The sequence below is a fragment of the Clostridioides sp. ES-S-0108-01 genome (genome assembly GCF_020662285.1).
Lineage (GTDB): Bacteria > Bacillota > Clostridia > Peptostreptococcales > Peptostreptococcaceae > Clostridioides.
In genome coordinates this window covers 1-57,573 of sequence record NZ_JADGMN010000023.1, presented here as the reverse complement: position 1 = coordinate 57,573, position 57,573 = coordinate 1, and the positions used below count along the sequence as shown (strand labels likewise).

Below are 57,573 nucleotides of genomic sequence, written 5' to 3'. Positions count from 1 at the left end.
CAATTATATCTTTCATTTTCAAAACCTCCAAAATTTTTTATATGAATATTATTCCAAATTTACCAATTTTGTATACCAAAAAGACTATAGGTAAATTTGTTTTTACACAAATCTACTTACAGCCCCACAAAATGTTTTCTCAATAGATTTTTTATTTTTCAAATATATAAAGATAATCTTTTATTATGTATACAATTAATGGGAATTAATAGGAATGGGATAAATGTAATAGTTCCTATTATTTTCATATAAACTACTATACAAGATTATTCTTATGCAAAACAATAATTTTCTCCAAAAATTGCAATTATAAAATCATTTTTCATGCTTTGAGAATAAACAAATGGTTTTATTTATTCAAAATTCTTATAAAAAACAAAAATTACTCACTGAAAATTATGGCATAATAATTGCTTATTATATTAAGCAAACAATAAAAAGTAATTGGAGGAATAAAAATGCAACAGTCTTTAAAATTAGAATATCAAACTAAAGAATTAGTAAAAGATTTTGTAATAGAAAGCTGTAATTCTATAAAACCTTGGCTAATAAATGTAAGAAGAGAATTACACAAAATTCCAGAATTAGCTCTTGAAGAAAAACTTACCAAGCAAAAAGTCATTTCATATTTAAAAGAAATAGGAATTGATTATGTTGAATTTACAAAACACAATGGGATTATGGCATATATCTTAAAAGAAAATGCAAATAAAACAATTTGTATAAGAGCAGATATGGATGCTCTTCCTATAGAAGAAGAAAATGATATACCTTATAAATCAATACATGCTAGAAAAATGCACGCTTGTGGTCATGATGCACATACATCAATGCTACTTGGAGCATGTAAAGTTTTACATTCAATAAAAGATAAATTAAATATAAATGTAAAGTTCTTATTTCAACCAGCAGAAGAAGGTTTTGGAGGAGCAAAATTCTTAGTTGAAGATGGATGTTTAGAAAATCCTAAAGCTGATTATATATTTGGACTTCATGTTATGCCACATATTGAAACAGGATTTATTGAAACAAAATATGATACATTAAATGCTAGTGTCGACACTATAGAAATAAATGTCAAAGGTAAAAGAGCTCATGGTGCATATCCTGAAAATGGTATTGACGCAATAGTTACAGCTTCACAAATTGTTACATCATTACAAACTATAATAAGTAGAAACTTAGAACCAAATAATGCTGCTGTTTTAACTATAGGTAAAATATATGGTGGTGATGCACACAATGTAATATGTGAAGATGTAAAGCTAGAAGGTACTTTAAGAACATTAAATAGCAAAACAAGAAACTTTGTGATTGATAAGATAACTAAAATCGTTGAAGATACTGCATCTGCATTTGAATGTATTGGAACATTACATGTAAGTGATGAAAATTATCCTGCTGTTATAAATGAAAAAGAATTAGTAGACACTGTTATCTCAAGCACAAAAGAATTACTTGGAGAAGAAAAGTTTATATTGAGACCAGACCCTTCTTTAGGTGGTGAAGACTTTTCTTTCTACACAGAACATTGCAAGGGAGCATTCTTTCATTTAGGATGTAAAAATGAGGAAAAAGGATTAATTTCACCTCTACATACCTCTAACTTTAATATAGATGAAGATTGTTTGCCAATAGGTGTTATGATGCATGTAATGAATACTTTATATTTTAATTAGTACTGCAATTATTAAAAGAATAGGAGATAAATTAATATGGAAAAAGCTAAAAAATTAGGGCTATTTAGTATGATATTATTAGGAATTAATGGCATAATAGGTTCAGGTATATTCTTACTACCAGGTAAAGTTTATAATCTAGCAAATCAAAATAGTATGTTTATATATATTTTTGCTACACTCTTAGTTCTGTCAATACTTTTATGTTTTGCAGAAGTTGGAAGTATGTTTGATAAAAATGGAGGTTCATATCTATACTCCAAAAAAGCTTTTGGGAATTTTATAGGATTTGAAGTTGGTACCATGTCTTGGGTCATAAGAATTATATCATGGTCTACTCTAGCAGTAGGATTTGCAACAGCTTTAGGTTCATTTTGGCCAAAGGCTGCCACTGAATACAAGGGTTATATAGCAACAGCACTAGTAACACTACTTTCAATAAATAGCTTATTTGGGATTAAAAGCACAAAGATAATGAATAATGTAATAACTATTGCTAAATTAGTACCACTAATAGTTTTCGTAATAGTCGGAATATTCTTTATAAAGTTTGAAAACATTGTTCCTTCAGGTAATGTAGTTAACTCTAGTGTGGGACCAGCTATCATATTGGTATTTTACGCATTTACTGGGTTTGAATCATTTATTGTAGCAAGTGGGGAGATGGAAAATCCTAAAAAGAATCTTCCAATTGCCTTAATAACTACTATATTTATATGTGCAATAATTTATATTTTAATTCAAGTTGTCTGTATGGGTATACTTGGAGATAAACTATTTGAAAATAGTATTCCAATTGCAGATGCTTCAAGTGTATTTTTAGGTAACTATGGTAAGGTCTTTATATCTATAGCAACATTAATATCTATATTTGGCATAAATATAGGTTCTTCAATAGTAACTCCTAAATGTGGTTCTTCTCTAGCAGAAGAAGGTTCTCTTCCAGCATTTATAGGAAAAACAAATAAATATGATGCTCCATATGTAGCAATAATAATATCTTTAATTTGTTGTATACCACTTGTACTGACTGGAAGTTTTGAACAGCTTGCAGTAATGAGTGTAATTGCAAGATTTGCTCAGTATATACCAACTTGTTTATCAGTAATAGTTTTAAGAAAAAGAACAGACATTCAAGCTTCTTTTAAGATTCCATTTGGACCTGTTATACCAACAATAGCTATTTTAGGTAGCTTATGGTTGCTACAGCAAGCTTGGGTAGAAGATATGGCAAAACCTATAACTCAAAATAGAGTTTTAATCGGATTGGGAGCAATGTTATTAATAGCACCTCTATACATAATTATGAAAAAAAATAAGGGAATTGAGTATGAAGATAAATCAGAAGATTCAAAATTATATATTTCTAGAGAAAAAATTTAATAGCATTTTATAAAATCTTTATAAAAAGTAATAAATAAAGGCGAAAGCATAGATTAGCTGACGTCTTTATTTTAATATAATTATAATTGTTTATAAATAAATTCTCTTTTCAACAAATTAAAGAATCTAGTATTTTCATATTTGGTATCTGTACATTCAATTCTTTTGCGGTTTCTAGCATCTCAAGAAAATTACACTTCATCTCATCTAGAGCTAAAAGTGCATGAGCTGTATATCGTTGAGTAATATAATCATCAGCACCTAAATTAAGTCCAATCATTTTATCTGTATCGCTATCTTTTGCAGTAGTAATAATAACAGGAATAGTGCTTACATTTCTTATATATTATGTCAACAAAATACCGTAATATGCAAAGTGTTTCATTATACCTTACATATTACGGTTCATATACTTATGTACTTATGCACAATCTACCAGTTGCTATCTTTATGTATATGAAGCAATATAAATAATATATAAAACAGGCAAAACTTTACTTAATTATTTTTACACAAAAAAGGATGTCACTCTAACTTTTAGTGTAACATCCTTTTTAATTAAAATTTATGATATTTATTTTTAGAAAGCTGTCTCATGACCAACATAACAAGCTATACCATTATCCAAAAATATATCTTGTAATTCTTCAAGATGCTCTTCATCAACATCTCCCTTATCAGAATACTCATACTCCTTGCCTAATTGAATCCACTTTGATTCTCCTAGCCTGTGAAATGGTAACAAGTTAATTTCTACCAAGTTGTTTTTGTGCATAAAAGATATAATATCACTTATATTTTCAGTACTATCATTAAATCCTGCTATAACTGGAACTCTAAGTACTAACCTTCCTTTCCAATCAGAATTTGCAAGGTTTGATATATTTTCTAGTATTAAATCATTATATACACCTGTTTGTTCTTTGTGCTTTTCTCTATCCATATGCTTTATATCAATAAATGCAAAATCAATATCTTTAAATATTTTATTAAAAACTTCATTTGATACACATGCACTTGTTTCAATGGCAGTGTGTATATTTACCTCATGACATTTCAATAATACTTCATGTAAAAATTCATGTTGAAGTAGTGGCTCACCTCCACTAAACGTTACTCCTCCATTGCTTCTCCAATTATTAGAATCACGTTTAATTACCTTTACAAGTTCATCTACAGTATAAGGTTTTGCACATAATTTAAACGCATTATAATAACATGAGTTGACACATTCAAAGCTTTCACAGTTCTTACATATGCTCCATTCTATGATTGGCTTATTATCAAGGTCAAAACCTAATGCACCATTTTTACATCTACCATGACATACGGTACATCCATTTTCATATTGACATGATAACTCACTAAACATCATATGTGGTTTAACAGTCCAACTTTCTGGATTTGCACACCATTTACAGCTAAGTGGACATCCATTTAAAAATACAGTTGTTCTGCAACCTGGTCCGTCATGGACTGAAAAACTCTGTACATCAAAAATCATTCCCTTTAGTTGATTTTGACTACTCATTAAACACATGTCCTTCACAAGTAATTGCATTCAATGTTGAATATACCCAATCTTCCTTCTCTAGACCAACACATTTACCTATGCCTTCATCATTAACATCAACAAAATTTTTACAATTTTTACATTTTGGCATTGCTTTTATTTCTGGACATGCTTCATCATCTAAATTAATCATTTGTTTTGATAATCTACAAATTCCTTTGGTTGCATCTACTGCACAAAAATTCATACAATCACTATGCTTTCTCATATTTTACACCCCTTCATACTCTGTTCTAGCAATTACTTCATCTTGTATTGGTTTACCTAATTCACACCAATATTGAGTAAATCCAGCAACACGTACCATTAATTGACGATAATTATCAGGATTTTTTTGTGCATCTTTCAATGTTTCTGAATCTACAACATTATATTGAATATGGAAACCACCTTTTCTTAAATAACTTCTTGTTAAATCTAATAATTTTTGAGTACCTTGTTGTCCTTTTATAGTTGTTGGATGAAGTTTTAAATTCATCTGAGAATTTTGAACTACTGCTTGATCCCAAATAGTTGCAGATTCAAATAATGCATATACACCATTTTTATCAGTTCCTGCATATGCAGAAACTGAACCATCTGAATATGTTGTTCCACTTAGTCTACCATCTGGTGTAGCCAACGTAGCAGCCCCTTGTGGTCCATGTGTAGAAACAGATATTTGGCAAGGATACATCTTCTTAGCATATAAAGATTGTGCTTCTTCACATACTTTTGATAACCATACCTCATAGTTTTTAAGAATATTATCTGCATACAAATCATTATTTCCATATTTAGGTGCATCAAGACAAGCCTTATAAATAGCATCATACTTACCAGTCTTATCTACTTTTATTTGGTCTGCCATAGAGTAATTTCCTACTTCTAATGCATCTTTAAATCCAAAATTATTTAATATAGCATCCTTCATCTCCTCTATTGTAAACGTTTTGTCATCATATACAAGTTTTTTAAGTGCTGCAAATGAATTGACCATAGTAACAGTACCACAAGTTTCTACGTTTAATGTTGCATTATAACGATACCCCATATTTCCTATATGTTGACCTTTGTCTAAACAATCTGGCTTTAATAGTGAATTTATTATAGAAGTATCAAATTTTCTCCATATATCTAACTCAATATTGTTTGCTCTTTCTAAAACATTTATTGCTTGTTTATAGTAATCTTTAAATACTTCTATAACTTCTTCATAAGTATCTAGTGACTTATTATGAGGCTTAAATACTTGTATATTCATACGATGGTCTTTACCATTCATAAGAACAAGTTCTAAGATTTTAGGATTAGCTATAAAGTGGACTCCAGAGCCAGCAGATTGACCTGCTCCACCTGCAATAGAATATGTCTTTCCATTTAAAGTCAACTGTTTCCAACACCCTGGAGATGTTTCCAAACATCCACCTAATGCAAATGCTCTTGCTTCCTCAACAGTCATACCTTCATCAGCAAATTGTTTCATCATAAATGTTGTCCCATTTGAGTTATTCACCCATGCTGGATAACCAGAACCAAGCTTTGTACATTCCGCAGCTTTCATTAAGAAATCCTCTGGAAGCTTTTCATCATATAACATAGTTAAACTAGGCTGAGGAGTTCTACATCTCATACTTGCTTCTAATAATAACTCTTCTAACTCGTTAGCTCCTGTAGAACCATCTTCTCTTAATCCACCTATAGATAACGTATTAAATGTGTTTCCTGATAACACTCCTCCATTTACACCTGCTGAGGCAAAACAGTCAATACAAGTGATTTTTATTCTATAAAGCTCCAATAATTCGATAACCTCTTCTTTTGTAATTAGTCCTTTTTCCATATCTTGTTCATACCAAGGATATAAAATTTGACCAAAACGACCTATAGACATACCAGATATAGCATCCTCATTTACTGATGCTATATGAATTGTATAAGTTAACTGAAGAGCTTCCCTAAATGTACGAGGTTGTTTATGTGCAATATGCTCTAATATCTCCACTAAATCTGAATATTCTTTTTTAGCTCCTAAATCCGTCTCTATACTTTCTAAATATTTTGCATGTTTTGCATAATTTAAAATCCAAGTTTGTAATCCTTCAATAACTTGAATAACGGCCTCATAGAAATATAGGCGGTCCATACCAATAAGCCCATCTCCAGATGCATTTCCTGCAACTGCTTTTTTACATTCTTTTGCCATTTCTATAATTCCATCTAATCCATAATTTAAAGGATAAAAATAATTTATAACTTCTCTACCTTGAGGAAGTGTATACCCTGAATCAAACATACATATAAGCGTACTCATTAGATTTTCTTTTAAATCATAATCTGGCATCATTTTTTCATAGTGAAAACCTAAATCTTCAACAGACTTTCCAACCCATTCTTTTGCCATTTTTACAAGTACAGGTACTTCTTCTTTTCTCATTCCGAATTTACCAGCTATTGAAACGACATTTCCAAAGCTTTCAGTAACATTTCCTCCACCAGACCCAAACTTTGTAAGCTCATCTGCGGTATTACTGGCTAACTTCTTTGCTTCTTCTCTCATTTGTTCTCCTTGAGCAACAAAGAAACTTTCACTTACCCAAGGCATTGGAAAAGAGCCTCTATAATGACGAGTCTTTTGCATTACTATTTTCTCGCCAGGTATTATGTTTGGTGTCATATGTGAAAAAGCAGCTCTAAGAGCTTTAGCTCTTCTAACTACTGGTATATCACCATCCGATTTTCTATATTCTCTATTATACCAATATGGAAATTCCATATCAGCAGTAGACAATGTATTATAATATACATCTAATAAGTCTTCTGCTCTTTTACTTGCTTTTTTTTCATTAAATTCATTTAAATTTTCTTTATTCTGAAAATTCGACTTAATATTTTTTGCTTTCAAAATACTTCTTATTTTGTCTTCTTTACTTTGACTCATATCTTCCCCTCCTTATACTTTCTATAATTAGTATAAAACTTTTTAATAACGAAAAAAAAGGGTATATTACCCACTTTTTAAAATAATCTTTCTACAAAAAAATTAAACTTGAAGCAAATTCAAACCAAAGATAACCTTTATACCCTAAATATGTTGCAATTCATTAGAATATAAAGGTTATACGTAGTTTTACTCCAAGTTTAATAGATACTATGTTGATTCTTATTATATTTAATTTTACTTCTATTTACTTCTTTGAAACAATGACTTAACATACTTATAAATTTAGTTTATTCTACTGATTTATCTTTAAATTTGGAACTGCATTTAAACTCATATCATGTATTTTACCATTTATAAAATTATAATATCCTGCACATCCTATCATAGCAGCATTATCTGTACATAAAATTAGAGGAGGATATTTAACAATAATATCACTCTCTTTTGCAAGCTCTGTTATTTTATCCCTAAGCCCTGAATTAGAAGCAACCCCACCAGAAAGAGTTATGATATTATATCCTTTATCTTTTACTGCTTTTAGTGCCTTAGTAGATAAAACCTCTATCACAGCCTCTTGAAAAGATGCTGCTACATCTTCAACTACTATTTCTTCATTTTTCATTCTTTTTCCATTTAGGTAATTTAGCACAGAAGATTTTAATCCACTAAAACTAAAATCATAACTATCTTCTTCTAAATAGGCTCTTGGAAATTCTATAGCATGCTTATTTCCTTTTTTTGCTAGATTATCAATAATAGGACCTCCTGGATAACCTAAATTCATTGCTCTTGAAATCTTATCAAATGCTTCTCCAGATGCATCATCTCTTGTTTTTCCTAAAATTTCATACTTACCATAGTCTTTAACTTCAACCAAGTGAGTATGACCTCCAGATACTATTAATGTTATAAAAGGAGGTTTCAAATCCTTGTGTTCTATATAGTTTGCACTTAAATGACCTTCTATGTGATTTACTCCTACAAGTGGTATATTCAAAGTATATGCAAGTGCTTTAGCATAAGATAAGCCTACTAGTAAAGCTCCTACTAGTCCAGGACCATATGTAACTGCAATATGGTCTATATCATTAAATACTATACTTGCTTTATCTAAAGCTTCTTGAACAACTATATCAATATTTTCCACGTGTTTTCTTGAAGCTACCTCTGGAACTACACCACCAAATTTTTTATGTGTCTCTATTTGAGTAGAGATTATGTTTGAAAGTACTTCTCTACCATTTTTTAAAACTGATGCAGCTGTTTCATCGCAACTACTTTCTATAGCTAATGTTATTATATCACTCATAAACTCTACACCTCTTTTATTTGGTTCCACATTATAATTGCATCTTCTTTATTATCACTGTAGTATTCTTTTCTTATTCCATCCATTCTAAATCCATATTTTCTATATAAATTTTGTGCTATTTTATTTGATACTCTAACTTCTAATGTAATAGATGCAATATTATTATCTTTACATAAATCAACTATACTTTTTATCAACTTGTCCCCTATTTTTTTGCCTCTATAGTCACTATGGACAGCCACATTGTTTATATGCCCTTCATCAAGTATAAGCCAAATTCCCACATATCCAACAATTTTTCCATCTAACTTAGCTACTATATACCTTGCTACTTCATTAGACAACTCTTTTCTAAAAGACTCTTTCGACCAATAATCTTCAAAACAATTTTTTTCTACTTCAAAAACTTCATCTATATCTTTAACGGTCATTTCTTCTATTTTTATATCATCCACTATTAATTTTGTATTATCTTTCATTGTTTAACCTCTTCATTTTTTCATCATATTGTACTTCAGCTTGAGATTTTCTGATGTACATAGGATTTATTGTATAACAAGTATGTACATCTATATTTTTATTATATTTATTTAATGCCAAAGAACATAAGCTTCCTGCATTAGATACATTGTGAGATGGCGAAGATATTTTTATGTTTTTTATATTCTCTAGCCTATCTTTATATTTGTATACAGCTTCTCCAACTATTATAAATTCTTCATTACTTGATACAATTTCCTCTACTAAAGTATTAAACTCTACAACATCAACACCATCTAATTCTATAAGCTCTCCATTTTTAAACTTGTATTTAGCTGAATAAACTTGATTTTTCTGTGCATCTAATATACAACATATCTTTCTATCACAGAAATTCATGTTATTTGCTAGAGATTCTAAAGAATTCACTGCTATTATTGGTATATTATTTACATGAGCCATAGCTTTTACTGTGGCCATACCTATTCTAAGACCTGTAAACGAACCTGGACCTATACATACAGCTAACAAATCCATATCTTTTATACTTAAATCACTCATGCTCAACATATTTTCTATCATCGGCATAAGCTTTTGCGAATGAGTTTTTTTGTTGTTTACTGTAAATTCACATATTAAGCTATCATTTTCTACAACTGCTACACTTGCTGCCATAGAAGAAGTATCCATACCTAGTATTTTCATTATTTAGTCAACTCCTCAACTATCTCTTTATAAAACTCTCCTTTTGGAGTTAATATCATTTCTCTTCCTTCATCTTTGTATCTCAACTCTATATTTAAATATTCTTTTGGAAGTATATCTTCTATTAGATTAGCCCATTCTATTATACATATTCCTTTTGAGTTTACATATTCATCATATCCAATATCATACATCTCATCACTACTACCTATTCTATAAACATCAAAATGATACAAAGGTATTTTTCCTTCATATTCATTTATTATAGTAAATGTAGGACTTGTTATATAATCTTTTATCCCTAATGAATCTGCCAAACTTTGTGTCATTGTAGTTTTACCAGCTCCTAAATCTCCCACTAAACAGATAACGCTACCTTCTTTTAAAAGTTTACCTAATTTATATCCTATTTCTCTAGTTTTATTTTCATTTTCTAAATATATTTTTACCATCAATTCATCTCCATTTTGATATAATCGTCATGTGAATTTATATCACTGCTTAATTAATTATAGTATAAGGCTAGATGATTATAAAGTACTTCTATTTATCTTTTTTTATCTTTCACTATTGATAACTTATATCTACACCTTACATACAATCATCAATGGCAATTTTTACGTACTCTTTTGCTTTATAATTTTGCTTTAATGCTTCTTTGCATATTCTCTCAGATTGCTCTTTTACATACTTAAGGGACTTATAATTCTCTTTTACTGCCTCAATACACATTTTTTCCGTTTGATTTTTTATATACATAAGCATCTTCCCATTTTGTCTTACAATCTCTATACATATATCCTCCGTATAGTTATCTATGTAGAGTAACACGTCTTTAATATTATATCTTTTATTTAAATATCTTATAGCATTTATACATATTTCTTCTGTCTTATTATTAACAAATTGTATACTTCTACCATCTTGTTTAACAGCTTCTATACATATTTTGTCAGTTTGTTTATTTACATATTGTAATGCCATACCATTTTGCCTCACAGCTTCTATACACATTTTTTCTGTTTGATTTTGTACATATTTTAATGCTTTATAATTTTGCATAATAGCTTCTATACATAATTCTTCACTCTGTTCTCTAACATATGCAAGACACCTGCCATCTTTTTTAATTGCTTCTAAACATATACTTCTTGTTTGAACCTCCAAAGCCTTTAATACACTTACAACATCTATATTGGAAGAGTGTCTTATTGCTTTTACAATAAGTTCCTCTGTTTTATTTCGTACATACTTAAGTGCATTACAATCTTTTTTTATAGCTTCAAGGCATAGATATTCTGTTTGTTCTTTTACATATTCAAGTGCTCTATAGTTGTACTTTATTGCCTCTAGACATAATTCTTCGGTTTGACATTTTACATACTCTAGTGCCTTATAATTCTGCCTTATAGCTAAAATACACATACCATCAGTTTGATTTTCTATATTTTTTAATTCACGATAATCGTATTTTACCCTTTCCATATTTTCAATATATTCATTAGTGATATACTTTAAAGAATCTCCTAACTTTGTATCATAAATACCAATATGAATATTTTCCCAATTACTATTAAAATAATACCCTTTATCATCTAAAAATAGTTTTTTTATCTTTTTAGATAAGTTCATGAATATACACTCCTATCATTATTAAATTAGTTATTATTAAAAATTTGATTACTAATCTTTATATACATTTAATAATAACTTTACTTTTTGTTTATTATGAATTCGCTCTGTATATTGTAGATACCTTTTTCGTATTTTAATAGTTAATCGCTTTAATTCTTCCTTTATTTTAAAAATTAAATTTGTCTAAATATTTCTTATTTTATATACATTTTTTGATAAATTAATAAAGCCATAATATATTTAATATATCAATCACAGCATAGGACTGAAATTATAAATAAATTATGGCTATTCAATACATTTAATTTTAAAATCTTATATTTTCTTGTCTAATTATTTTTTTATTATATTACCCATTTTCTTATAAAGTGGTAATGTTGCTAAAGATATTATTACAGCTTTTAATACATTAAAGGGAGCTATAATCCAAATTACAAAAGTGAATAAATCATGAACTTGGGGATTTATAGCTGAACCTAGTCCTATTATAGCATTTAATCCCATAAATTGACCATAAAGTGGCATCATTACAAAATAGTTTACTAATGAACCAATTATAGTCATAACTATTGTACCTAACACAAAACCAATTAACACACCTTTTAAATCTTTACTTCTCTTATATGAATAACAAAGTATCATTACATAGGAACCACCAATTAATATATTTGCAAATTCTCCTATCCCTCCAGTTGTTGTTGCTGTTATTGCTTGTAACACATTTTTTACTACAACTATTCCAAATCCAACTAATGGTCCTAAGGACATTCCTCCAAATATTGCGGGAATATCTGATAGGTCAATTTTTAAGAAATCCGGAAATATACCTGGTATCGGTGCTTGAATAAACATTAATAAATAAGATATTGCAGATAAGATTGACATTACTACTAAAGTTCTTGTTGAAATCACATTATTTTTTTTTGCTGTGTTTTGCATAATTATTATCCTCCTAATCAATATATTTATATTTTTTAGGAAAAATAAAAAACTCGAAGACCCCATCTTCGAGTTTTTATGGATATAGTTTAAACAAACTAAAATAAACTTATTTATATTCCATAAATATCTTCTCCCATCCAGACTTTACTGTCGGCTTTGGAATCTCACCAAATCAACTACATAAGTAGTTCGCGGGCTATACCGCCGGTAGGGAATTTCACCCTGCCCCGAAGATCTTCTTTGATTTTTAATTTTCCTTACATCCTTATATTAGTTAATTTTTTAATAATTGTCAAGTTATTTTTTCTCATACACTACTTTACCATTTATTATAGTGTAAAGTACATTACTTTGAATTTCTAGTGGTGAATTATCCCAAATTACTATATCTGCATCTTTACCAACTTCTATAGAACCTACTCTATCTTCTATACCTAAAACCTTAGCTGGATTTATTGTAATTGATTCTATTGCTTTTTCTTCTTTCATACCATGTTTTACTGCTATACCTGCACATATAGGAAGATATTGAACTGGTATTACTGGGTGGTCTGTCATTATGCATACATCTAGACCTGCATTTGAAAGTATCCCCGCAGTATTAAATGTCAGATTTCTAAGTTCAAATTTAGACCTTTCTGATAAAGATGGACCTACTATCACAGGAAATCCTTCTTCCAACAATTCATCTACAATAAGATGACCTTCTGTACAATGATCTAATGTAAGTTTTAAATTAAATTCTTTTGCAATTCTCATTGCTGTAAAAATATCATCAGCTCTATGAGCGTGTGCCTTGAAAGGAATTTCTCTCCTCAGAACAGGTATTAAACTTTCCATTTTTATATCATATTCAGGTTTTTCACAGTCTTCGTCATCATGACTTTCATACATATCAATATCTTCTAGATATTCTTCTGCTTTTTTTATGTTTTCTCTAAGTAAGGCTGCTATAGCCATTCTAGTTTGAGGAGATTTATCATCCTGACCATAACAGCTCTTTGGATTTTCTCCAAAAGCTATTTTAGATGCAACTGGATTTTTTATTACCATTTTATCAATTCTTTTTCCATACGTTTTTATAGCTATACATTGCCCACCCATAACATTTGCACTTCCAGGAGTTGTACAGACAGAAGTTATGCCACCTTCAAAGGCTTCTTTAAATGTTCTATCCATTGGATTAATTCCATCTATAGGATTTAATTGTGGTGTTATTGGGTCAGTCTCTTCATTTCCATCGGCTCCCTCAAACCCTATACCATCTTCCCATAAACCTAAATGAGTATGAGCATCTATAAATCCAGGAAACACAAGTTTATTACTAGCATCTATTACCTCCACATCTAAAGGCGCTATCAAATCTTCTCCAATTTCTATTATTTTTCCTTCATCTATAATGATGTCTCCATGAATTATCCCATTTGTTATGGTGTTTATTTTACCATTTTTTATAAAAATCATTCATTTTCCTCCTGATTTTCAAGACTATTGTACTTCTTTTTAACATTATTTCTTACAACACACTTTTAAAATTTTTTAATATTTGTACCTTCTATGAATTTCATTTGCAGACATAGAGTTCAAGCATTATAATCATATATAAACTTATCTATTTTTTCATTGATAAGGCTACTCTTTTTTTGTTTAAGTCAATTCCAATCACTTTTACATCTACTATATCACCTACTGTAACAATACTCATAGGGTCTTTTACAAAACTATTACTCATTTCTGATTTATGAACTAATCCGTCATTTTTTATTCCAATATCTACAAATGCACCGAAATCTACAACATTTCTTATTGTACCTTTTAAAGTCATACCTTCCTGTATATCTTCAATTTTTAAGACATCAGTTCTCAGTATAGGTTTTATACCTTCTTCTCTTGGGTCTCTTCCTGGCTTCTTGATTTCAGCTATGATATCTTTTAATGTAACTTGCCCTACTTCCAGTTTTTCACTTAATTCTTTCAAACCAATCTCTTTTATTTTTTCATCTATTTCTTCTATATTTTTATTCTTTACATCATCTAAAGAATATCCAATTATCTCAATCATTTTTTTACATATCTCATAACTTTCAGGATGCACACCTGTATTATCTAGTGGATTTTTGCCCTCTAAGATTCTCATAAATCCAGCACATTGAGTAAATGCTTGAGGTCCTAGTCTTTTTACCTTTTTCAATTGTGCTCTTGATGTAAAATCTCCATTTTCTTCTCTATATGCTATTATATTTTTTGCAATAGCCTTACTTATTCCTGCAACATGTTCTAGTAGAGAGTATGATGCTGTATTTAAATCTACTCCAACACTATTTACAGAATCTTCAACAACTCCATCTAGTACTTCTTCTAATCTCTTTTTGTTTAAATCATGCTGATATTGACCCACGCCAATACTTTTAGGGTCTATTTTTACAAGCTCTGCCAATGGGTCTTGTAATCTTCTAGCTATAGATATAGCTCCTCTTATTGATACATTTATATCTGGATGTTCTTCATTTGCAAGTTCAGATGCTGAATAAACAGATGCTCCAGCTTCACTAACTATAACATATTGCACCTCTCTATCTATATCTTTTATCATTTCTGATACAAAAGTCTCCGATTCTCTGGATGCAGTTCCATTCCCAATTGAAATTATATCTATATCGTATTTTTCAATCAATCCTTTTAAAACTTTCTTTGCTCCTTCTACATCATTTTGAGGGTCTGTTGGATATACGGTTGTATAGTCTAGTAGTTTACCATTTTTATCTACTACAGCTATTTTACATCCAGTTCTAAATGCAGGGTCAAATCCCATAACTACTTTGTCTTTAACTGGCGGTTGAAGTAATAAACTTTTAACATTCTTTCCAAATACACTTATAGCTCTTTCTTGAGCTATTTCTGTTAAATGATTTCTTATTTCTCTTTCTATAGATGGAAAAATTAATCTTTTATAAGAATCTTCTATTGAATTTACAATTTCTTCTTTATTTTTGAAATTTTTATCATTTACATATTCATTTATTATGTAATTTAAAACTTTATCATTATTTATTTCTAACTTAACCTTTAAGAAATTTTCTTTTTCTCCTCTGTTTATTGCCAAAACTCTATGTGGAGCCATGCTTTTTACTGCTTCACTATAGTCATAATACATATCATAAACCGATTTCTCATCAGTAGAACTTTTACTAACTATCATTCCTTCTCTTAAAGCCAATTCTCTTATATATTTTCTAATCTTAGCATCATCTGAAACTAATTCTGCAATTATATCTCTAGCACCTTTTAACGCATCTTCAACAGAAAGAACTTCTTTCTCTTCATCTATATAGCTATTTGCCTCTATTTCTATACTATCCAAATTATTCTCTAGTATTGACAATGCTAGATTTTCTAATCCTTTTTCTTTTGCTATTGTTGCTCTAGTTCTTTTCTTTTGCTTATATGGAGCATATATATCTTCTACTTCTTGTAGTGTCTTTGCTTTTTCTATACTTTTGCTTATTTCATCAGTTAATTTACCTTGTTCATCTATTAGCCTAACTACATCATCTTTTCTATTTTGAAGGTTTCTCAAATACATCAATTTTTCATAGAATTCTCTTAGTGTAACATCACTCATTTCGCCAGTCATTTCTTTTCTGTATCTAGCTATAAACGGTATTGTATTCCCTTCATCAATAAGCTTTAATGTATTATTTATTTGTTCATCTCTAAGATTAAATTCTTTTTTTAATATTTGATTTATATCCAATTTATTCACTCCTAATGTTAGTTTTTTCATAAGTATAACAAAACAGAACGAAGGCTGAGGGTTGTCGTCCTCAGCCTAAGTGCTGTAAGTGCATAGTAAGCACTAACCTTCTTATACATATATCTTAATTACAGTGCATATTTATTAAACTGTTTTATTCATTTTTAAGTATTCATTAATAAACAAGTCTATATTTCCATTCATTACACTATCTACATTTCCAAACTCAGCATTTGTCCTATGGTCTTTAACCAACTTATATGGTTGAAAAACATATGACCTAATTTGGCTACCCCAAGTTATTTGTGAGTATTTTCCTTGTATATCTTCTATTTTTTCCTTTTGTTCTAACTCTTTTAATTCTATCAATTTTGCCATTAAAAGTCTCATAGCTCTATCCTTATTTAGATGTTGAGACCTTTCATTTTGACACTGGACTACTACACCTGTAGGAATATGTGTTATTCTAACTGCTGAATCAGTCGTATTTACATGTTGACCTCCAGCTCCAGATGCTCTATATGTGTCTATCTTTAAATCTGATGGATTAATTTCTACTTCTATATTCTCATCTAGCTCTGGTGTTACATCTATAGATGCAAATGAGGTATGTCTTTTTCCTGATGGGTCAAATGGAGATATTCTTACCAGCCTATGAACTCCTTTTTCACTCTTTAAATACCCATAAGCATTTGTTCCTTCTACAAGAATTGTAGCTGTCTTTATTCCCGCTTCAGGGTCTGATATTATATCTAATAGCTTAACTTTATATCCCTTACTTTCTGACCATCTTATATACATTCTCAAAAGCATCTGAGCCCAATCTTGAGCATCCAAACCACCAGTACCAGCGTTTATAGATAATATAGCATTATTTTTATCATACTCTCCATTTAAAAGAGTTTTTATTTTCATTTCAGATAATTTTTCTTCTATTGATTCTATGGACTTTTCTATATCTCTTTCTACAGAATCATCCTCTTCTTCTAGACCTATTTCAATCAATACTTCTATATCTTCTAATAAGTTTTTTAAGCTTTCATATTCTTCTAGTGTCTCTTTTAAAGATTTATTTTCTTGAAGTACTCTTTGAGCGACTTCATTATCGTCCCAAAAGTCTTGTTTATTCATCTTTTCTTCATTAATTTGTATCTTTTCCATCAATGAAGCTATGTCAAAGAGAAACCCTCAATTCTTCTAAATTTGAAGCTATCTGCTCCATACTATGTCTGTACTCTTGTAACTTTAACATTTAATCCTCCAAGATTATCTTCCACAACAGTTTTTATATTTTTTACCACTTCCACAAGGACATAAGTCATTTCTTCCAACTTTTTCATCTTTTTTAACAGTTTTACTTGTTGGAAGTGTTCCATCTGATGGAGAAGATAGATTTTCAACATCTACAACAGCTTTTCTTTCCACTGGAGTTTCTATTGTTATATTGAATAAATACCTTACAGTATCTTCCTTGATATGTTTATTCATTTCATCAAACATATCGAAACCTTCCATTTTATAAGCAATAACTGGGTCTTGTTGACCTATAGCACGAAGACCAATACCTTGACGCAATTGGTCCATAGCATCTATATGGTCTATCCAATGGTTATCAACAGCTTGAAGTAAGATTACTCTCTCAACCTCTCTCATTCTCTCATAGCCAACTTGTTCTTCTTTTGAAGTATATATCTTCATAGCTATTTCATAAACTTTTTCCGTTATTTCAACTGGATTAAGTTTTTCTATTTCGGGTATTTCTATACTACCTTTTGGTAAGAACAGATTATACATATGTTCTTTGAATCCTTCTTCATCAAATCCTTTATCTTGTGTATAAAGAGTAACTGCCTCTTCTATTATAGAATGAGTCATTGATTGTATTTGTTCTTGTAAATCTTCGCCTTCCAATACACGTTTTCTCTCTGCATATATTATTTCTCTTTGTTTATTCATAACATCATCGTATTGAAGTACATGCTTTCTTATTCCAAAGTTTTTGCCTTCGACTTTCTTTTGTGCTCCTTCAATAGATTTAGATAATATTCTATGCTCTATTGGCATATCTTCTTCAAGACCTATTTTATCTACAATTCCAGATATCCTATCACTTCCAAACAATCTCATAAGGTCATCATCAAGACCTATATAAAATCTTGAACTACCTGGGTCACCTTGACGACCAGCACGACCTCTCAACTGGTTATCTATTCTTCGAGATTCGTGTCTTTCTGTACCTATTATAGCAAGTCCACCTGCTTCTACAACTTTTTTTTGTTCTTCTTGTGTTTGTTGTTTAAACTTTTCAAATAGTTTTTCATACTCTGCTCTAGCTTCAAATAGAGTTTCATTCCCTTTTACAGGTATCCCTTCTATTGGAGTATCTACTCTATTTACTATTTCTTCTTTAAATCCATTTCTTCTCATTTCTCTCTTAGTTAAGAAGTCTGGATTTCCACCTAGAACTATATCTGTACCACGACCAGCCATATTGGTAGCTATCGTAACAGCTCCAAGTCTACCAGCTTGTGCTATTATTTCTGCCTCTTTATCATGATGCTTAGCATTTAACACTTCATGTTTTATGCCTTTTTTCTTTAGTATTTGTGATAATAATTCTGACTTTTCTATTGATACTGTACCTACAAGTATTGGTTGATTTACCTTATGTCTTTCAATTATTTCTTGAGCCACAGCATTAAACTTACCTATTTCACTTTTGTATACACAGTCTGGTAAGTCTTCCCTTATCATAAGTTTATTGGTAGGTACTTGAAAAACATCCATTTTATAGATTGCTTTAAACTCTTCTTCTTCTGTTTTTGCTGTACCAGTCATACCAGAAAGTTTTTTGTACATTCTAAAGTAGTTTTGGAATGTTACAGTAGCTAGTGTTTTAGACTCTCTTTGTATTTTAAGACCTTCTTTAGCTTCTATTGCTTGATGTAAACCTTCTGAATATCTTCTACCAAACATAAGTCTACCTGTGAACTCATCTACTATTACTATTTCTCCATCTTTAGCAACATAATCAACATCTTTCTTCATTATTACATGTGCCCTTAAAGCTTGATTTATATGATGATATAACTCTGTATGAGATATATCTGTTATATTATCAACATTAAAATATACTTCTGCTTTTTGTATACCTGATGCTGTTAGAGATACAGCCTTATCTTTTTCTTCTAATTCATAATCATCTGGTTTTAAAGTTAAAACAAATGTATTTGCATCTGAATATAAATGAGTTGATTTGTCTCCTGGTCCAGATATGATAAGCGGTGTTCTAGCCTCATCTATTAGTATAGAGTCAACCTCATCCACTATGGCATAATTTAATCCTCTTTGAACTCTTTGCTCTTTGTGTATTACCATATTGTCCTTTAAGTAGTCAAATCCATACTCATTATTTGTACCATAAGTTATATCACAATCATATTGTTCTTTTCTAACTTTTGGGTTTTGACCATGTATAATAACACCTACACTCATTCCTAAAAACTCATAGATTTTTGCCATTTGGTCTCTATCACGTTTTGCAAGGTAATCATTTACTGTTACAACATGTACACCTTTTCCAGTAAGCGCATTCAAATAAACAGGAGCAGTTGCAACCAGGGTTTTACCTTCACCTGTTTTCATCTCGGCTATTCTTCCTTGATGTAGCACTATACCTCCAATCATTTGAACTCTGTAGTGTCTAAGTCCTAACACTCTCTTAGAAACTTCTCTAACTACTGCAAAAGCTTCTGGAAGTATATCATCTATACTTTCACCATTTGCTAATCTCTCTTTAAATATATTTGTCATATTTTTAAGTTCCGAGTCTGCCATAGATTCAAACTTAGGTTCTAATGAATCTATTATATCAACAGTTTTATTGAACTTTTTTAATTCTTTTTTATCTGCCATGTTGAATAAATTATCCATAAAGCTCATATTTTACATCTCTCCTCGTTCTTTATTGTACTATTATTCATTTTACCATAAAAACTATACTTTTAATATTAATTTAAAAAGCTATCGATAATTTATTTATCGATAGCTAATATGATTAAATCTAAATTGCTTTATTCATGTTCTATTATACCATATCCACCATTATTACGCTTATAAACTACTGCTATTTCACCTGAATCTATATTCTTAAACATATAAAAATCATGTCCTATTAACTCCATCTGTAATACAGCTTCTTCTTCACTCATTGGCTTAACACTAAATTTCTTACGTCTTTGAATTACTAATTCTTGATTTTCATCCCCATAATCCTCTTGTTCATCAGCTAGATTTATCTCTGCATCTTGGAATCTTATACTCTTGTTGTCTTTATGTTTATCTTGTAATCTCTTTTTATATTTTTTTAATTGTTTACTTAATTTATCATATACAACATCTATAGCTGTGTATAAATTTTCCTGCATATCTTCTGCTCTAATTATAGGACCATTTACAGTAGCTATTGTTACTTCTATTTTTTGTCTTGCTTTTCTAGCACTTACTGTAACTTTTACATCAGTGTCTGGATGAATGTAATTATCTAACTTGCTTAGTTTGCTTTCAATTTTATTTTTTATTGCATCAGTTAATTCGATTTGTTTTCCAGATATAATTATGTTCATAAGTACATCTCCCTTCAATTATGCCAGTATAAGAAAATTTATACTTTAAATAATATATTCTACACGAACTCTCATAATCCTCTTTTCATTATTTACTTTTATGATTTTTTCTATTCAATTGATAGAATTATTTATCATTATTTAGTTATCTTAATACTCATGTGGATTAATATTATTACAAATACCTGTGGATAATGTGGATAAAACTGTTAATAACTCTTGTTTTTGTTTATTTAAAGCTGTTTTTACTACTATTTCTATCCACAAAAATCTCCATTAATTGTTTATTAATATGTGAATTCATGTCATAAGATGGTAATTTTAGGAAATTATATGTATTATATGCCATTTAACCTTTATAATTTTTTACAAATATAAACCCTCTAAAACCTCCATATTCTATCTCTTCTTTCATTATTTATATTTAAGACTCTAAAAAGTCGTAAAGCATACTCAACAATAATTTCATATTTAATACCTATTAACATTCATATACCCAAATTATAATTAACTCACACTCTTTATTTAGACCAAGTATTTCATATTACTATCTTGAAATTATATTTACGAGTTGTTTAAGCTTTTGTCTATCTATATCTTCAAAAGGACTGTTATTCATTCTAATAGCTGTACCAAAGTGAAAATCACTTGCTTTAGTTGAGTCTTTTATCTTTTCTATATTATCTAAATTAAGCCCTCCACCTAAAAGAATTTTTATGTGATTAGAACTAAACATCATATCCTTTATTATTTGTATATTATCAACTATACTTCCCTTCCCCCCTGATGTTAGTATATTTGTAATCTTATCATAATCCTTCAAAATTTTAACACTATCCGTTGTATTTGATTCATCTATAGCTCTATGAAATGTAACATCAAGATTATCACAACATTTTAATAAAATATTTAGATTTTTTTCATCTATTTTATTGTTTTTATCTAATACACCAAATACAACTCCATTAGAACCAATCTCTTTAATCACACTTATATCTTTTTGCATTATACTTATATCCTCTTTACTGTATACAAAACTTTTCGCATGATGTCTTATCATTACGTTCACAGGTATCTTTACACTGTTAACAACCCTTTCTATAAGACCAAAACTTGGTGTCAACCCACCTTCAGTTAAAGCACTAACTAGCTCTATTCTATCTGCACCACAATCTTCTATAATTTTAGCGTCTTCTACTGACATTCCTATTATCTCTAACATAACTACTCCTTTGCCAATTCATATATTGCATTTGCAAATATCTTTGCATTTAATATTATATCTTCTACATCCATGTATTCATCAGGATTATGAGCTATTCCTTTTTGTCCTGGAAATGAAGGTCCAAATGGAACTATATTTGGCATTACTTTTGCATATGTACCTCCATTAGTCGTTACTGGAGTTCCATCTAATGATGTGACCCTTTCATAAGCTAGCTGAAGTTTTTTAATGAGATTACTATCTTTATCAAAATACACAGGATTAAAATTAGAAATTACCTCTATCTCTATATTATTTGGAAAACTAGATTTTATTTCATCTAATACATCTTTTAGTTTATAGCTAAAATCGTACTTTACCTTTATATCCAATATAATATCATTATTTTCTTTATTTAAATCTTTATATGTAACAAGCACATTTTCTGACATACTTTCTATAAAACCTAAAAATGTATCTTCTTCATAATTGTTTTTACTTTTTATTCTAATCTTTGCCATACCTTTTTCACCATATACAACAGGATACTTACAATCCGGTGTAAAACCCATAACAGGAGCTTTTTCTTTTTCTAAATAATATGGTATATCTTCAAATCCACTTTCTTCATTTGTACCAAATATTATCCTAACTTTTTTATCTAATTTTAAATTTAATTCTTTAATAGCATATAATCCATATAAAGCAGAAATTATAGGTCCTTTATTATCCAGTACTCCTCTTCCATAAATTCTTCTATTAGTTTCTTCTCCCTTATAGGGCTTATACTTCCAACCTTCTCCTTCATGTACAACATCCACATGCCCAATTACACAAACATAATCTTCGCTATCTCCATGTTCTGCATAACCAATATAATTATCCAAATTTCTAATCTTAAACCCCAATTTTTCTGATATTTCTAATGCTTTATTAAGTGCTTCCCCTATTTTTTCGCCAAAAGGGAAGCCATCTTCTGACTCCCCTTTGACACTAGGTATTTTTACAATATCTATAATATCACTTAATAAATCTTCTTTTAATTCATCTATTTTATTACTTATGATATTCATAAAAATCTCCTCATTATAAAACTCTATTTTAATTATGTAACTACTACTTTATTCACTTACTTCTATTGGTGCTTTTATTCTAGCTTCATATGCTTCCATCCACTCATTTGATATAACCTTATGTATAGTTTTTCCATTTACTCTATTTGAAATATATACAGTAGGGGACTCTTCTTTAGTTACTACTGAAAAAGTAAAATCAGCTATATTTGTAGCTACTCCCCATTCACCCTTATTATTCATGGCAACTAATGATAAATCACCAGCTTTTCCTCTTCTTTTGATAAGCTGTTTATCAAGTTCATTTACTGCTATATTACACGCTTCTTGTGGATGTTTTCCTTCTTTCATAAGTCTAACTATCTCATAAGATATACATCCCTTCATTAAATCTTCTCCCAAACCAGTAGCTGTAGCTCCTCCTATATTACTATCAACATAGAATCCTGAACCAGATAGTGCAGAATCTCCTATTCTACCTCTCTTCTTCATAAATAATCCACTTGTTGATGTAGCTACACACATCTTTCCATTTTTGTCTAAAGATATCATACCAACAGTATCATGACCAGCATATGGGCTTAATCCTTTGTCTAAAGTTTCTTTTTTTCTCTTCTTATAATGTAACTTTGCTCTATCAGTCAACATATTTTTTCTTTCAAATCCATTTTTATGAGCATACTCTTCAGCACCTATCCCAACTAAGAAGTTATTTACCTTCTCATAACTTAACTTCCTAGCTATACTGACAGGATTAGAATAATCTTTTATACCAGCAACTGCTCCAATATCTAACGTGTTACCATCCATAAATGCAGCATCAAGTTCTACCTCGCAGTTTTCATTTGGAAGTCCACCATATCCAACCGATTTATAGAATGGATAATCTTCAACTCTTCTTACAGCAAGCTCCACAGCATCACCTGCTTCCATGCCTTTTTCTAAATGTTCTGATGCCTCAGTTATTCCTTCTAGGGCCATTCTCCATGTCGCTATCATTCCCCACATGTTAAAATTCCCCTCCTTAAATTATATAGATTTTAATAATGTATATTTATCATAAACAGTATAAACATTCAAACTTGTTAATATTTAATACTCAAATCAATAACAAAAGTCTTCTTTCATCAAAGTTATATCTTCTTTATTTGCCATTGCTTTCGCTAATTTACATATGTTATTTAATGAGTCATTAAGACCAATTCCACCTTTTTTTGGAGTCTTAACTATACATATATCGTTTTTATATTCGTTTATCACATCTACATTTTCTTCTGACATAGCTGCAAAAGCTGGTATGTCTGCCTTATCATTTATATTTTTAGATATTATCGCTGACATCTTAGAAAAATTTTCATAATTAAAACTTGGTCCACAGATTACTACATCAGGGTTTAATTTTTTTACCATAGCTATCATTTTGTTTGTTACTTCTTCTTCATTATTTACAAAAAATTCATCTCCACAAAATAAGGTAGCTATTACCTTAGATTCCTTTAAAAATGGTTCCATCATTACACCTGGTCCTAATGGGCTTGATTTTCCAGCAGGAGGTATGTTACTTTTCTCTTTTCCCCCAGCCCCAGCTTGTATTTGGTCCAATATCATAACTATTTTCTTCATAATCTTCCCCCTATAGTACTAAATCATCAAAAGATATATCATCATCTTCCTCTTCAACATTTGATTTTTCTTCTTTCAAATATTGTTTATCTAGCATTTTTATAAATGGTATATACATAAATATTCCTAGTATAAGAAGTACTAATTGTAAAACTGCACCTTGCCATCCTGTTGTTAGAAAACCAGAGAATATAATTGGAGTCGTCCACGGTAGCTGAACTCCATTTGTAAGTGGTACTAATCCTGTTGACATGCAGAAATAAGCTATTATTATATTTACTGTTGGAACTAATGCAAATGGTATCAATAGTATTGGGTTAAGCATTATTGGTAGACCAAATATCAATGGCTCATTTATACCAAATATGCCTGGTAAAATTGACAACTTTCCTATTGACTTTATACGTTTACTTTTACATATTAATAACATAGCTATAATTAATGATAATGTACTACCTGCTCCACCAAATGTTGCAAACATGTCTTGAAATTGAGCAGTTATTATATTCGGTAGTTTTGTACCAGCTTGAAAAGCAGCTAAATTTTCAGCTGATAGAATTTTTAATATAGGATTATACACAGCCCCAACAACACTACTTCCATTTATTCCAAAGAACCAGAATAGATGTAAGAATACGTAAGCTATTGCTGTAGCACTTAAAGTATTTCCTAATTTTAATAATGGTATTTGTAAAAACTTAAATATAAATTCATGTATACTTCCATATGGCGTAGCTTCAAAAGCTATCTTAACTAAAAAGAAAACTATCATAACTATTGTACTTGGTATTAATGCTGCAAATGATTTTGATACAGTTGGAGGAACTCCATCTGGCATTTTCAGTGTCCATCCTTTTTTTACAACTGCACCAAATAATCTTACAGAAGTTATTGCTGTTATCATACCTACAAACATTCCCTTAGAACCCATCCATCCTAGTGGTATACCTGTTACCATGTATACTGATTCTGTTCCTTCTGGTGTATATGGTATTACAAATGGTGTTACTATAAAAAAAGCAACTATTGCAACTGCTGCTGATGCTATTGGGTCTACATCTATTTGCTTTGCATAAGAATATCCAATTCCTAAAACTGCAAGTAAAGTCATTACTTCAAATGTTGCTACAGTTGGTTGTTGCAATTTTACAGCCCAATCTGGACCAAAAATTTGACCTACAAATTCATTCCATCCTTTTATAGGAAAATTTGCTACTAATAAAAATAATGAACCTATTATCAATAATGGTGATGATACTAAAAAACCATCTCTAATTGCAATTAATAATTTATTTTTACCTATTTTTTCAGCCAATGGCATAAGTATTCTTTCCAATCTATTCATCTATCCACCCTCATCTCTCATTATTTTTTATTATAATTCTATGCTTGTTTAGATTTTATTAGCTTTATAGCGACCTTTAGTACTTTTTCCCCATTCATAGTTCCATAATCAACCTCATTGATTATATCTATAAGTTTACCTTGAGCTTCAAACTTTGGTTTTAATTCCTTTAACATGTATTTAACTTGTGGTCCTAATAATATACAATCTGGATTTTTTTCTTCAACTATTTTATCAATCTCTGCTATTGGAAATGCCTCTACTTCTATTGGTAAATTGTGTTTATCTGCTACCTTCTGCATTTTCTCTGCAAGTAAACTTGTTGACATTCCAAAACTACAAAACAAATATATTTTTCTTTTCATTCTTTTAAATCCCCCTTAATTTTTTATTTTAATTTTTGAATTTCTTTTCTTAACATAATCATTTCTTTTATAAGATTTCTCTCACTCATACAAGTCATTAAATGGTCTTGAGAGTGAATCAATAAGATAGATATATCTGACTTATCTCCTCCAGCTTCCTTTTGTATAAGTTCAGTTTGTACTTTATGTGCTTTTAAGATTTCTTCATTTGCACTTTCAATTAATTCATCTGCTTTTTTAAAATCGTTTTCCTTTGCACAGTCAAGTGCTTCATAAAGTATAGATTTTGCATTTCCAGCATGAATTATAATCTTTAAAACTATTTCTTCCATTTTTTCCTCCTAAGTTGCTTGTCTTTTTTAGCTTATTTATACCTTACAAATATATAATACCTCACAAAAACAAAAAAACATGCACAACTTTTTCCATTACATGGAAAATTTTGTGCTTATCCATAGTTCACTATGAATTTTATATAAGAATATCTTTTACTTTTTCAATGTCACATTTACTTAAAATATCTAGCATATTTTCATCTTCTGTTAGATTAGATATTTCTTTAAATAATTCTCTAAATATTTTTCTATCATCATCCTTTTTATAAGCTAATAAAAGTATAAACTTTATATCCTTTCCATTTCTAATTTTTATTGGTGTTTTTAACCTTGCAAAACATAGAACAGATTGCTTTATATATTTCATATCTCCATGAGGGAATAGTATTCCTTTCCCAACATTGGTTGGGTATGACTTTTCTCTTGTTATAATAGATTGTAAATACTCTTTTTCTGCATAATGTTTTTCAATTAATAAATTAGTTAAATATGTTATAGCTTCATAAATATCATCATGCTCTAACTCCCTTATTAAATAATCAGACATCATTAATCTATTCATAAGCTTATATGAAGTATCTTTTTCTTTTATTTTGTTTGTAAAATCTTTGAGTTTATTCTCATCCTCATCAGTAAATAATGGTGTTGTTATAAAAATTGGCTTTTGAACATTCTCATACTCTTGAAATGCAATTATAAAATCTATTGTCTTATTAAAGTTATCTCTTTTTAAATCTTCCTCTCTTAATGTTTCAATAATTTCTATGTTATTAAATCTCTTTTCTATTTTTACTTTTAATAGCATACTTACTCCAAAACTAAATGGACATACAATACTCGCTTTTTTATTTGATTCCTTTTTATTGTACTTTCTTTCTAGAGAGGTTTGAAAGTGAAGTGTAAGATAGCCGATTTCATCTTCAGTTATTTTTTTACCTTTTAATTCAATTTCTATTGAACTTGATATTACTGTAAATAAAAAGCAAAATTTAGTCTTTATATTATCTAAAAGTGGATTTTCTAAGTAAACATTACTTTTCATTTGGTGCATTGTAACATTCAAATGACATATTAATTGCTCATAAAGTAATATATCATTATTGAAATTTATTCCTGATTCTTCCGATACTAAACTTATAATTTTTTTTGTATAATTTACTAATTCTTCATTTAGATATAATGATTTTTTAGTATTACTACTATTTATTTGTTTATTCATACCAAATATTAAAGATTCTATAAATAATTTTTCTTCATAATTTAATGCTATGGATAAATTAGATTTTAGTTCATCTTCTATACCTAAGATAAGCATTTTTAGTTTAAGTTCTTTCTTAGCATTTTTTACTTTTAAAGAGTTTCCCAGCCTTATTCGTATTATGTTTATAAGCAAAAATAACATCAATTGCTTAAATGATATATCTGTAAGTCTTATCTCCATATTATCCTCTATAGTAGACATTATGTTTTTGACAATTATTATATCTACTATATGGAAATATTCTATTTCATCTATGTTTAACCTGTATCTATCTATGTATTTAAATAAGAATGATACTAACATTATCCTTATGTCTTTCTCATCCCCTTCAATATATATACCACTACCTTTTTTAGTTGAGACATTTAGATTATAATTATTTAATGCCACTGATAATTTACTTATTTCTTCTCTGACAATATTTTTATTTATATACAACTTATTCGATAAATCATTTAAAGTAACTTTTTTATTATTACAAAGTATTAAATTTAATATCTCAACTTGCTTATGAAGCTCACTATTTACTCTTTTAACTTCACCTCGTAACTTCTGATTTACCAGTATTTTATCTGTATCATCTCCACTAAATTTAATTCCTATATTAGGTTTTCTTTTAATATAAGCATTACAAAAAGTAGATAACCATTCGTCAATATATTTGCAATCATTTCTTATTGTCCTTTCCGAACACTCAAAATCATTGGCAATCTCATTGACATTTATAAACTCTTCTTTTAATAGCAATGTTGTTAATAAATTTTCTTGCCTTTTATTCAAACATATCACCTCTTTATGACTCAACCTAAATTTATTATATGTAAAAAAGAGCTATACATAAAGGTATTATGCTAGCTCTCTTTTAATATGATATTTAGCTGACCTGGTTTTTGACCCCACACTCGCCTACTGGAGGGTTCGCTTGGGTTCGCCGCACTACTACTCTCTCTCGATTTTATTATCGGTAGGTCTTACTTCTAAGCCGCACCATGATCATTAACCCAATTTTTAGTGTTAACTTACGTGGATCCCTTTGCCTGCGACTGGCTTGGACTTTCAACCACAGACCTAAATATCACTTATCCATTTTAATATTTTAAATTAGAATTGTCAATATATAAGATTATTCCATAACATAATTATCGTTTGCTTTTGTAAGTAAAGTCAATACAAAGACCTTATTAACACCAGATAACTTTAAAAGTTTAGAAATTTCATTTGTTGTAAAACCAGTAGTAAATATATCATCTATTAAAAGTATATTTTTATTATTTATTAATTTAATATTTTCTTTAACAACAAATACATTTTTTAGTTCTTCTTTTCGTTCCTTTTTGTTTAATTTATATAGCATTCTTGTATACTTTTTTCTACTTATACAATCCAATAATGGAATATTTATCATTTTACTTAAATTAAATGCTATTTTTTGTGACTGATTAAAACCTCTTTTATTTAGTCTTTTTTTATGAAGTGGAACAAATAATATATAATCAAATTTTATGTTTTCTAAATACAATTTTTCTTTCATTATCTGAGCTATATACTTAGCCATAAATGTTTTTTGATTATATTTCATCCCTAAAACTATCTTTTTGGTTACATCATTGTATTCAATGCAGGATATTGATTTGTCAAAATAAAAATCTTTATTAAAACAATAGCTACACTCTTCAACAAACTCTTTTTCGATTGAATGACGTATTATTGGCTTTCCACACTTCATGCAACCATCCTGTATAAAATTCATCTCTTTAAAACAGCTTTTACATATTGAATATGTATTTGTTTTCTTTATGGATTTATCACAAATTATGCAACTTATATTCTCAGGATATATAAAATCCAGACATTTATTAATCATATTTTTAAAACTCTTAATAAAATTATCATTGCATATTCTCATATTTATTCTATCAACAGCCCTTCTCGCTTAAATTTATTTAGCTTATACCCTAAATTTGAATACCTTTGATTAACTCTATTATTTTTTATCATATATTCAAGATATTTCACATCTCCAACTAATACAACTAATTTTTTTGCTCTTGTTACTGCTGTATATAATAAATTACGGCTAAGTAACATAGGAGGAGCCCAAGTTATTGGCAATACTATAACTGGAAATTCACTTCCCTGACTTTTATGTATCGTTGTACAGAAACTATGGTCAATTTCATCTAATTCATCATATAAGTACGATACGATTTTAATTTGATCAAATAATACATAAATAGTTTTCTTATCTTTATCTATGTGATAAACATATCCTATATCTCCATTATATATACCTTCTCCACTTTCTTTTTGGTCCTCTGTTTCCCACTTTTTTGTATAATTATTTTTTACTTGCATTACCTTATCGCCAACTCTAAACAATCTTTTAGAAAAACTTTCTTCAACTTTAAATTTTTCTTTTTTGTTAAGATACTTTTGTAACTCTATATTGAGATTAGTAACTCCTAACTCACCTTTTCTCATTGAAGATAAAACTTGTATATCTTTTAATTTATCAACTTTATAAAATTTAGGTAATCTTTCATTAACTAATCCTATTATTTCATTTAAAATTTCTTCATTAGTTGATTTTCTTATAAAAAAGAAATCTTTACCTTTTGTATTTAGATAAAGTGGCTCTCCATTGTTTATCTTATGAGCATTTACAATTATCATACTCTCTTGTGCTTGTCTAAATATTTCATTTAATTTAACTACATTTATAATACTAGAACTAATCATGTCCTTAAGTACATTTCCAGCACCTACAGAAGGTAATTGGTCACTATCTCCAACCAAAATTACTCTTGTTCCTAATTTTATAGCTCTAAGCAAGTTGTACATTAAGATAATGTCTACCATTGATACCTCATCAACAATTATTACATCTGAATTTATTGGTTCTTCTTCATCCTTAAAAAAAGTTAAATCATCATCTGTTGAGAATCCCATTTCTAATAATCTATGTATAGTTTTTGCTTCTTTATCAGAAGTTTCACTCATTCTCTTTGCTGCCCTTCCTGTTGGAGCTGCTAAAGTTACACTTTTCCCATTGTTTTCAAATATATCTATGATAGCATTGATAGTAGTTGTCTTACCAGTTCCTGGACCACCAGTTATAATTAATACTCCACTATTAACAGACTCTTTAACTGCTAAAATTTGTTTTTCTGCTAGCTTAATTCTCTTATCTTCTTCTAAAATTTTAATCTCTCTATCTATGTCTATTTTTAAGTCTTCAAATTCATATTGTGATAATTTTACTATTTGACTACATACTCCATTTTCAGCTAAATAGTACGGCATAAGATATATAAGATTTTCATTGTTTACTTTCTCTATATGTATTTTTTGATTATAAACTAACATCATTATACACTCTTTTATTATTTCTCCATTTAGTTCCAATAACTTTTCTGAATCTTGTATTAGAACATGCTCTGGTAAATATGTATGCCCATTACTTAAAGATTTATTCAAAGTGTATAAGATTCCTTGACAAATTCTATCTTTAGAGTTTTTATCTATACCAATTTTATTTGCTATGCTATCAGCTACCTTAAATCCAATTCCTCTTATATCTTCAGCAAGTTGGTATGGGTTTTTATTTATAACTTTTATTGCCCTGCTTTTATATTTCTTATATATTTTTAGACAGTAATTTGGTGTTATTCCAAAAGGAGATAGCTCTATTATTATACTTCTCAATTCTCTGTCTTCTTCATAACTTTTTACTATTTGTTTTACTTTTTTACGCCCTATGCCCTCTACTTCTTGTAGTTTTTCTGGTGAATTTTGTATCACATCTAACGTATCTACACCAAATTTATCAATTATTCTCTTAGCCATTTTTTCGCCAATACCATGTATCATTCCAGAAGATAAGTAAACATAAATTCCTTCTAAGGATGATGGTGTTACTGGCATAAAACTATTCACCTCAAATTGAGTCCCATAAATCTTATGGTTTACCCACTTTCCTTCAACTTCTATGCTTTCTCCAATTGCCAAAGTAGGCATACATCCCACAATGACAATTTCATTATTTCCATTTACCAGATGAGCTATTGTATAGCCATTATCTTCATTTTTAAAGACTATTTCACTTATCATTCCTTCTAATTTTTCCATTTTTATCTCCTAAAAATACTAATAATCGCTCTGTTTAAACGTTAGTATACTTATTATGTTAAAACTATGATAGTCTTAGAAAAGCTTTTATATTTTTATACTTAACGTAATTTCCAACTATTATACATTTTATCAGAAACAAAAAAGATCTGCATCCAAAAAATATGGTACCTTAAAATATAGGTACCATATTTAACTAGTTATTCTATTTTAATTACTCTATATTTAAAATACAAATCAAATTTCACAAATAATATTATAATACTAACTTATTTCAGATTTATTTTCTTTATACCCCTCAGTTTTAGTGATTCTTCTATAAAGCATACATAGTAAAATTAAAATTCCCATGTAACCTGTATATGGATATAGAGTTCCTACTAACTTATCAAATGGTAGTAAACCTCCTATACAAGCTAATATACTTACTACTATTGTTATAACTTTAAATTTAGGATGGTCATCTTCTACAAATCTGTTAGTTACTGACCATAACAATGGTACAGCTGTAGTGTATATTCCTAATAAAAGTACTACTGAGAATAAAATGCCTATTGTTGGAGATATCTTATCAGCTAAGTAAAGTGCTGGTATCTCTTTTGTGTATATATTTCCTATATCTGAAAGTAATGCTAAATTCATCATTATAGCTGCTGCCATAAGGGCTATTCCACCTACTATACCACCCCACACTGCATCGTTTTTATTTACTGCAGGAGCTCCCATTCCTGTCAAAAATGTTATTACTATTATTACATTATAACAAGTATAAAGTACTCCTGAGAAATATCCATTTGATGTAGCAGTTTTAATGTTTAAATTATCAACCATAGTCCCAGCATCTGATAAAGCACCAATATTACTAAATAAACTAATTGCTCCTACTAAAAGTGTAAATATTATTATTATAGGACCTATATTACCTAGTATCTTAGAAAGTCTTGTCAAACCTAGTGAAACAGTTATTAGGGAAACGATTGCCATACCAATCCTACCCACATATGGATTTAATCCATAGTATTCTGACAATGTAGCTCCTGCTCCTGCAATCATTATTACTAATGTTCCAAATAAAAATAATGGTCCAAACCATTCAAAGAATGTTCCAAGATATTTTCCACAATATACTTGATAAATCTTTATTGGTTCTTTAAGCTTCAATTCTCTTCCCTTCTCTATAACTTCTGCTCCAAACCATGAAAATAATAACATAGATATTATTCCACCTATAATACCAGCATATCCATAAAACGTAAAAAATTGCAATATTTCTTGACCAGTTGCAAATCCAGAACCTATTACAGTAGCTACATAAGCTCCAGCAAAACTTATAACAGTTTTAATATTTACTTTACCTGACATACACTACTCCCCCTAATTAAAATTATTTTTAAAGTGTAAGTTTATTAAGATTATATTAGACTCATTGATGTGATATTTCAATACATTTGTAATTATTTAACATTAGTTAACACATTCTTAACCATTTTTTAACATATATCCCATAATATATATAAATTTAGTATATAATTGTAAAACAAAATGTATTAATCTAATTAAATACGGTTTATTTATTATATGATGAGAAATTAACATTTATTAAAAATATTTAACTCATAATAAAAAAGCTACTAGAAAGTAATCATAAAATTACATTCTAACAGCTTTTTAGTTAAAAATTATTCACCTAAAGCATCTTTTCTTAACTGTTCAACTTTGTCAATTCTTTCCCAAGGTAAATCTATATCAGTTCTACCAAAGTGACCATAAGCAGCAACTTTTTTATAAAGAGGCTTTCTTAGACCTAAGTCTCTTATTATCGCCCCTGGTCTTAAATCAAAGTGCTTATTTACTAATTCAACAAGCTTTTCTTCTGAAACTTTACCTGTCCCAAAAGTATCTATAAATATAGATAATGGTCTAGCTATACCTATAGCATATGCAAGTTCTATCTCACATTTATCTGCAAGACCAGCTGCAACAATATTTTTTGCAACATATCTAGCTGCGTAAGCAGCAGATCTATCAACTTTTGTAGGGTCTTTTCCTGAGAAAGCTCCTCCACCATGTCTAGAATATCCACCATAAGTATCTATTATTATTTTTCTTCCTGTAAGACCTGTATCTCCTTGAGGTCCTCCTATAACGAATCTTCCTGTTGGATTTATATAAATTTTAGTTTCTTCATCAAGTAATTCTGCTGGTATAACTTCTTTAATAACATGATTAATTAAATCTTCTCTTATTTTATCATTTGATACTGTTTCACAATGTTGAGCTGATATAAGAACTGTATGTACTCTTACAGCTTTACTTCCTTCATATTCAACAGTAACTTGAGTTTTTCCATCTGGTCTTAAATAATCAACTAGACCTGTCTTTCTAACTTCTGTAAGTCTTCTTGATAATTTATGTGCCAAAGATATTGGAAGTGGCATTAATTCTGGGGTCTCATTACATGCAAATCCAAACATTATACCTTGGTCTCCAGCTCCAACCTTTTCTATTTCTTCTTCTATCTCTTCTCCAGTCTTACTTTCTAGACCTTCGTCAACTCCCATAGCTATATCTCCAGATTGTTCATCTATAGAAGTTATAACTGCACAAGTATCACAATCAAATCCATATTTTGCTCTTGTATATCCAATTTTTCTTACTGTTTCTCTTACTAACTTAGGAATGTCTACATAAGCAGATGTACTTATTTCCCCTGCTACTAAAACTAAACCAGTAGTAACTGTAGTTTCACAAGCTACTCTAGATTGTGGGTCTTTTTCTAATAATGCATCTAATATTGAATCTGATATTTGGTCACATATCTTATCAGGATGTCCTTCTGTAACTGATTCTGACGTAAATAAATGTCTTGCCATTTTTATTCCCCCTTATCCATTCTTAATTTTTATTATAGGTTTTACCTTATTTTTAATTTTAGAAATTTTACTCAAAATAAAAAACCTCTCCTTTATAAGAAGAGGTTAATAATCGTAATTATATACTAATTAACTGACCTCATCTTTCAAGACTTTTGTCTTGTAGGAATTAGCACCTTTTCCCATTTGGGTGGTTGCTGGGCTTCACAGGGCCTATCCCTCAGCCTCTCTTGATAAGGTAATCAAGATTTAAGTTTTGTTTTACTTTATTAGCTTACTATTTTTTTTGAATTTTGTCAATATTTTTAGTCACATTTTTTCTATTCCTTTTTTTGTAAGACAAATAAAATATTCTATCTATCTGAAATTTAAAGTTAGGTCTTTTTAATGCTTTTTATTCATATATTTTTTTGAAGGGGGTGTTCCTATTGTATTTAGCTAAAGTAAATTACAGCGATGATGATGTTATACAGATGCTAAGTTCAGTTCTAAAAACTATAATTAATGAAAATACGATTGTTGTTTGCATAGGAACAGACAGGGCTATAGGTGATACTTTAGGCCCTTTAGTTGGAACAATACTTAAAAACAGTAAATTTAAATACCCCGTTTACGGTACACTAGATAACCCTATTCACGCCTTAAATATATATGAGTCTTTAGATACTATAAAAAATACACATATGCAAGGTAACTTCTTAGCTATAGATGCTTGCTTGGGGTCGCAGAGTAACATAGGTAATATACAGATTAGAGAAGGACCTATCCTGCCCGGAAAAGGTGTTGGTAAAAAACTACCTCAAATAGGAAACTATTCTATAGTAGGAATTGTAGATAAAATTGATGAAAATAATAAACTTTCATTTAATAATATACGTCTTAGCTTTATATTGGACTTAGCCGAAATAATAGCTTTAGCTTTATTAGTATCCACCTAATCCCAATATAAACCAACTGATAAAATTTTTTATATAAAAAGGTAGATATTTTAGAGTATCTGATTAAATACTCCAAATTATCTACCTTTTTACTTTTATATTTTAAATTTCTATTTTTCTACTAAAGCAAACATTAATTCACCTTTACAGACAAGTTCTTCACCGACATATGCCTTAGCATCTGCCTTAGCTATATTTCTTCTAAGAGTTGTCATTTCAACTTCCATAGTTAGTGTATCTCCTGGTCTTACTTCTCTCTTTATTCTAACTTTATCTATACCTGCAAATACACCTAATTTTCCTTTATTTTCCTCTACAGACATCATTGCCACTCCACACACTTGTGCTAGAGCTTCTACTATTAGCACTCCTGGCATTAAAGGATATTCTGGAAAGTGCCCTTGGAAAAATGGTTCATTAACTGTTACATTTTTTATGCCAACAGCTCTTTTTCCAACTTCTAACTCTGTAATCTTGTCTACTAATAAAAATGGATATCTGTGTGGTAGTAATTCTTTTATTTCATCTATATTTAACATTCTAAACTCTCCTAATTATTTTCTTCTGAAAGACCCACCCGTTTCAAGTAAGTCTATTGAACCTAAAGCTATTCCTGTCCCTTTTGCAACACAAGATAATGGCTCATCTGCTATTGTAACAGTTATTCCTGTTCTCTGTTCTATTATTTTATCTAATCCATATAATAATGAACCTCCTCCTGTCATTATTATGCCAACATCTCCTATATCTGCCGCTAGCTCAGGAGGAGTTTTTTCTAAAACAGCATGAGTAGCAACTACTATTTGCTCAACACATTCTCTAAGTGCTTCTAACATTTCTGTTGAATTTATAGTTATAGAACTAGGAAGCCCTGTAATTAAATTTCTTCCTGTTATCTTCATATATTTTTCTTCTTCTCTCTTAAATGCAGAACCTATTTCAAACTTGATTTTCTCTGCTGTTCTTTCTCCTATAAGAAGATTGTGTTGTTTTTTCATATATTTAACTATAGCATCGTCAAATCTATCTCCACCAACCTTTATAGATTCACTTACAACAGCTCCTCCTAGAGATATTACAGCTATATCTACAGTACCTCCACCAATATCTATAATCATATTACCATTAGGCTGTGATATATCTACACCAGCTCCTATGGCTGCTGCTATTGGTTCTTCTATTATATATACTTCTCTAGCCCCAGCTTGCCTTGTAGCATCTTCTACTGCTCTTTTTTCTACTTCTGTGACACCTGTTGGTACACATACCATAATTCTTGGCATGAAAAATCTTCCAAATCCCTTTTTATCAACTATCTTATCTATAAAAGATTTTAACATCTTCTCAGTTACATCATAATCTGAAATTACACCATCTCTTAAAGGTCTTATAGCGACTATATTACCTGGTGTTCTCCCTATCATCTTTTTAGCTTCTTCTCCCACAGCTAAAACAGAATCTGTTCTCTTGTCTATCGCCACAACAGATGGTTCTTCCAAAACGATTCCCTTACCACTAACATAAACAAGTACATTTGCAGTACCTAAATCTATGCCTATATCAGCTCCAGCCATTTTTTCAACTCCTTTATTTATAATATTAGATTATATTATAAGCCTATTTTAATACTCCTATAATAAAGCATATACAAAAATCTCGCTTTAATCAAGAGAAAATAAATGTTTTGAGAGTATTATTATTTTGCTATTTATAATTATTTAATATATTTCTTTCTATAATTTAATTCAATAAAAAAAGTAGGCTTTTAACCTACATTTTTTTATGTTCCTTCTCATATTTTAATTTCGTTGCTAATCCCCCTCTAATATGTCTCTCTGATTTATTTTTGTCCAGCACATTTTTAACTTCTTTGGCAAGGGATGGATTTATTTCCTTCAATCTTTCTGTAACATCCTTATGAATTGTACTTTTACTTACTCCAAATGTCTTGGCGGTTTGTCTTACTGTAGTGTTTTTTTCAAGTATATATTTTGCTACCACTATGGCCCTTTCCTCTATATGAGATCTCAAAGATTACCCCCCTCACATAATAGCTTTAATGATATATATGTAAAAACACCAAAAAATATAACAAGCTTAACCAAATATGATTAAACTTGTTATATCTTTACTTAATTAGACTCATTGGGTCTATAGATTTTTCTCCACTATATGCCTCTAAATGCACATGTATGCCCTCTTCGCTTTCTATTTGAGAAGTACTGCCTACAGTACCTAGAGATTGTCCTTCTGTTATCTTCTGTTCTTTCTTAACACTAACATTTTCATCTAGATTTGAATATACTACTACAATGTTATTGTCACTTTTTATTTTTACTGATTGTCCATATTCTTCATCGCTAAATACATCTACTACTATTCCGTTTAATAGAGATTTTATTTCTTTACCTTTAGTACAACTAACATCTACACCTTTATGAGTTTCCCAGACATCTAGTGTTTTAGAGTAACTAGGTTCTTTCTCTGAATATCCTCTTATTACTTTATCTCCAATGTAATTTAATTTTGTTGCACTCGATTTATTTTCCTCTTTTGACTTAGCTTTTTCTAAGTTTTGTTTTGAATCCGTTGCAGTAGGAATAGCATCTTTCTTATCTTTTTCAATTAAATGTATTTCCTCTTCACTATCTTTATTAGCATTTTCTATCATGCCTTTATTAGAAGCCAATTTATCTACATTATTATTTGTAAACCAAACTCCACCTACTGCTAATAAACAAACACATACAAATAAAGATAAATAAAAACCATCTTTTTCTAACAGCTTTTTCTTCATTTTGCACCTCCAAATATATTTCTACATTTGGATTATTGACTTGTTTTTTGCATTTTATACAATTATTAGTATATATCTTTTATTTTTGTATCGGTGTAATAATGTGATAATATATCATGATATTTATAGCCCTCTTCTGCCATTCCTTCTGCTCCCCACTGGCTCATGCCAACACCATGACCATATCCTTTTACCACAAAATCTATGTATCCTTCTCCAAATTTTATGTCAAAGTTTGCAGAGTTCAACTTAAAAACAGTTCTAATGTCTTTTCCAGTCAATTCTTTATTTCCTAATTTTATTTTTTCTACAGTTCCAGCATCACTTCTTTTAGTTATTGAGACTTGTTTACTTAAATTATTAACATCTATCACAATAGTGCTATATGCTCTTCTAAGACTTTTAACAAAATCTGTGTTACTTATTTTAAGTGTTGATGCAAATTTAGGTGAATACTTATCATAAGGACTTTCCACAGACTTTAGATAAGGATATTTTGCAGAAAATACTTCTTCACTATTTTCTGTTTTTCCTGAAGATGTAGAAAAATAAAGAGGAAGTATTGCCTTATCATTATAAGTTATTATTTGACCTTTAGTTCCTCTAACTGCATCTTTGATTTTAGAATATTTATTCTTAATCCATTCTTCACCATTTAGCTTTTTAAGAGTATCATAACTCTTATATTCTTGACAATGTTTATAATCAGTACATACTACTGCATTTTTATGTTTGCTTGATTTACTATGTTCCTGTTTATATACTACATATGTTCTAGCTGCTATAGATTGAGCTTTTAAAGCTTCTATATCAAACTCTGAAGACATCTCACCAGCTAGTACTCCACATAAATAGTTCTCCATGTCCATTTTTTCAGTTTTCCCTGTTATATGATTATACACATTGATAATTGGTGCTTTTTTATTTACAGTTTCATAGTTCATCATGTTTTTTTCTTCTTTATTACTGTTATCCTTAATATCACTTTTTTTAATAGTTTTGTTTATAGATATTGATTTCTCTGGTTTTTCAGTTAACTCCACATTTTTATAAGACACTAAAGTTATAAGTGATGGAACTAACACAGAGCAAGTCACAAATCCTAACAAAACAACCAATGGGTTCTTCATATACTCTCCTCCTTAGCTTTTAAAACCTTGTATTTAAGTATATGAACAACCCTATTAATTTATAACTTTCTTATATAAACCAATTATTAATCTTCTACTATTTCGATTTGACCACCTAATGCTGTTATCTTCTTATCTATATCAACATAACCTCTTTGAATATGGTATATTTCTCCTATTTGAGTTTCTCCTTCTGCTATAAGACCGCATAAAATAAGGGCTGCTCCAGCTCTTAAATCAGTAGCGTTTACTGCTGCACCATGTAGCTCATCTACACCATTAACAACCGCACTTCTTCCATCTATTTTTATATTAGCACCCATTCTATTGAACTCAGCAACATGCATAAATCTGTTTTCAAAAACAGTTTCTATAACTACACCAGTTCCATTAGCTACAGTAAGCATAGCCATAAATTGTGCTTGAACATCTGTAGGAAAGCCCGGATGTGGTAAAGTTTTTATATCTATTGGTTTTAATACCTTTGGACCTACAACTCTTACAGAATTGTCCATTTCTGTAATTTCACAACCAGCTTCTCTTAATTTAGCTACAACTGGTTTTAAATGCTCCATTAAAACATTTTCAACAGTTATATCGCCTTTTGTCATAGCTGCTGCAACCATATAAGTTGCTGCTTCTATTCTGTCTGGAATTACATTATGTTCTGCTCCTTTTAGCTCTTTAACACCTTTTATCTTTATAGTATTAGTACCTGCACCTTTAACATCTGCTCCCATTTCGTTCAAGAAGTTTGCTAAATCTACTATTTCTGGCTCTTCTGCTGCATTTTCTATTATTGTAGTCCCTTCTGCTAAAGAAGCTGCCATCATTATATTTTCAGTTGCTCCAACAGATGGAAAATCTAGATACAATTTATTTCCTACTAATTTTTCTGTTGCTGCTTCAACAAAACCATGGTCCATCTCTATCTTTGCACCTAAAGCTTTAAATCCTTTTAGATGTAAATCTATAGGTCTTGTTCCTATAGCACATCCTCCTGGCATAGAAATTTTCGTACTATTAAATCTAGCAAGTAATGGCCCCATAACCAAAAAAGAAGCTCTCATCTTTCTTACAAGCTCATATGGAGCTTCACAAGTTTTTATATCACTTGCATCAACAGTAAGTGTATTTTCCTTATATTCAACTTCTGCTCCTATATGTCTCAATAAATCTGATATAACATGAACATCTCTTAAATTTGGTACTCCATTTAATGTTGATTTTCCGTTTGCTAATAAAGTCGCTGCTATTATTGGTAAAACTGCATTTTTTGCACCATCTATTTTAACACTACCTTTAAGTGGATTACTCTTTTTTACTATTATCTTAGCCATATTTTTTGATCTCCTCATAATTAATAATCTAATTTTATAATTGGTGTGGCAATATATATGAGTGTTTTTTCGTCATCCTCATTATATTTAATTCCTATATTTAAATTAATTTTTTCCCCTAAATATTCTAAATCATCATCATTTAATACTTTACTATATGCTGTTATAGATAAAAAGTTTACGTCTTTCACTTTATCTATTTGCTTAGCACTCATATTATATAATATTTTTTGTAAAATATCATCATATTTGTTGTTTTGTAACCTTTTTGTGTATTCTCCAACAATACAAGCAGACACATCTACTTGAGATGAATATTTATTTAACACATTTTCTACGTTACTATAAATATCCTCTTTATGTTTATATACTTTGTTGTCCAATATGTCAACTATTATGTAACTTTCTTTATTATTTTTATTTATTCCTTTTATAGAAATTTCTTTATCGCTACCTTTTATAGTAGCACATAATTGTATTTTATCGCCAGACCCTTTTTGATTCCAATTTATTCCTTTTTTATCTAACTTTAGATTGTTAATTATTTCTATAAAAATATTATGAAACTCTTTATTTGATAAATTATAATTTATAACAGAATTAATTTTAACATTATAAAATTTAAAATCTGCTTCTGAAATTTCAAGAGCATTAGTTAATCTATTATATCTAGTATTTATACTTGTATCTGCATAAGATATTGTCATTCCTATAATCATCAATATAAGAAAGCTTATGGCTAATTTTATTCTTTTCATAATAAAAAATCCCCCTTAAATATGTTTTTCTGTATAACAGAATTATTAACAAATTTAAGAGAGATATACTTTCTCAATATGTATTTTTATACATTTTTACATTTTATATCAATTAAATGTCTTTCAAACTCTTCAATACCTATTCTCTCTAATACTTTACTTATTCTTTCTCCTGGACTTGCTAATTTTTTATATGTATTAAACACATCTTGTACTAATTCTTCTATATTCTCTTCTGTATATAAATTACTAAGTCTATCTCCAAATCTATAACCTCTTCCCATTCTACCACCAAGATAAACAGCTAATCCTTTTTTATCAATTTCCATAGCTCCAAATGGACATACTTGAGCACACTTTCCACAATTTACACACTCATCTTTACTCCATACTAATTTTTTATTTTCCATATAAACTGATTTTTGTCTACATGATGATGTACATAATCCACAATTCTTACATTTATCTTCATTAAATTTTACATATGCTTGTCCTACAATACCCACATCATTAGTATTAGCCTTTGCACAATTGTTTGGACATCCAACTAAAGTAATCTTAGTCTTAGATGGCAAATCGCACCCAAAATATAAATCATGTAACTTTCCACATAGTTTTTGTGTATCATATATTCCATGTTGACATACAGTGCCTTTGCACGCAACTAGTGGTCTTACTTTTTTTCCTGTACCACCATATTTTAAACCCGCTGCTTTTAAATCTTCTTTTATTGAATCTATATCTTCATACTTTATCCATGGTATTTCAACAGCTAATCTAGTTGTAACACCTAAATAACCTCTACCATATTTTTCAGATAATTTTGATAAGTTGATAAGCTGTTCTGCTGTAAAGTTCCCAGCTCTACTTAATATTCTTATTGAGAAATATCCTTCCTGACTTTGAGCCAATATACCTTCCGCTTTCAACTTTACTTTTTCGTCTTTGCTAATCATATCTCACACCTCATAATATAAATAAATTTATAATTCTATGTTGCTAATAATATGTTTAAATAAGTTGTACTTATGTAATCATATTCTAACTACTTTTATATTTTAAAACATAATAAAGGTATATTCAACTTAATAAAATGAATATACCTTTGTATTAAATAATGCTGTTGTAATTTCAAAGACTCTATTTGTGTTCTCCCACTTCAATTAGATTTGAACTATCAAGACTCCAGCCCATCCATCCATCACTATAAAGAGAAGTCTCCTCAACTCCTATGACATTTGCATATGTTAATACCTCAGCAGCACGCCATCCACTTCCACACATAAATATAAGCTGTTTATTTACATCTATATTTTCTTTATTCCACATTTCTAAAATCTCATATTTATTTCTCATTGTATTATCAATATTACGATATTCTTCTAGTGAAACACTATCACTGCCTGAATGTCCATATAAAGCTCCTGGTATACGCCCTTTTTTATCATAATATGTATATCCAGATACTTTGCCTATATGTTCATCCCAAGTACGGTTATCTACTAGTATAAACTTATTTTTGTCTTTTAGTTTTTGCTTTAATTCAGATGTGGTAACAACTAATTGTGAGTTAACTGGTATATCTGCTCCAAAATTAGTACATGAATTCTTTGGATTACTAGTAAATTCTAATTCGTATCCTGCTGATAACCATGAATTTATTCCACCATTCAAAACTCTTACATCTTTTACTCCTATATACCTCAATATAACAGCTAATCTATAAGAAGCCATAGATGCACTACTTGAAACTATCACGGTATCATCCTTTGTGAATCCATAGTCTAAAGCAAACTTAGTTAAGTTATCATCATTATCAAGCATCCATGTTGGAGGAGGTTCTATAATATCGGTATTTACATGAACACTTGTAGGTATATGCCCTTTTGTATACGATTCTTCTTCTTCTCCCCAGCTTGCTTCAATCATTTTTATATTCTTGGAATTTTCAAATGTCTCAGGCGTTTTTCCATCCAATATATCTTTTATTATAAAAGCAGGAACTATCATTTGATAATTTTTATATCTTTCCATTGGAAGATTTTCGTTCTCTGCCCATTGTTTAATATCATATTTATATAGATTTTTATATCCTTTTTTAGATAAATAATCTGCTACAATCAAAGCATCTTTTCCATTTGCATCATATAATACTATATTTTTATCTAAATCAATTTTTTTAATTTTCAGTGCTTGTTCTAGTACTTCATCTTTTTTATCTGAATATACACTTAACCAATTAGCAGAAAAATCTACTGCTCCTTTTATATGTCCACCTCTTTTTACTCCATCTAATTTCCAGCCATTATACGCGTCATTTAAGCGAGTATCAACTATAATCCAAGAATTATCTTGAACTTTTTCTTGTAAAACTTCAGTAGATATTGCCTTAAGATTAACAAAATAATCTTCTTTCTTTTCTTTTTTAAAATCATATGCCATAATCTATACTCCCATTTACAAAAATTTTTTTATTTAAAAGTATTTCACTAAGATAAAATAATTTTCTTATAACCGATTAACTTCATTATATTCTTTTATAAATAGTTCCTTATATTTTTTCTTTTAAACTGCTTAAATTATCTTCTAACAAGGTTACAATATATTATGTGTTCTAATCTTTCTCATAATCCTTTATTATTCCTTATACTTGATATAGACTATATATATTTATTATTCCCTATATCTGATATGGACTATATATATTTATTATTCTTACAAATGCTTTAATCTCAATCTTTTTATAAGATTTATTATAGCAAAAACAAAACAGATTTAATACTTATTAAAAAAGCTCATCCTATAAAATACAAATAATAGGATGAGTTCTTTTCAATAAATATTATCTATTTAATTTTTAATCTGTTTTTACTCAACTGTTACTGACTTTGCTAGATTTCTTGGCTTATCAACATCGCAACCTCTTAATACAGAAACATGGTAAGCAAGTAACTGCATTGGTACAACAGCTAATATAGGTGATAAAATATCGTCTGAATTTGGTATATAGATTATTTTATCAGCAGCTTTCTCAACATCTTTATTATGGATTTGAGCAATTGCTACCACATAAGCCCCTCTTGCTCTTACTTCTTCCATATTAGAAACCATTTTTTCAAATAATTTCTCTTGAGTAGCTATTGCAATTACAGGAGTTCCTTTTTCTATTAGAGCTATTGTTCCATGCTTTAACTCCCCTGCTGCAAAAGCTTCTGCATGTATATATGAAATCTCTTTTAATTTCAATGAACCTTCCATTGCCAAGCTATAATCTATACCTCTTCCTAAATAAAATGCATGGTCAGAACTAACAACTGTTTTAGCAATTTCTTTTATATATTCTTCATTGTCTAGTATTTCTTGTATTTTTGATGGTATTTCTTTCATCTTAGAAATCATACTATCATAAAATTCTCTAGTTATTGTTCCTTTTTTAATAGCAAAGTCTAAAGCTATCATATATAAAGAAGTTATTTGAGTAGTATATGCTTTAGTCGATGCAACTGCTACTTCAGGTCCTGCCCAAGTATAGAATACATCATCTGATTCTCTTGCTATAGATGAACCTACAACATTAGTTATTGAAAGTATTCTTGCTCCTTTAGCCTTTGAATCCCTTAATACTGCTAGAGTATCTGCTGTCTCACCAGACTGACTAACTAATATTACTAATGAATTTTCATCTACAAATGGGTCACTATATCTAAATTCTGACGCTATATCAGTTATTACTGGTATATTTACAAATTTTTCTATAGCATACTTACCAAGTAATCCAGCATTATATGCTGTTCCACAAGCTACTATATAAACTTTATTTATTTTATCTAAATCTTCTTTAGAAATATTTATACTATCTAAAACTATGCTTCCATTATCATCAAGTCTTCTTTCTAAAGTTTCTCTGACACCTGCTGGTTGCTCATGAATTTCTTTTGACATAAAGTAATCATATCCACCTTTAGATGCAGCTTCTACATCCCAAGTTACATGAAATACTTCTTTTTCCACAAGATTTCTATTAGAATCATAAACTGTTACATTTTCGTCTTTTAGATGAACTACTTCTCCATTTTCTAAGAAATAAACATCTCTAGTATATTTTAATAAGGCAGGTATATCTGATGCTACAAAGTTTTCACCATCACCAACACCAACTACAAGAGGACTATCTTTTCTTACTGCAACTAATTCATTTTCGTGTTCTTTACATATAACACCTAATGCATAAGCTCCTCTTAATTTCGATATAGTTTTGTATACAGCATCTAATAAATTACCCTCATAGTATTTATCTACTAAATGTGCTATTACTTCTGTATCTGTTTGAGATTCAAACTTAACACCTTCAGAAAGTAATTCTTCTTTTATTTCCATATAGTTTTCTATTATCCCATTATGAACAACTGCTATTGTTTTAGCTTGATTAAAATGAGGATGTGAGTTTACATCAGATGGTTCTCCATGAGTTGCCCATCTTGTATGCCCTATCCCTAAATTTCCATCAATAGGATTCTTTTCTAAATCTTCTGCCAGTACAGAAAGTCTACCTTTAAATTTTCTAATATTAAGTTCTTCTCCATTAGAACTATTAACTGCTACTCCTGCTGAGTCATAACCTCTGTACTCTAGCTTAGAAAGCCCTTCTACTATAACTTCTGCTGCCTTTCTACTTCCTAAATATCCAACTATTCCACACATTATTTGTGTCCTCCTAAAAATATTATTTATATATTTTAAGAGTTAGGTCATATAAGTTTACTTTGGCTTCCCTTTGTCCATAGGATTACTCCTATTATTTAAAGAAGTCTTTCGATGGTAAACACACCGCAGAGCATCCGCCGACAATTCGATTAACTCTGACCTCGTCAACTTAGTTCCTATATTACTTAATAATTATGTCTATAACTAAGTTCTGGCGCTTAGAAAGGTGTCCTCAGTGTTTATATCTGAGAATACCCTTATAAATTACGATAATTTTTCTTGTATAAGATTAGCTAAATTTGTTGCTAATTCTTTTATTTGACCTTCCTCTTTACCCTCTAACATAACTCTAACTAATGGTTCAGTTCCTGATGGTCTTATCAAAACTCTACCATTTCCATCTAAAATAGATTCTATTCTTTCTATCTCAGTTTTTATTTCTGGATATTCCATATATTTGTTCTTATTTTCATTTTTTATTGTTGCATTCAGTAATACTTGTGGATATTTACTCATTATTGATGCAAGTTCTGATAAAGATTTTTTTTCTTGCAAAATTATATTTGCAAGTACTAGAGAGCTAAGCACACCATCTCCAGTAGTATTGTAATCTAAAAATATCATATGTCCAGACTGCTCTCCACCAAGATTATATCCATTCTTGACCATATCTTCTAAAACATATCTATCTCCTACTGCTGTAGTAGATAAATTTATTCCATTTTCTTTAGCAGCTATTGTTAGCCCTATGTTACTCATAACTGTAACTACTAAAGTATCTTGTGCTAATTTATTATTTTTCTTTAGATTTAAAGCGCTCAATATCATTATATGGTCTCCATCAACAATTTGACCCTTTTCATTTACTGCAATTAATCTATCAGCATCTCCATCATATGCAAGACCTAAGTCAGCATTATGTTCTAAAACAGCTTTTTGAAGTTGTTCTGGATGCGTAGAACCACATTTATAGTTTATATTATTTCCATCTGGTAAACTATTTATTGAAATTACACTTGCTCCTAATTCATCAAATACTATTGGTGCTACTTTATATGATGCACCATTAGCACAATCCAACACTACTTTTAATCCTTCAAAATCAGTGCTAATTATTGATTTTAAATAATCTACATAATCTCTTTGTGCGCAATGTTCATGTAATTTTCTTCCTACATTTTCTCCAACAGGAAGACAATCTACTTTATCTATATCATCTATATATTCTTCTATTTTTAACTCGATTTCATCATCTAATTTATATCCATTTTTATTAAAAAATTTGATTCCATTATATTCAACAGGGTTGTGAGATGCAGATATAACCACACCACAATCAGCACCATATTTTCTAGTTAAATATGCCACTGCAGGTGTTGGTATTATTCCAACAGTAATAACATCACATCCAACAGACATAAGCCCTGCTATTAAAGATGCCTCTAACATATCTCCTGATATTCTAGTATCTTTACCTACTACTACTTTTACCCTATGGTCTCCTTGTGCTAAAACAAAGCCACCAGCTCTACCAAGTTTATATGCTAAATCACATGTTAATTCTGTATTTGCTACTCCTCTAACTCCATCTGTTCCAAAATACTTTCTCACTAAAGATTCTCCTCTCATAATTGAAAAGCTTGTAATTTGTATAATACTTTTATAATCCATAAAATCTCATTATATTCTTAATTTCAGTCATAAAAACATTTTAATACTTCTCAGCAAAAAAGACAATAGAAATAATTCTATTGTCTTTTTTTTGACATCTTTTTTCTTTATTAGTTAGTTGCTTTAGAACATGCAGCATCCATACCTTTTTGTAGCGCTTCTCTGTTTAATGGAACGAATTTTTCTTTTCTAGGTCCGAAAACTTTTTTAAATGCTTCTAATACAGATTCTATATCTACAGTATCAGCTACTTTTAAGTAAGCACCTAACATTATCATATTAGCAACTTTATCATTTCCTAACTCAGCTGCTAATTCATTTGCTGGTATATAATAAACATCTACATCTGTTCTTTCAACTTTTTCTTTTATTAAAGAGCTATTTACTATTATTTTTCCACCAGGAATAACATCATCTTTGAATTTTTCAAATGCTGGTATATTTAATAATATAGCTGCAGTTGCATCATCTGTTATAAGTGGAGAACCAACTGGCTCACTAGATACAGTTACTGCACAGTTTGCTGTACCTCCACGCATTTCTGGTCCATAAGATGGTAACCAAGAAACTTCTTTTCCTTCTAGCATTCCTGCATAAGTAAGTAATTGCCCCATAGACATAACACCTTGGCCTCCGAAGCCTGCACATATTACTCTAGCTGTAGACATTTACTTCACCTCCTCAACTTCAACATTTTTGAAATTTCCTAATGGATAGTATGGTATCATATTGTCTCTTAACCATTGTAAAGCATCGTTTGGAGCTAGTCCCCAGTTTGTAGGACAAGTAGATAATACTTCTACTATTCCAAATCCTAATCCCGCTTGTTGAACTTGGAATGCTTTCTTTATAGCTTTTTTAGCTTGTCTAACATGAGCTGGAGTATCAACTGCTACTCTTTCTACAAATACAGCTCCTGTTAATGTAGCTAACATTTCGCTTACTCTTATTGGATAACCTTGAGTTTCAGCATTTCTTCCTGATTGAGCAGTAGTAGCTCTTTGTCCAACTAACGTAGTTGGAGCCATTTGCCCACCAGTCATACCATATGTTGTATTGTTTACAAATATAGTAGTTATTTTTTCTCCTCTAGCAGCTGCATGAACTATTTCAGCAGTACCAATTGAAGCTAAGTCTCCATCACCTTGATAAGTGAATACTGTATTTTCAGGATGAACTCTTTTTATTCCTGTAGCAGCAGCTGGTGCTCTACCATGAGCAGCTTCTTGAGTGTCACAGTTAAAATATTTATATCCTAAAACTGAACATCCAACTGGAACAACACCTACAGCATCACCTAATACTCCTAGCTCTTCTAATACTTCACCAACTAATCTATGGATTATACCATGTGTACATCCTGGACAGTAGTGAGTTTGAGTATCTTGTAATCCTTCAGTTTTCTTAAATACAACAGCCATTATCTAGCACCTCCTGCAACCAATTCTCCGGCAATAATTTTTTTAGCTTTTTCAACTATTTCTGCTGGTGTTGGAGTCATTCCTCCTGGTCTTCCATGGAAGTAAACTGGTAATTTACCTTCTACTGCCATTTTAACATCTTCCACCATTTGTCCCATACTCATTTCAACAGTTAATATGTTTCTAGCATTAGGAATTTGGTCAAATGCTTCAAATGGGAATGGCCATAATACTTTAGGTCTTATAAGACCTGCTTTTATTCCTTCTTCTCTTAATATATCAATTGCGCTTTTTACTACTCTTGAAGTAGTTCCATAAGCTGCAAATACAAATTCAGCATCTTCTGTTTTGTACATTTCGTATTGTACTTCATTTTTTTCCATTGCTTCAAATTTTTCTTGTAAATGCCAGCAGTGGTCTTCTAATACTTCTGGCTCTAAGTATAGAGAGTTTATTACATTAGGTTTTCTTTTTCCTTTAGTTCCAACAGTTGCCCAATCTTTAGGAGGCAATTCTCTTTTCTTCTCAGGAGCTCTAAATTCAACTGGCTCCATCATTTGACCTATCATACCATCTGCAACTACCATAACTGGTGATCTGTAATAATCTGCAACATCAAAAGCTTCCATTATCATATCAACAGCTTCTTGAACTGTAGCTGGTGCGAATACTGGAGTTCTGTAGTCTCCATTTCCTCCACCTCTTGTAGACATGAAGTAATCAGCTTGTGAAGGTTGTATACTTCCAAGTCCTGGACCACCTCTCATTACGTTAAGTACAACGCAAGGAACTTCTGCTCCAACTGCATATGTTATACCTTCTTGTTTTAAAGCAACTCCTGGTGAAGATGAAGAAGTCATAACTCTTGCTCCTGCACCTGCTCCACCATAAACCATGTTTATCGCAGAAACTTCTGATTCAGCTTGAACGAACGCTCCACCTATTTTAGGTAACTCTCTTGATAAATATTCTGGTAATTCACTTTGTGGAGTTATTGGGTAACCGAAGAAATATTTGCAACCAGCTTCTATAGCTGCTTTTCCAAACGCTTCGTTACCTTTCATAAGTATCTTAGCCATTAAAATTCCCCCTTAAATATTAATTAAATTAATCTCTTTCTACTGTTATAACTACATCTGGACACATAGTTGCACAACTTGCACATCCTACGCATTTTTCCATTTCAAAAACAGTTGCTGGGTTATACCCTTTTTTGTTTATTACATTTGAGTCTAATTGTATGATTTTTACTGGACATGCTTCAACACATAATCCACAACCTTTACAACGTTCTTGATTAAAAGATACTTTTCCTTTAGCCATTTACCTAAGCCTCCTTAAACTTTCTATATATTTGAGCTCAAACTACATCCAGTCTTCTCTCATATATAATTTTATAGGAAAAATTTCTCCCTCTAAATCTTTTGGTAATTGTTCAACAAGATTTTCTAAACATGCAACATATCTTATAGGTATATTACACTCCTTAGAAACTTCTTCTGCAACTTTTTGACCTCTTAAAACATCATCAACAGTAGTAAATCTAATGAGATGAGTATTATTAATCAGACCTGTTACCTTTAATTTAGAAGACTTTTCTATTTCCTTTATATATTGGATAACTTCTTCAGAAGTTTGAGTTTTCTCCCTATTTGCATTTATTACAAAAAGCATATCATAGTCGCCTTCTTTTAACAAATGACTAAATCTTCCTATAACTCTAGCACCTACATTATCTCCACCTAAATCTATAACAGAATTGTATGAATGATCAACCATAGGAGACATTACCTCCGCTGATACTGCTGGTAAGTCTAATGTTGGAGCATTGATTGAGCTATCTATTGGTTGTATACCTAAAGATTTCATTAGCTCTTTCTTCTCTCTAGTTCTAAAGTATACATTTACCACATCTAAATCAGCTATAGCAACTTTGCCAGAAACCATATCTCTTAATTTAACAACATAGTTCATCGCAAATTCACTTTTACCACTTCCATAGTGACCAGTTATGATTCTTATTCTTTTATCATTAGTTATCATAAACCTGAGCCTCTTCTTCACCAGTTAAAACTCTAAGTCCACCTTGAGCTAATGCAATCATTTCATCTTCACCTGGATAAACTTTTACATCTGCTATAAATTGAACTCTATCTGCAATCATTTCTGTAAACATTTTTGAATATGCGATTCCACCAGTTAATAGTATTACTTTTACATCTCCCTTAAGAACTGCTGCACTAGCTCCTATTTCTTTAGATATTTGATATGCCATAGCTTCATATACTAATTTAGCCTTTTCATCTCCAGCTTCAATTCTTTCTTCAACTTCTCTAGCATCATTAGTATTTAAGTATGCAACTAATCCACCATTGCCTTTTATTTTCTTTTTAATCTCATCTTGAGTATATTCTCCACTAAAGCACATTTTTACTAATGCACCTACTGGTAATCCACCACTTCTTTCTGGAGAGAAAGGTCCTTCTCCATCTAATGCGTTTGCAACATCTATTATTCTACCATTTTTATGGGCTCCAACAGAAACTCCGCCACCCATGTGAGCAACTATAAGATTTATATCTTCATATTTCTTGTTTATTTCTCTAGCATATCTTCTTGCTATTGCCTTTTGATTTAAAGCATGCACTACACTTGCTCTACTTATTTCAGGCATCCCAGAAATTCTAGCAACATCTTCTAATTCATCCACAACAACAGGGTCTACTATGTATGAAGGAACATTTACTTCATCACCTATTTGTTTTGCTATTATTCCACCTAAGTTTGAAGCATGTTCTCCTAAAACTCCTACTTTTAAATCTTCAATCATAGCAGCACTTACTAAATAAGTACCACCTTTTATAGGTTTAAGAAGTCCTCCTCTACCTACTACAGCATCTAATTCAGATGTTTTTATTCCACCTTCTTTTAGAGCTTTTTCTATCACTTGTTTACGGAATTCAAATTGGTCTGACACTTTCTCATATTTTCCTATTTCTTCTGAAGAATGTCTTAAAGTTTTTTCAAATACTAAATCCTCATTATCAAATACAGCTATTTTAGTTGACGTCGAACCAGGATTTATTGTTAAGATTTTAAATATTTTGCTCATTTGCCTATTTCCCCCTTAAAATTAAGCCTTTGCTGCCATTAAAACACCTAAAGCTATTGAGTTAAGTTTAGTTTCTTCGCTGTCTGCTCTAGAAGTTAATATTACTGGTGCTTTAGCCCCAACTATAACTCCTGCATTTTTTGATTTTGAGAAGAATACCAAAGCTTTATATAATATGTTACCACCTTCGATATCTGGAGCTAACAATATATCAGCTCTTCCTGCTACAGGATGATTTATACCTTTATGTTTAGCTGCTTCTAAAGACACTGCATTATCAATTGCAAAAGGTCCACCAACCATACAACCTTTGATTTCTCCTCTTTCATACATTTCTTCTAGCTCTTTAGCTTCAACTGTATCTTTCATTTTTGGGTTTACTTTTTCTTTTGCGCATATCGCAGCAACTTTTGGTTCACTTATATCTAATGAATGTGCTACTGTGCAAGCATTTTCTATGATTTGCTTTTTAGTATTTGTGTCAGGAGCTAAGTTCATAGCTGCGTCAGTTACGAAAAATAATCTGTCATATCCCTCTACATCAAATACTGCTACATGACTTAATACATTTCCAGTTCTAAGACCTACTTCTTTGTTTAAAACTGCTTTTAGTATTATTGATGTGTCTACTAAGCCTTTCATTACCATGTCGGCTTTTCCTTGTGAAACTAATTCAACAGATTTTAGAGATGCTTCTGCTAAATCTTTTATATCTATCACTTCATAATTTTCGATATCCATGTCTATGCTTTTTGCAATTTCTTTAGTCTTTTCTATATCACCTATTAAAATGGCATTTGCTATTTTTTCTTTTCTAGCCATTTCAACTGCCATTAAAACTTCTTTATCTTGGCAACATGCTACTGATATAGTTTTAGGTCCTCTTTCTTTTGCAAACTTAATTACTTCTTCAAAGCTTTTCATGCATTTCCACCTCATCTTGAATTTTTTGAAATAGAACTTTTTATATCTCAATTAAATTATAACTCGTTCAGCAACGTTTTCCTAGTGATAATTGAAATATTTAATTCAAAAATATTTATTTAAATCTATTTATCAGTCTTTTTTCATATATCTAGTGCTTTTTAGATTTAACAAATATCTCATTGTCCTTATTTTATAATATAACTAAAATAAACAAGATGCAACAAAAACATAAAATTAACAAACTTAATTTTATAGGTTTTTTTGCCGCATCTTGTAACAACTAAATATTCGAAATATTTGTTCATTCCACTTCAACAATATTAGGTTCTATATTTATTTTTTTAAATTGATATGTTGTTTCATATTTTATTTTATATTTATTTTCTTCCTCAGGAGCTTGTGATAAATCAATATACAATGAAATATCTTTTTTATTTAACTTACTCAAATCTTCTGTCGATTCTACAACAACTTTTATATCTACGTCAGAAATTATACTTGGATTATCCATATTTGTTGGGGTATTCCTTAATTCAATATCTCCTGCATTATATAGAAACTCTGCACTCAATTGTTTTGTCCCATTTAATTTGATTGTTATAGAACTATCCTCAAGAGTTATACCCTCTGGTACTTCTAAGCTTACTTCTTTTTCTTCTCCACTAGCTAAATCATCTAAATCAACAGGTTTTGTCTTAATATAATTTATTTTGTCTATATTTTCCTTTTTACCTTTTATTGCGACCTGTTCCTTACTTAATTCATAATTTTTCAATGTATCATTATCTTTATTATCATTTAGATTTACTTTTATTGGTACAGTTTTTTCCTTTAACAACTCTATTTTTGCAGTTACAAAAGATGAACTTAATTTTACACCTTCAACTTTAGTTCCGTCACTATTTAATGGTATTAATTCCAATTTTTTAGAAAAATCCTCCGTCTCATTGCCAACATCTAAATTAGCCCTTACACTTTTAACTTCTTTAACTAGAGTTCTTGGACCCGATACTTCGACAAACTTCTTACTAAGTTCAATTTTATTTATATTTCTTTTTGAATTCCCACTTACTTCTATCTTTATATCTCTTTTTTCTTTTATATTTTTTTCAAGATTTACTACTAAAACATCATGCTTAAATTCTATAGTGACGCCTTGAGGAATATTTGCTTTTAAATAAACCTCCTTCTGTCCTTGTATTGGGTCTTCAATAGTTCCATATACATGTATATCATCTTTTTTAACACCTTGCACCTTTGATAAACTACCCTTTATATATACATCTGCAGTTAATTTTTCGTCTGGATATATAACAAGATTTTTATCTTTTAAATCACTCATATTACTTATAGATACAGGTATGTCTTCAAACCCTTTAGTTTCTTCAGGGTCAACTACAGCCATAACATACATCCATAATGCAATCGCACTTAAAAATGATATTATTTTTATTTTGGTATTATTTTTCAGTCTATTTATCATTTAAATATACCACCTTTGAAAAAACTTCTTGTTTCTGTATTTGTTTTTAAATTACTACGTAATATATTCATCATTCTTTCTCTAGAAATATCTCTATATAACTTACCTGCTTTAGCAATTGATACGCCACCTGTTTCCTCTGATACAATCAACGTTATACAGTCAGACACCTCACTTACTCCTATTCCTGCTCTATGTCTAGTACCTAAATCTTTACTTAAGTCCTTACTTTCTGTCAATGGTAAAAAGCATGCAGCTGCCTTTACCTTAGAATCTCTAATTACAACAGCACCATCGTGTAATGGCGTATTTGGTATAAATATATTTATTAATAGCTGTCTAGAAATTTCAGCATCAATAATAGTTCCTGTATTTATTATATCACTTATTCTAGTTTCTCTCTCCATTATGATAAGAGCTCCTATTTTTTGTCTAGAAAGTGAATATAAAGCTTCTACAATTTCTTCTATATTTCTATTAAGAGTCTCTTCAGAAGTATTTACATTCTTTCCAAATAAATTAAATTTTGCTCTTCCTATATGTTCAAGCCCTGCTCTAAATTCTGGCTGAAAAATTATAAGAGCAGCTATAACTCCATAATCTAAAGCTTTAAGAGATATCCAATAAACGGTGTGCAATTTAAAGGTATTACTAAGTTGAGTTGCTAATAAAAGAAATATTATTCCTTTAAACACTTGTTCTGCTCTTGTATCTTTTATAAACATAAATATTTTGTAAAAAATATACGCTACTATAGATATGTCAATTAAATCATATATACTCATTCTTAATATTATATTAAAAAATCCATTTAAAAAAGAATTTATATCTAACACAGTTTTATCCTCCTGTTTGATAACTTCTTAATTATTTACACTAAGTATTATACTATATAAATCTAACTCTATACAAACTATTTAACTTTTATGTAAATAATTCTAATTTTATGTTTAGAGATTGTTAAATAATCTCTAAACACATTAAAAATATCAACTTAATAAATACATTTTTTTATTAAAGTTAGTTTTTGTTTAAATAATTCAAACCATCAAGGCGCGAATACAAAATAGTACTCGCGCCTTAATGCAGTTTTATGCTCTAAAATATCTTTAATATATCTTTACTTAATATATATTCATCATTATAAATTCGATAATCTATTTATAACTACAAACAACTACAAAATTTAAATATTATTTGTCATCAATATTATTCTATTAGAATCATTTTTATATTAGAGTAATAATTTATTTTATATCTAGTTTAGATAAATTTATTTTAATATCTTACTATAAACTATCACTAAAACTTATCTATATGTAACTAGACAAGCTCTTCTACGACCAAAATAACATATAATATTTAAAGTCGTATATCTATTCCACAATATAATAATTCATTTAGTATAACTTATAAATATTACATTAAATTGTCAATTCTTTATAGTACCTAATTTTCTTTTATAATTCCTTGTACTTATTATTTAGGTGAAATGAATTTCTTTATAAATAAATTCATATATTATTTCAATATATTAATACTATAAAGTATACAGTATAATGTATATAATTCTTATATGATTATGATTGCATTCAATTGATGCTTTCATAAACTTCTTGTAGACTATTATACATTACCCTTCATATCTTTACAATATTAATGAATATAATGTAACTCTTACATAGTTTAAAGTTTATAAAGATAAAGACACAGGTAATATACATGTATCCTGTGTCTTTTTAAACAATATAAAAGTTTACTATAAAATATAGTAAACTTTTCTTAATGAGCGCACAGGGATTCGAACCCCGGACACACGCCTTAGAAGGGCGTTGCTCTATCCAGCTGAGCTATGCACCCAAATTATTATGGAGCGGGAAACGAGATTCGAACTCGCGACTTCAACCTTGGCAAGGTTGCGCTCTACCACTGAACTATTCCCGCTTATTTAATTTGGCGACCTGGAAGGGGCTCGAACCCTCGACCTCCAGCGTGACAGGCTGGCATTCTAACCAACTGAACTACCAGGCCGCAAATGGTGGGACCAACAGGGCTCGAACCTGTGACCCCCTGC

The 57,573-nt window shown here is 29.8% G+C and carries 51 protein-coding genes, 3 tRNA genes and 2 riboswitches; of the genes, 4 read left to right on the top strand and 50 right to left on the bottom strand.

The window, feature by feature from the left end; genetic code table 11:
* Positions 1-458 precede the first annotated feature (458 nt).
* Together IR152_RS16635 and IR152_RS16630 are read left to right on the top strand one after the other, a co-directional pair.
* Positions 459-1,679 carry a M20 metallopeptidase family protein gene (locus tag IR152_RS16635; protein ID WP_227453025.1) on the top strand — a complete coding sequence of 407 codons (1,221 nt, stop codon included), beginning with the start codon at positions 459-461 and terminating at the stop codon, positions 1,677-1,679.
* 36 nt (positions 1,680-1,715) lie between these two features.
* A complete protein-coding gene (locus IR152_RS16630; protein WP_227453024.1) occupies positions 1,716-3,062 on the top strand; it encodes an APC family permease in 1,347 nt (448 codons plus the stop codon).
* Positions 3,063-3,171: 109 nt separating this feature from the next.
* Here IR152_RS16630 and IR152_RS16625 read toward each other — a convergent pair whose 3' ends face one another.
* Positions 3,172-3,342 carry a hypothetical protein gene (locus IR152_RS16625; RefSeq protein ID WP_227453023.1) on the bottom strand — a complete coding sequence of 57 codons (171 nt, stop codon included), beginning with the start codon at positions 3,340-3,342 and terminating at the stop codon, positions 3,172-3,174.
* Positions 3,343-3,410: 68 nt separating this feature from the next.
* Between IR152_RS16625 and IR152_RS20125 the strand changes: the two genes are divergently transcribed.
* On the top strand, positions 3,411-3,536 hold the full coding sequence (locus IR152_RS20125) for a hypothetical protein (RefSeq protein WP_255624949.1): 126 nt from the start codon (positions 3,411-3,413) through the stop codon (positions 3,534-3,536).
* Between the two features lie 106 nt (positions 3,537-3,642).
* Here IR152_RS20125 and hpdA read toward each other — a convergent pair whose 3' ends face one another.
* The 26 genes from hpdA to metK all read right to left on the bottom strand — a co-directional run bounded on the left by hpdA (position 3,643) and on the right by metK (position 35,218).
* Positions 3,643-4,593, bottom strand: coding sequence for a 4-hydroxyphenylacetate decarboxylase activase (gene hpdA / locus IR152_RS16620; RefSeq protein WP_227453022.1), 951 nt, complete (start codon positions 4,591-4,593; stop codon positions 3,643-3,645).
* Positions 4,586-4,843: a 4-hydroxyphenylacetate decarboxylase small subunit gene (gene hpdC / locus IR152_RS16615; protein WP_227453021.1), complete on the bottom strand. Its 258-nt coding sequence runs from the start codon at positions 4,841-4,843 to the stop codon at positions 4,586-4,588. Before hpdC ends, hpdA begins: the two co-directional genes overlap by 8 nt.
* Before the next feature lie 3 nt (positions 4,844-4,846).
* Positions 4,847-7,555, bottom strand: coding sequence for a 4-hydroxyphenylacetate decarboxylase large subunit (gene hpdB, locus IR152_RS16610; RefSeq protein ID WP_227453020.1), 2,709 nt, complete (start codon positions 7,553-7,555; stop codon positions 4,847-4,849).
* 295 nt (positions 7,556-7,850) lie between these two features.
* A complete protein-coding gene (gene tsaD, locus IR152_RS16605; protein WP_227453019.1) occupies positions 7,851-8,867 on the bottom strand; it encodes a tRNA (adenosine(37)-N6)-threonylcarbamoyltransferase complex transferase subunit TsaD in 1,017 nt (338 codons plus the stop codon).
* Between the two features lie 5 nt (positions 8,868-8,872).
* Positions 8,873-9,349 (bottom strand): ribosomal protein S18-alanine N-acetyltransferase, encoded by a 477-nt coding sequence (rimI, locus tag IR152_RS16600; RefSeq protein WP_227453018.1) that lies wholly within the window; start codon positions 9,347-9,349, stop codon positions 8,873-8,875.
* Positions 9,339-10,055, bottom strand: coding sequence for a tRNA (adenosine(37)-N6)-threonylcarbamoyltransferase complex dimerization subunit type 1 TsaB (tsaB, locus tag IR152_RS16595; RefSeq protein ID WP_227453017.1), 717 nt, complete (start codon positions 10,053-10,055; stop codon positions 9,339-9,341). The genes rimI and tsaB overlap by 11 nt, the downstream gene beginning before the upstream one ends.
* Positions 10,055-10,507 carry a tRNA (adenosine(37)-N6)-threonylcarbamoyltransferase complex ATPase subunit type 1 TsaE gene (gene tsaE, locus IR152_RS16590; protein ID WP_227453016.1) on the bottom strand — a complete coding sequence of 151 codons (453 nt, stop codon included), beginning with the start codon at positions 10,505-10,507 and terminating at the stop codon, positions 10,055-10,057. The genes tsaB and tsaE overlap by 1 nt, the downstream gene beginning before the upstream one ends.
* Positions 10,508-10,646: 139 nt before the next feature.
* The gene (locus tag IR152_RS16585) at positions 10,647-11,687 is read right to left on the bottom strand and encodes a DUF4116 domain-containing protein (RefSeq protein ID WP_227453015.1); all 1,041 of its coding nucleotides are present in this window, start codon (positions 11,685-11,687) and stop codon (positions 10,647-10,649) included.
* Positions 11,688-12,023: 336 nt separating this feature from the next.
* Positions 12,024-12,629: an ECF transporter S component gene (locus IR152_RS16580; RefSeq protein WP_227453014.1), complete on the bottom strand. Its 606-nt coding sequence runs from the start codon at positions 12,627-12,629 to the stop codon at positions 12,024-12,026.
* Positions 12,630-12,753: 124 nt separating this feature from the next.
* A riboswitch (FMN riboswitch) is annotated at positions 12,754-12,871 on the bottom strand.
* A 58-nt stretch (positions 12,872-12,929) separates the two neighbouring features.
* The gene (locus IR152_RS16575; RefSeq protein ID WP_227453013.1) at positions 12,930-14,096 is read right to left on the bottom strand and encodes an amidohydrolase; all 1,167 of its coding nucleotides are present in this window, start codon (positions 14,094-14,096) and stop codon (positions 12,930-12,932) included.
* Positions 14,097-14,244: 148 nt separating this feature from the next.
* A complete protein-coding gene (locus IR152_RS16570; protein ID WP_227453012.1) occupies positions 14,245-16,386 on the bottom strand; it encodes a Tex family protein in 2,142 nt (713 codons plus the stop codon).
* Between the two features lie 144 nt (positions 16,387-16,530).
* Positions 16,531-17,638 (bottom strand): peptide chain release factor 2 gene (gene prfB / locus IR152_RS16565; RefSeq protein ID WP_227453011.1). Its coding sequence is split into 2 segments (ribosomal slippage): positions 16,531-17,562 and positions 17,564-17,638, totalling 1,107 coding nucleotides; the frame shifts between segments, so codons are not numbered across the junction.
* Between the two features lie 14 nt (positions 17,639-17,652).
* A complete protein-coding gene (gene secA, locus IR152_RS16560; protein WP_227453010.1) occupies positions 17,653-20,328 on the bottom strand; it encodes a preprotein translocase subunit SecA in 2,676 nt (891 codons plus the stop codon).
* 131 nt (positions 20,329-20,459) lie between these two features.
* Positions 20,460-21,011 (bottom strand): ribosome hibernation-promoting factor, HPF/YfiA family, encoded by a 552-nt coding sequence (gene hpf, locus IR152_RS16555; protein ID WP_227453009.1) that lies wholly within the window; start codon positions 21,009-21,011, stop codon positions 20,460-20,462.
* A gap of 547 nt (positions 21,012-21,558) precedes the next feature.
* Complete coding sequence (locus IR152_RS16550; RefSeq protein ID WP_227453008.1) at positions 21,559-22,233, bottom strand: copper homeostasis protein CutC; 675 nt, start codon at positions 22,231-22,233, stop codon at positions 21,559-21,561.
* Positions 22,234-22,235: 2 nt separating this feature from the next.
* Positions 22,236-23,288 (bottom strand): Sapep family Mn(2+)-dependent dipeptidase, encoded by a 1,053-nt coding sequence (locus IR152_RS16545; RefSeq protein ID WP_227453007.1) that lies wholly within the window; start codon positions 23,286-23,288, stop codon positions 22,236-22,238.
* Positions 23,289-23,336: 48 nt separating this feature from the next.
* Complete coding sequence (locus tag IR152_RS16540) at positions 23,337-24,296, bottom strand: N(4)-(beta-N-acetylglucosaminyl)-L-asparaginase (protein ID WP_227453006.1); 960 nt, start codon at positions 24,294-24,296, stop codon at positions 23,337-23,339.
* Between the two features lie 96 nt (positions 24,297-24,392).
* A complete protein-coding gene (locus IR152_RS16535; protein WP_227453005.1) occupies positions 24,393-24,911 on the bottom strand; it encodes a GrdB-related putative oxidoreductase in 519 nt (172 codons plus the stop codon).
* 10 nt (positions 24,912-24,921) lie between these two features.
* Positions 24,922-26,256, bottom strand: coding sequence for a PTS cellobiose transporter subunit IIC (gene celB, locus IR152_RS16530; RefSeq protein ID WP_227453004.1), 1,335 nt, complete (start codon positions 26,254-26,256; stop codon positions 24,922-24,924).
* A gap of 38 nt (positions 26,257-26,294) precedes the next feature.
* Positions 26,295-26,621 carry a PTS sugar transporter subunit IIB gene (locus IR152_RS16525; protein WP_227453003.1) on the bottom strand — a complete coding sequence of 109 codons (327 nt, stop codon included), beginning with the start codon at positions 26,619-26,621 and terminating at the stop codon, positions 26,295-26,297.
* 23 nt (positions 26,622-26,644) lie between these two features.
* Entirely contained in the window at positions 26,645-26,953 is a 309-nt protein-coding gene (locus IR152_RS16520) for a PTS lactose/cellobiose transporter subunit IIA (protein WP_227453002.1), read from the bottom strand.
* 139 nt (positions 26,954-27,092) lie between these two features.
* The gene (locus IR152_RS16515; RefSeq protein ID WP_227453001.1) at positions 27,093-29,006 is read right to left on the bottom strand and encodes a BglG family transcription antiterminator; all 1,914 of its coding nucleotides are present in this window, start codon (positions 29,004-29,006) and stop codon (positions 27,093-27,095) included.
* Positions 29,007-29,340: 334 nt separating this feature from the next.
* Positions 29,341-30,123 carry a ComF family protein gene (locus IR152_RS16510; RefSeq protein WP_227453000.1) on the bottom strand — a complete coding sequence of 261 codons (783 nt, stop codon included), beginning with the start codon at positions 30,121-30,123 and terminating at the stop codon, positions 29,341-29,343.
* A 2-nt stretch (positions 30,124-30,125) separates the two neighbouring features.
* On the bottom strand, positions 30,126-32,345 hold the full coding sequence (locus IR152_RS16505) for an ATP-dependent RecD-like DNA helicase (protein ID WP_227452999.1): 2,220 nt from the start codon (positions 32,343-32,345) through the stop codon (positions 30,126-30,128).
* Between the two features lie 264 nt (positions 32,346-32,609).
* Positions 32,610-33,707, bottom strand: a complete 1,098-nt coding sequence (locus IR152_RS16500) for a hypothetical protein (protein WP_227452998.1) — start codon at positions 33,705-33,707, stop codon at positions 32,610-32,612.
* 317 nt (positions 33,708-34,024) lie between these two features.
* A complete protein-coding gene (gene metK / locus IR152_RS16495; protein ID WP_227452997.1) occupies positions 34,025-35,218 on the bottom strand; it encodes a methionine adenosyltransferase in 1,194 nt (397 codons plus the stop codon).
* Between the two features lie 136 nt (positions 35,219-35,354).
* Positions 35,355-35,458, bottom strand: a riboswitch (SAM riboswitch).
* A gap of 188 nt (positions 35,459-35,646) precedes the next feature.
* Here metK and yyaC point away from each other — a divergent pair.
* Positions 35,647-36,156 (top strand): spore protease YyaC, encoded by a 510-nt coding sequence (yyaC, locus tag IR152_RS16490; protein ID WP_227452996.1) that lies wholly within the window; start codon positions 35,647-35,649, stop codon positions 36,154-36,156.
* A 110-nt stretch (positions 36,157-36,266) separates the two neighbouring features.
* On the opposite strand, the gene fabZ is transcribed toward yyaC, so the two are convergent.
* The 23 genes from fabZ to IR152_RS16375 form a co-directional block, all read right to left on the bottom strand.
* Positions 36,267-36,695, bottom strand: coding sequence for a 3-hydroxyacyl-ACP dehydratase FabZ (gene fabZ / locus IR152_RS16485; RefSeq protein ID WP_227452995.1), 429 nt, complete (start codon positions 36,693-36,695; stop codon positions 36,267-36,269).
* Between the two features lie 15 nt (positions 36,696-36,710).
* Positions 36,711-37,730 (bottom strand): rod shape-determining protein, encoded by a 1,020-nt coding sequence (locus IR152_RS16480; protein WP_227452994.1) that lies wholly within the window; start codon positions 37,728-37,730, stop codon positions 36,711-36,713.
* Positions 37,731-37,926: 196 nt separating this feature from the next.
* Entirely contained in the window at positions 37,927-38,187 is a 261-nt protein-coding gene (gene spoIIID, locus IR152_RS16475) for a sporulation transcriptional regulator SpoIIID (protein ID WP_003420727.1), read from the bottom strand.
* Between the two features lie 97 nt (positions 38,188-38,284).
* Positions 38,285-38,953 (bottom strand): M23 family metallopeptidase, encoded by a 669-nt coding sequence (locus IR152_RS16470; protein ID WP_227452993.1) that lies wholly within the window; start codon positions 38,951-38,953, stop codon positions 38,285-38,287.
* Between the two features lie 65 nt (positions 38,954-39,018).
* Positions 39,019-40,083, bottom strand: coding sequence for a stage II sporulation protein D (gene spoIID, locus IR152_RS16465; protein ID WP_227452992.1), 1,065 nt, complete (start codon positions 40,081-40,083; stop codon positions 39,019-39,021).
* 86 nt (positions 40,084-40,169) lie between these two features.
* Positions 40,170-41,423 carry a UDP-N-acetylglucosamine 1-carboxyvinyltransferase gene (gene murA, locus IR152_RS16460; RefSeq protein ID WP_227452991.1) on the bottom strand — a complete coding sequence of 418 codons (1,254 nt, stop codon included), beginning with the start codon at positions 41,421-41,423 and terminating at the stop codon, positions 40,170-40,172.
* Positions 41,424-41,443: 20 nt separating this feature from the next.
* Positions 41,444-42,181 (bottom strand): YwmB family TATA-box binding protein, encoded by a 738-nt coding sequence (locus tag IR152_RS16455; RefSeq protein WP_227452990.1) that lies wholly within the window; start codon positions 42,179-42,181, stop codon positions 41,444-41,446.
* 86 nt (positions 42,182-42,267) lie between these two features.
* Positions 42,268-43,137 (bottom strand): 4Fe-4S binding protein, encoded by an 870-nt coding sequence (locus tag IR152_RS16450; RefSeq protein WP_227452989.1) that lies wholly within the window; start codon positions 43,135-43,137, stop codon positions 42,268-42,270.
* A 184-nt stretch (positions 43,138-43,321) separates the two neighbouring features.
* Positions 43,322-44,623, bottom strand: coding sequence for a rhodanese-like domain-containing protein (locus tag IR152_RS16445; RefSeq protein ID WP_227452988.1), 1,302 nt, complete (start codon positions 44,621-44,623; stop codon positions 43,322-43,324).
* Positions 44,624-45,049: 426 nt separating this feature from the next.
* Positions 45,050-46,882 (bottom strand): glutamine--fructose-6-phosphate transaminase (isomerizing), encoded by a 1,833-nt coding sequence (gene glmS, locus IR152_RS16440; protein ID WP_227452987.1) that lies wholly within the window; start codon positions 46,880-46,882, stop codon positions 45,050-45,052.
* A 267-nt stretch (positions 46,883-47,149) separates the two neighbouring features.
* Positions 47,150-48,496, bottom strand: a complete 1,347-nt coding sequence (glmM, locus tag IR152_RS16435) for a phosphoglucosamine mutase (protein ID WP_227452986.1) — start codon at positions 48,494-48,496, stop codon at positions 47,150-47,152.
* Positions 48,497-48,666: 170 nt separating this feature from the next.
* Entirely contained in the window at positions 48,667-49,224 is a 558-nt protein-coding gene (locus IR152_RS16430) for a 2-oxoacid:acceptor oxidoreductase family protein (RefSeq protein ID WP_227452985.1), read from the bottom strand.
* Complete coding sequence (locus IR152_RS16425) at positions 49,225-49,977, bottom strand: thiamine pyrophosphate-dependent enzyme (RefSeq protein ID WP_003420710.1); 753 nt, start codon at positions 49,975-49,977, stop codon at positions 49,225-49,227.
* Positions 49,977-51,056 carry a 3-methyl-2-oxobutanoate dehydrogenase subunit VorB gene (locus tag IR152_RS16420; protein WP_227452984.1) on the bottom strand — a complete coding sequence of 360 codons (1,080 nt, stop codon included), beginning with the start codon at positions 51,054-51,056 and terminating at the stop codon, positions 49,977-49,979. Before IR152_RS16420 ends, IR152_RS16425 begins: the two co-directional genes overlap by 1 nt.
* 28 nt (positions 51,057-51,084) lie before the next feature.
* A complete protein-coding gene (locus IR152_RS16415; protein WP_227452983.1) occupies positions 51,085-51,300 on the bottom strand; it encodes a 4Fe-4S binding protein in 216 nt (71 codons plus the stop codon).
* A gap of 42 nt (positions 51,301-51,342) precedes the next feature.
* The gene (locus tag IR152_RS16410) at positions 51,343-52,020 is read right to left on the bottom strand and encodes an ATP-binding protein (RefSeq protein WP_227452982.1); all 678 of its coding nucleotides are present in this window, start codon (positions 52,018-52,020) and stop codon (positions 51,343-51,345) included.
* The gene (buk, locus tag IR152_RS16405) at positions 52,010-53,089 is read right to left on the bottom strand and encodes a butyrate kinase (protein WP_227452981.1); all 1,080 of its coding nucleotides are present in this window, start codon (positions 53,087-53,089) and stop codon (positions 52,010-52,012) included. Before buk ends, IR152_RS16410 begins: the two co-directional genes overlap by 11 nt.
* A gap of 21 nt (positions 53,090-53,110) precedes the next feature.
* Entirely contained in the window at positions 53,111-54,013 is a 903-nt protein-coding gene (gene ptb / locus IR152_RS16400) for a phosphate butyryltransferase (protein ID WP_227452980.1), read from the bottom strand.
* A 304-nt stretch (positions 54,014-54,317) separates the two neighbouring features.
* The gene (locus IR152_RS16395) at positions 54,318-55,499 is read right to left on the bottom strand and encodes a YbbR-like domain-containing protein (RefSeq protein ID WP_227452979.1); all 1,182 of its coding nucleotides are present in this window, start codon (positions 55,497-55,499) and stop codon (positions 54,318-54,320) included.
* The gene (cdaA, locus tag IR152_RS16390) at positions 55,496-56,335 is read right to left on the bottom strand and encodes a diadenylate cyclase CdaA (RefSeq protein ID WP_003420697.1); all 840 of its coding nucleotides are present in this window, start codon (positions 56,333-56,335) and stop codon (positions 55,496-55,498) included. Before cdaA ends, IR152_RS16395 begins: the two co-directional genes overlap by 4 nt.
* 950 nt (positions 56,336-57,285) lie before the next feature.
* Positions 57,286-57,359, bottom strand: a tRNA-Arg gene (locus tag IR152_RS16385).
* Between the two features lie 9 nt (positions 57,360-57,368).
* A tRNA-Gly gene (locus IR152_RS16380) sits at positions 57,369-57,443 on the bottom strand.
* Positions 57,444-57,453: 10 nt separating this feature from the next.
* Positions 57,454-57,530, bottom strand: a tRNA-Asp gene (locus IR152_RS16375).
* Positions 57,531-57,573: the final 43 nt, after the last annotated feature.

Excerpts from the sequence above, each read along its gene's own strand:
- IR152_RS16630 (WP_227453024.1), top strand. The coding sequence starts at position 1,716 with ATGGAAAAAGCTAAAAAATTAGGGCTATTTAGTATGATATTATTAGGA.
- IR152_RS16575 (WP_227453013.1), bottom strand. The coding sequence starts at position 14,096 with ATGATTTTTATAAAAAATGGTAAAATAAACACCATAACAAATGGGATA.
- spoIID (WP_227452992.1), bottom strand. The coding sequence starts at position 40,083 with ATGAAGAACCCATTGGTTGTTTTGTTAGGATTTGTGACTTGCTCTGTG.
- IR152_RS16410 (WP_227452982.1), bottom strand. The coding sequence starts at position 52,020 with ATGATAACTAATGATAAAAGAATAAGAATCATAACTGGTCACTATGGA.
- celB (WP_227453004.1), bottom strand. The coding sequence starts at position 26,256 with ATGAATAGATTGGAAAGAATACTTATGCCATTGGCTGAAAAAATAGGT.
- IR152_RS16525 (WP_227453003.1), bottom strand. The coding sequence starts at position 26,621 with ATGAAAAGAAAAATATATTTGTTTTGTAGTTTTGGAATGTCAACAAGT.
- glmS (WP_227452987.1), bottom strand. The coding sequence starts at position 46,882 with ATGTGTGGAATAGTTGGATATTTAGGAAGTAGAAAGGCAGCAGAAGTT.
- hpdA (WP_227453022.1), bottom strand. The coding sequence starts at position 4,593 with ATGAGTAGTCAAAATCAACTAAAGGGAATGATTTTTGATGTACAGAGT.
- IR152_RS16445 (WP_227452988.1), bottom strand. The coding sequence starts at position 44,623 with ATGGCATATGATTTTAAAAAAGAAAAGAAAGAAGATTATTTTGTTAAT.
- murA (WP_227452991.1), bottom strand. The coding sequence starts at position 41,423 with ATGGCTAAGATAATAGTAAAAAAGAGTAATCCACTTAAAGGTAGTGTT.
- IR152_RS20125 (WP_255624949.1), top strand. The coding sequence starts at position 3,411 with ATGTCAACAAAATACCGTAATATGCAAAGTGTTTCATTATACCTTACA.
- hpf (WP_227453009.1), bottom strand. The coding sequence starts at position 21,011 with ATGAACATAATTATATCTGGAAAACAAATCGAATTAACTGATGCAATA.
- IR152_RS16510 (WP_227453000.1), bottom strand. The coding sequence starts at position 30,123 with ATGAGAATATGCAATGATAATTTTATTAAGAGTTTTAAAAATATGATT.
- IR152_RS16540 (WP_227453006.1), bottom strand. The coding sequence starts at position 24,296 with ATGTGGGGAATGATAGCGACATGGAGAATGGCCCTAGAAGGAATAACT.
- tsaD (WP_227453019.1), bottom strand. The coding sequence starts at position 8,867 with ATGAGTGATATAATAACATTAGCTATAGAAAGTAGTTGCGATGAAACA.
- metK (WP_227452997.1), bottom strand. The coding sequence starts at position 35,218 with ATGGCAAGACATTTATTTACGTCAGAATCAGTTACAGAAGGACATCCT.
- IR152_RS16480 (WP_227452994.1), bottom strand. The coding sequence starts at position 37,730 with ATGGCTGGAGCTGATATAGGCATAGATTTAGGTACTGCAAATGTACTT.
- IR152_RS16580 (WP_227453014.1), bottom strand. The coding sequence starts at position 12,629 with ATGCAAAACACAGCAAAAAAAAATAATGTGATTTCAACAAGAACTTTA.
- IR152_RS16425 (WP_003420710.1), bottom strand. The coding sequence starts at position 49,977 with ATGGCTGTTGTATTTAAGAAAACTGAAGGATTACAAGATACTCAAACT.
- IR152_RS16545 (WP_227453007.1), bottom strand. The coding sequence starts at position 23,288 with ATGAATATCATAAGTAATAAAATAGATGAATTAAAAGAAGATTTATTA.
- buk (WP_227452981.1), bottom strand. The coding sequence starts at position 53,089 with ATGAGCAAAATATTTAAAATCTTAACAATAAATCCTGGTTCGACGTCA.
- IR152_RS16550 (WP_227453008.1), bottom strand. The coding sequence starts at position 22,233 with ATGTTAGAGATAATAGGAATGTCAGTAGAAGACGCTAAAATTATAGAA.
- IR152_RS16500 (WP_227452998.1), bottom strand. The coding sequence starts at position 33,707 with ATGTCAGGTAAAGTAAATATTAAAACTGTTATAAGTTTTGCTGGAGCT.
- IR152_RS16420 (WP_227452984.1), bottom strand. The coding sequence starts at position 51,056 with ATGGCTAAGATACTTATGAAAGGTAACGAAGCGTTTGGAAAAGCAGCT.
- IR152_RS16520 (WP_227453002.1), bottom strand. The coding sequence starts at position 26,953 with ATGGAAGAAATAGTTTTAAAGATTATAATTCATGCTGGAAATGCAAAA.
- IR152_RS16535 (WP_227453005.1), bottom strand. The coding sequence starts at position 24,911 with ATGAAGAAAATAGTTATGATATTGGACCAAATACAAGCTGGGGCTGGG.
- tsaB (WP_227453017.1), bottom strand. The coding sequence starts at position 10,055 with ATGAAAATACTAGGTATGGATACTTCTTCTATGGCAGCAAGTGTAGCA.
- secA (WP_227453010.1), bottom strand. The coding sequence starts at position 20,328 with ATGAGCTTTATGGATAATTTATTCAACATGGCAGATAAAAAAGAATTA.
- IR152_RS16415 (WP_227452983.1), bottom strand. The coding sequence starts at position 51,300 with ATGGCTAAAGGAAAAGTATCTTTTAATCAAGAACGTTGTAAAGGTTGT.
- fabZ (WP_227452995.1), bottom strand. The coding sequence starts at position 36,695 with ATGTTAAATATAGATGAAATAAAAGAATTACTACCACACAGATATCCA.
- rimI (WP_227453018.1), bottom strand. The coding sequence starts at position 9,349 with ATGAAAGATAATACAAAATTAATAGTGGATGATATAAAAATAGAAGAA.
- IR152_RS16585 (WP_227453015.1), bottom strand. The coding sequence starts at position 11,687 with ATGAACTTATCTAAAAAGATAAAAAAACTATTTTTAGATGATAAAGGG.
- IR152_RS16450 (WP_227452989.1), bottom strand. The coding sequence starts at position 43,137 with ATGATTAGCAAAGACGAAAAAGTAAAGTTGAAAGCGGAAGGTATATTG.
- IR152_RS16455 (WP_227452990.1), bottom strand. The coding sequence starts at position 42,181 with ATGAAAAGAATAAAATTAGCCATAAGCTTTCTTATATTGATGATTATA.
- IR152_RS16505 (WP_227452999.1), bottom strand. The coding sequence starts at position 32,345 with ATGGAAAAATTAGAAGGAATGATAAGTGAAATAGTCTTTAAAAATGAA.
- IR152_RS16395 (WP_227452979.1), bottom strand. The coding sequence starts at position 55,499 with ATGATAAATAGACTGAAAAATAATACCAAAATAAAAATAATATCATTT.
- hpdB (WP_227453020.1), bottom strand. The coding sequence starts at position 7,555 with ATGAGTCAAAGTAAAGAAGACAAAATAAGAAGTATTTTGAAAGCAAAA.
- IR152_RS16470 (WP_227452993.1), bottom strand. The coding sequence starts at position 38,953 with ATGAAGAAAAAGCTGTTAGAAAAAGATGGTTTTTATTTATCTTTATTT.
- tsaE (WP_227453016.1), bottom strand. The coding sequence starts at position 10,507 with ATGGTAAAAATATATTTAGAAAATGAAAATAAAACTAGAGAAATAGGA.
- IR152_RS16430 (WP_227452985.1), bottom strand. The coding sequence starts at position 49,224 with ATGTCTACAGCTAGAGTAATATGTGCAGGCTTCGGAGGCCAAGGTGTT.
- IR152_RS16635 (WP_227453025.1), top strand. The coding sequence starts at position 459 with ATGCAACAGTCTTTAAAATTAGAATATCAAACTAAAGAATTAGTAAAA.
- IR152_RS16625 (WP_227453023.1), bottom strand. The coding sequence starts at position 3,342 with ATGATTGGACTTAATTTAGGTGCTGATGATTATATTACTCAACGATAT.
- ptb (WP_227452980.1), bottom strand. The coding sequence starts at position 54,013 with ATGAAAAGCTTTGAAGAAGTAATTAAGTTTGCAAAAGAAAGAGGACCT.
- hpdC (WP_227453021.1), bottom strand. The coding sequence starts at position 4,843 with ATGAGAAAGCATAGTGATTGTATGAATTTTTGTGCAGTAGATGCAACC.